57 protein-coding genes and 2 tRNA genes (2 of these 59 only partly in view) are annotated in these 54,875 nt (G+C 68.4%); 10 read left to right on the top strand and 49 right to left on the bottom strand.

What is annotated here, in order from left to right:
- Positions 1 to 1,275: the 3' portion of a glutamate--tRNA ligase gene (gltX, locus tag WAE60_RS02055; RefSeq protein WP_337684677.1), read on the top strand. Its footprint begins 147 nt before the window's first position; the window shows 1,275 of its 1,422 coding nt (coding positions 148-1,422); its start codon lies beyond the left edge, outside the window; it ends in the stop codon at positions 1,273 to 1,275.
- A 67-nt stretch (positions 1,276 to 1,342) separates the two neighbouring features.
- The gene (gene gltA / locus WAE60_RS02050) at positions 1,343 to 2,623 is read left to right on the top strand and encodes a citrate synthase (RefSeq protein ID WP_029913386.1); all 1,281 of its coding nucleotides are present in this window, start codon (positions 1,343 to 1,345) and stop codon (positions 2,621 to 2,623) included.
- A gap of 55 nt (positions 2,624 to 2,678) precedes the next feature.
- Here gltA and WAE60_RS02045 read toward each other — a convergent pair whose 3' ends face one another.
- Both WAE60_RS02045 and WAE60_RS02040 read right to left on the bottom strand, forming a co-directional pair.
- On the bottom strand, positions 2,679 to 2,951 hold the full coding sequence (locus WAE60_RS02045; protein ID WP_337684674.1) for an EscU/YscU/HrcU family type III secretion system export apparatus switch protein: 273 nt from the start codon (positions 2,949 to 2,951) through the stop codon (positions 2,679 to 2,681).
- 10 nt (positions 2,952 to 2,961) lie between these two features.
- Entirely contained in the window at positions 2,962 to 4,593 is a 1,632-nt protein-coding gene (locus WAE60_RS02040) for a flagellar hook-length control protein FliK (RefSeq protein ID WP_337684673.1), read from the bottom strand.
- A 127-nt stretch (positions 4,594 to 4,720) separates the two neighbouring features.
- Between WAE60_RS02040 and WAE60_RS02035 the strand changes: the two genes are divergently transcribed.
- Positions 4,721 to 6,475, top strand: a complete 1,755-nt coding sequence (locus tag WAE60_RS02035; RefSeq protein ID WP_337684671.1) for an ATP-binding protein — start codon at positions 4,721 to 4,723, stop codon at positions 6,473 to 6,475.
- Here WAE60_RS02035 and lpxB read toward each other — a convergent pair.
- The 15 genes from lpxB to rpsB form a co-directional block, all read right to left on the bottom strand.
- Positions 6,472 to 7,671: a lipid-A-disaccharide synthase gene (gene lpxB / locus WAE60_RS02030; protein WP_029913379.1), complete on the bottom strand. Its 1,200-nt coding sequence runs from the start codon at positions 7,669 to 7,671 to the stop codon at positions 6,472 to 6,474. The two genes, WAE60_RS02035 and lpxB, sit on opposite strands and share 4 nt — an antisense overlap.
- Positions 7,668 to 8,510 carry a UDP-2,3-diacylglucosamine diphosphatase LpxI gene (gene lpxI, locus WAE60_RS02025; protein WP_337684668.1) on the bottom strand — a complete coding sequence of 281 codons (843 nt, stop codon included), beginning with the start codon at positions 8,508 to 8,510 and terminating at the stop codon, positions 7,668 to 7,670. Before lpxI ends, lpxB begins: the two co-directional genes overlap by 4 nt.
- 9 nt (positions 8,511 to 8,519) lie before the next feature.
- Positions 8,520 to 9,314, bottom strand: a complete 795-nt coding sequence (gene lpxA / locus WAE60_RS02020; RefSeq protein ID WP_029913377.1) for an acyl-ACP--UDP-N-acetylglucosamine O-acyltransferase — start codon at positions 9,312 to 9,314, stop codon at positions 8,520 to 8,522.
- The gene (fabZ, locus tag WAE60_RS02015) at positions 9,311 to 9,793 is read right to left on the bottom strand and encodes a 3-hydroxyacyl-ACP dehydratase FabZ (RefSeq protein ID WP_029913376.1); all 483 of its coding nucleotides are present in this window, start codon (positions 9,791 to 9,793) and stop codon (positions 9,311 to 9,313) included. Before fabZ ends, lpxA begins: the two co-directional genes overlap by 4 nt.
- Before the next feature lies 1 nt (position 9,794).
- Entirely contained in the window at positions 9,795 to 10,811 is a 1,017-nt protein-coding gene (gene lpxD / locus WAE60_RS02010; RefSeq protein ID WP_337684667.1) for a UDP-3-O-(3-hydroxymyristoyl)glucosamine N-acyltransferase, read from the bottom strand.
- 46 nt (positions 10,812 to 10,857) lie between these two features.
- Positions 10,858 to 11,505, bottom strand: coding sequence for an OmpH family outer membrane protein (locus WAE60_RS02005; protein WP_029913373.1), 648 nt, complete (start codon positions 11,503 to 11,505; stop codon positions 10,858 to 10,860).
- Positions 11,506 to 11,510: 5 nt separating this feature from the next.
- Positions 11,511 to 13,871 carry an outer membrane protein assembly factor BamA gene (gene bamA, locus WAE60_RS02000; RefSeq protein WP_029913371.1) on the bottom strand — a complete coding sequence of 787 codons (2,361 nt, stop codon included), beginning with the start codon at positions 13,869 to 13,871 and terminating at the stop codon, positions 11,511 to 11,513.
- Positions 13,872 to 13,900: 29 nt separating this feature from the next.
- Positions 13,901 to 15,097, bottom strand: a complete 1,197-nt coding sequence (locus WAE60_RS01995; protein WP_029913369.1) for a M50 family metallopeptidase — start codon at positions 15,095 to 15,097, stop codon at positions 13,901 to 13,903.
- A 29-nt stretch (positions 15,098 to 15,126) separates the two neighbouring features.
- Positions 15,127 to 16,335, bottom strand: a complete 1,209-nt coding sequence (locus tag WAE60_RS01990; RefSeq protein WP_337684663.1) for a 1-deoxy-D-xylulose-5-phosphate reductoisomerase — start codon at positions 16,333 to 16,335, stop codon at positions 15,127 to 15,129.
- A complete protein-coding gene (locus tag WAE60_RS01985; RefSeq protein WP_029913365.1) occupies positions 16,323 to 17,171 on the bottom strand; it encodes a phosphatidate cytidylyltransferase in 849 nt (282 codons plus the stop codon). The genes WAE60_RS01990 and WAE60_RS01985 overlap by 13 nt, the downstream gene beginning before the upstream one ends.
- Positions 17,149 to 17,928, bottom strand: coding sequence for a polyprenyl diphosphate synthase (gene uppS, locus WAE60_RS01980; RefSeq protein ID WP_029913364.1), 780 nt, complete (start codon positions 17,926 to 17,928; stop codon positions 17,149 to 17,151). The genes WAE60_RS01985 and uppS overlap by 23 nt, the downstream gene beginning before the upstream one ends.
- A 44-nt stretch (positions 17,929 to 17,972) precedes the next feature.
- The gene (gene frr, locus WAE60_RS01975; RefSeq protein ID WP_029913362.1) at positions 17,973 to 18,539 is read right to left on the bottom strand and encodes a ribosome recycling factor; all 567 of its coding nucleotides are present in this window, start codon (positions 18,537 to 18,539) and stop codon (positions 17,973 to 17,975) included.
- A 25-nt stretch (positions 18,540 to 18,564) separates the two neighbouring features.
- Positions 18,565 to 19,302 carry a UMP kinase gene (gene pyrH / locus WAE60_RS01970; RefSeq protein ID WP_029913360.1) on the bottom strand — a complete coding sequence of 246 codons (738 nt, stop codon included), beginning with the start codon at positions 19,300 to 19,302 and terminating at the stop codon, positions 18,565 to 18,567.
- Positions 19,303 to 19,501: 199 nt separating this feature from the next.
- Entirely contained in the window at positions 19,502 to 20,440 is a 939-nt protein-coding gene (gene tsf, locus WAE60_RS01965) for a translation elongation factor Ts (protein ID WP_337684662.1), read from the bottom strand.
- A gap of 108 nt (positions 20,441 to 20,548) precedes the next feature.
- Entirely contained in the window at positions 20,549 to 21,406 is an 858-nt protein-coding gene (gene rpsB / locus WAE60_RS01960; RefSeq protein ID WP_029913355.1) for a 30S ribosomal protein S2, read from the bottom strand.
- Between the two features lie 346 nt (positions 21,407 to 21,752).
- Between rpsB and WAE60_RS01955 the strand changes: the two genes are divergently transcribed.
- Complete coding sequence (locus tag WAE60_RS01955; RefSeq protein WP_337684660.1) at positions 21,753 to 22,403, top strand: haloacid dehalogenase-like hydrolase; 651 nt, start codon at positions 21,753 to 21,755, stop codon at positions 22,401 to 22,403.
- Between the two features lie 4 nt (positions 22,404 to 22,407).
- Here WAE60_RS01955 and WAE60_RS01950 read toward each other — a convergent pair whose 3' ends face one another.
- The gene (locus WAE60_RS01950; RefSeq protein ID WP_029913352.1) at positions 22,408 to 22,758 is read right to left on the bottom strand and encodes a GFA family protein; all 351 of its coding nucleotides are present in this window, start codon (positions 22,756 to 22,758) and stop codon (positions 22,408 to 22,410) included.
- Between the two features lie 164 nt (positions 22,759 to 22,922).
- Between WAE60_RS01950 and WAE60_RS01945 the strand changes: the two genes are divergently transcribed.
- Together WAE60_RS01945 and WAE60_RS01940 are read left to right on the top strand one after the other, a co-directional pair.
- The gene (locus WAE60_RS01945) at positions 22,923 to 23,225 is read left to right on the top strand and encodes an autorepressor SdpR family transcription factor (protein ID WP_029913350.1); all 303 of its coding nucleotides are present in this window, start codon (positions 22,923 to 22,925) and stop codon (positions 23,223 to 23,225) included.
- Entirely contained in the window at positions 23,222 to 23,614 is a 393-nt protein-coding gene (locus WAE60_RS01940) for an ammonium transporter (RefSeq protein WP_337684657.1), read from the top strand. Before WAE60_RS01945 ends, WAE60_RS01940 begins: the two co-directional genes overlap by 4 nt.
- Positions 23,615 to 23,755: 141 nt before the next feature.
- On the opposite strand, the gene dnaE is transcribed toward WAE60_RS01940, so the two are convergent.
- Both dnaE and sidA read right to left on the bottom strand, forming a co-directional pair.
- Positions 23,756 to 27,184: a DNA polymerase III subunit alpha gene (dnaE, locus tag WAE60_RS01935; RefSeq protein WP_029913346.1), complete on the bottom strand. Its 3,429-nt coding sequence runs from the start codon at positions 27,182 to 27,184 to the stop codon at positions 23,756 to 23,758.
- 24 nt (positions 27,185 to 27,208) lie between these two features.
- Positions 27,209 to 27,298, bottom strand: a complete 90-nt coding sequence (gene sidA / locus WAE60_RS01930; RefSeq protein WP_035018457.1) for a cell division inhibitor SidA — start codon at positions 27,296 to 27,298, stop codon at positions 27,209 to 27,211.
- Between the two features lie 167 nt (positions 27,299 to 27,465).
- On the opposite strand from sidA, the gene WAE60_RS01925 reads away from it, so the two are divergent.
- Both WAE60_RS01925 and WAE60_RS01920 read left to right on the top strand, forming a co-directional pair.
- On the top strand, positions 27,466 to 28,425 hold the full coding sequence (locus WAE60_RS01925) for a nucleoside hydrolase (protein WP_337684655.1): 960 nt from the start codon (positions 27,466 to 27,468) through the stop codon (positions 28,423 to 28,425).
- A 90-nt stretch (positions 28,426 to 28,515) separates the two neighbouring features.
- Positions 28,516 to 29,727: a hypothetical protein gene (locus tag WAE60_RS01920; RefSeq protein WP_337684654.1), complete on the top strand. Its 1,212-nt coding sequence runs from the start codon at positions 28,516 to 28,518 to the stop codon at positions 29,725 to 29,727.
- Here WAE60_RS01920 and WAE60_RS01915 read toward each other — a convergent pair whose 3' ends face one another.
- From WAE60_RS01915 to WAE60_RS01780, 28 genes are all read right to left on the bottom strand, one after another.
- Positions 29,728 to 30,414, bottom strand: coding sequence for an ABC transporter ATP-binding protein (locus WAE60_RS01915; RefSeq protein ID WP_035018518.1), 687 nt, complete (start codon positions 30,412 to 30,414; stop codon positions 29,728 to 29,730).
- 13 nt (positions 30,415 to 30,427) lie between these two features.
- Positions 30,428 to 31,702 carry a lipoprotein-releasing ABC transporter permease subunit gene (locus tag WAE60_RS01910; protein ID WP_337684652.1) on the bottom strand — a complete coding sequence of 425 codons (1,275 nt, stop codon included), beginning with the start codon at positions 31,700 to 31,702 and terminating at the stop codon, positions 30,428 to 30,430.
- Positions 31,702 to 33,027 (bottom strand): proline--tRNA ligase, encoded by a 1,326-nt coding sequence (gene proS, locus WAE60_RS01905; protein WP_337684650.1) that lies wholly within the window; start codon positions 33,025 to 33,027, stop codon positions 31,702 to 31,704. The genes WAE60_RS01910 and proS overlap by 1 nt, the downstream gene beginning before the upstream one ends.
- Positions 33,028 to 33,423: 396 nt before the next feature.
- Positions 33,424 to 33,684 (bottom strand): DUF1467 family protein, encoded by a 261-nt coding sequence (locus WAE60_RS01900; RefSeq protein WP_029913335.1) that lies wholly within the window; start codon positions 33,682 to 33,684, stop codon positions 33,424 to 33,426.
- A complete protein-coding gene (mce, locus tag WAE60_RS01895) occupies positions 33,684 to 34,100 on the bottom strand; it encodes a methylmalonyl-CoA epimerase (protein ID WP_029913333.1) in 417 nt (138 codons plus the stop codon). Before mce ends, WAE60_RS01900 begins: the two co-directional genes overlap by 1 nt.
- 104 nt (positions 34,101 to 34,204) lie before the next feature.
- Positions 34,205 to 34,924: a rhomboid family intramembrane serine protease gene (locus WAE60_RS01890; RefSeq protein WP_337684647.1), complete on the bottom strand. Its 720-nt coding sequence runs from the start codon at positions 34,922 to 34,924 to the stop codon at positions 34,205 to 34,207.
- Positions 34,925 to 34,931: 7 nt separating this feature from the next.
- On the bottom strand, positions 34,932 to 36,626 hold the full coding sequence (locus WAE60_RS01885) for a ribonuclease J (protein WP_337684645.1): 1,695 nt from the start codon (positions 36,624 to 36,626) through the stop codon (positions 34,932 to 34,934).
- The gene (locus tag WAE60_RS01880; RefSeq protein WP_035018517.1) at positions 36,626 to 37,411 is read right to left on the bottom strand and encodes a type III pantothenate kinase; all 786 of its coding nucleotides are present in this window, start codon (positions 37,409 to 37,411) and stop codon (positions 36,626 to 36,628) included. The genes WAE60_RS01885 and WAE60_RS01880 overlap by 1 nt, the downstream gene beginning before the upstream one ends.
- Positions 37,408 to 38,154: a biotin--[acetyl-CoA-carboxylase] ligase gene (locus WAE60_RS01875; RefSeq protein WP_029913325.1), complete on the bottom strand. Its 747-nt coding sequence runs from the start codon at positions 38,152 to 38,154 to the stop codon at positions 37,408 to 37,410. The genes WAE60_RS01880 and WAE60_RS01875 overlap by 4 nt, the downstream gene beginning before the upstream one ends.
- 1 nt (position 38,155) lies before the next feature.
- A complete protein-coding gene (gene nuoN, locus WAE60_RS01870; RefSeq protein WP_029913324.1) occupies positions 38,156 to 39,607 on the bottom strand; it encodes an NADH-quinone oxidoreductase subunit NuoN in 1,452 nt (483 codons plus the stop codon).
- Positions 39,608 to 39,615: 8 nt separating this feature from the next.
- Positions 39,616 to 41,100 (bottom strand): NADH-quinone oxidoreductase subunit M, encoded by a 1,485-nt coding sequence (locus tag WAE60_RS01865; RefSeq protein WP_029913323.1) that lies wholly within the window; start codon positions 41,098 to 41,100, stop codon positions 39,616 to 39,618.
- A gap of 9 nt (positions 41,101 to 41,109) precedes the next feature.
- On the bottom strand, positions 41,110 to 43,200 hold the full coding sequence (gene nuoL / locus WAE60_RS01860; protein ID WP_337684642.1) for an NADH-quinone oxidoreductase subunit L: 2,091 nt from the start codon (positions 43,198 to 43,200) through the stop codon (positions 41,110 to 41,112).
- Between the two features lie 5 nt (positions 43,201 to 43,205).
- Positions 43,206 to 43,511, bottom strand: coding sequence for an NADH-quinone oxidoreductase subunit NuoK (gene nuoK, locus WAE60_RS01855; protein ID WP_029913321.1), 306 nt, complete (start codon positions 43,509 to 43,511; stop codon positions 43,206 to 43,208).
- Positions 43,508 to 44,125: an NADH-quinone oxidoreductase subunit J gene (locus WAE60_RS01850; protein WP_029913320.1), complete on the bottom strand. Its 618-nt coding sequence runs from the start codon at positions 44,123 to 44,125 to the stop codon at positions 43,508 to 43,510. Before WAE60_RS01850 ends, nuoK begins: the two co-directional genes overlap by 4 nt.
- Before the next feature lie 83 nt (positions 44,126 to 44,208).
- Entirely contained in the window at positions 44,209 to 44,700 is a 492-nt protein-coding gene (nuoI, locus tag WAE60_RS01845) for an NADH-quinone oxidoreductase subunit NuoI (protein WP_019847591.1), read from the bottom strand.
- A gap of 10 nt (positions 44,701 to 44,710) precedes the next feature.
- A complete protein-coding gene (locus tag WAE60_RS01840) occupies positions 44,711 to 44,842 on the bottom strand; it encodes a hypothetical protein (RefSeq protein WP_337684635.1) in 132 nt (43 codons plus the stop codon).
- Positions 44,843 to 44,943: 101 nt separating this feature from the next.
- Positions 44,944 to 45,192, bottom strand: coding sequence for a hypothetical protein (locus WAE60_RS01835; RefSeq protein ID WP_337684633.1), 249 nt, complete (start codon positions 45,190 to 45,192; stop codon positions 44,944 to 44,946).
- Positions 45,189 to 46,259 carry an NADH-quinone oxidoreductase subunit NuoH gene (nuoH, locus tag WAE60_RS01830; protein WP_337684632.1) on the bottom strand — a complete coding sequence of 357 codons (1,071 nt, stop codon included), beginning with the start codon at positions 46,257 to 46,259 and terminating at the stop codon, positions 45,189 to 45,191. The genes WAE60_RS01835 and nuoH overlap by 4 nt, the downstream gene beginning before the upstream one ends.
- Before the next feature lie 4 nt (positions 46,260 to 46,263).
- Positions 46,264 to 48,324: an NADH-quinone oxidoreductase subunit NuoG gene (gene nuoG, locus WAE60_RS01825; protein WP_337684630.1), complete on the bottom strand. Its 2,061-nt coding sequence runs from the start codon at positions 48,322 to 48,324 to the stop codon at positions 46,264 to 46,266.
- A gap of 6 nt (positions 48,325 to 48,330) precedes the next feature.
- Entirely contained in the window at positions 48,331 to 49,650 is a 1,320-nt protein-coding gene (gene nuoF / locus WAE60_RS01820; protein WP_337684629.1) for an NADH-quinone oxidoreductase subunit NuoF, read from the bottom strand.
- Between the two features lie 3 nt (positions 49,651 to 49,653).
- Positions 49,654 to 49,920 carry a hypothetical protein gene (locus WAE60_RS01815; protein ID WP_337684627.1) on the bottom strand — a complete coding sequence of 89 codons (267 nt, stop codon included), beginning with the start codon at positions 49,918 to 49,920 and terminating at the stop codon, positions 49,654 to 49,656.
- Positions 49,917 to 50,147, bottom strand: a complete 231-nt coding sequence (locus tag WAE60_RS01810) for a hypothetical protein (protein ID WP_337684624.1) — start codon at positions 50,145 to 50,147, stop codon at positions 49,917 to 49,919. The genes WAE60_RS01815 and WAE60_RS01810 overlap by 4 nt, the downstream gene beginning before the upstream one ends.
- The gene (nuoE, locus tag WAE60_RS01805) at positions 50,147 to 50,833 is read right to left on the bottom strand and encodes an NADH-quinone oxidoreductase subunit NuoE (RefSeq protein WP_337684623.1); all 687 of its coding nucleotides are present in this window, start codon (positions 50,831 to 50,833) and stop codon (positions 50,147 to 50,149) included. Before nuoE ends, WAE60_RS01810 begins: the two co-directional genes overlap by 1 nt.
- Positions 50,830 to 51,162, bottom strand: coding sequence for a nuclear transport factor 2 family protein (locus WAE60_RS01800; RefSeq protein WP_029913304.1), 333 nt, complete (start codon positions 51,160 to 51,162; stop codon positions 50,830 to 50,832). The genes nuoE and WAE60_RS01800 overlap by 4 nt, the downstream gene beginning before the upstream one ends.
- Complete coding sequence (locus tag WAE60_RS01795) at positions 51,159 to 52,409, bottom strand: NADH-quinone oxidoreductase subunit D (RefSeq protein WP_029913301.1); 1,251 nt, start codon at positions 52,407 to 52,409, stop codon at positions 51,159 to 51,161. The genes WAE60_RS01800 and WAE60_RS01795 overlap by 4 nt, the downstream gene beginning before the upstream one ends.
- Before the next feature lie 3 nt (positions 52,410 to 52,412).
- A complete protein-coding gene (locus WAE60_RS01790; RefSeq protein ID WP_337684620.1) occupies positions 52,413 to 53,048 on the bottom strand; it encodes an NADH-quinone oxidoreductase subunit C in 636 nt (211 codons plus the stop codon).
- On the bottom strand, positions 53,045 to 53,662 hold the full coding sequence (locus WAE60_RS01785; RefSeq protein ID WP_156035777.1) for an NADH-quinone oxidoreductase subunit B: 618 nt from the start codon (positions 53,660 to 53,662) through the stop codon (positions 53,045 to 53,047). The genes WAE60_RS01790 and WAE60_RS01785 overlap by 4 nt, the downstream gene beginning before the upstream one ends.
- On the bottom strand, positions 53,632 to 54,009 hold the full coding sequence (locus WAE60_RS01780; protein ID WP_029913296.1) for an NADH-quinone oxidoreductase subunit A: 378 nt from the start codon (positions 54,007 to 54,009) through the stop codon (positions 53,632 to 53,634). Before WAE60_RS01780 ends, WAE60_RS01785 begins: the two co-directional genes overlap by 31 nt.
- 277 nt (positions 54,010 to 54,286) lie before the next feature.
- On the opposite strand from WAE60_RS01780, the gene WAE60_RS01775 reads away from it, so the two are divergent.
- Positions 54,287 to 54,363 (top strand) — tRNA-Asp (locus tag WAE60_RS01775).
- Between the two features lie 77 nt (positions 54,364 to 54,440).
- Positions 54,441 to 54,517 (top strand) — tRNA-Asp (locus WAE60_RS01770).
- 69 nt (positions 54,518 to 54,586) lie between these two features.
- On the opposite strand, the gene WAE60_RS01765 is transcribed toward WAE60_RS01770, so the two are convergent.
- Positions 54,587 to 54,875: the 3' portion of a UBP-type zinc finger domain-containing protein gene (locus WAE60_RS01765; protein ID WP_337684618.1), read on the bottom strand. Its footprint extends 17 nt past the window's final position; 289 of the gene's 306 nt are visible here — the last part of the coding sequence; the start codon falls outside the window, past its right edge; the stop codon is at positions 54,587 to 54,589.

Here is a 54,875-nt window from a genome sequence, read left to right as displayed (position 1 = left end):
GAGGACACCGATCGCGAGCGTTCGACCGAGGCCGCCGTCGCCGCGATCTTCGAGGGGCTGGACTGGCTGGGCCTGAAGTCCGACGAGCCGGTGATCTTCCAGTACAGCCGCGCCGACCGCCACCGGGAGGTCGTCCAGCAGATGCTGGAGGCCGGCCGCGCCTATCGCTGCTGGATGACCGTCGAGGAGCTGGAGGCCGCCCGCGAGAAGGCCCGCTCGGAAGGCAAGGCCATCCGCTCGCCCTGGCGCGACGCCCCGCCGCCGAACGACCCCACCCTGCCCCACGTGATCCGCTTCAAGGGTCCGCTGGACGGCGAGACCGTGGTCGACGACCAGGTCAAGGGTCCGGTGACCTTCCGCAACATCGAGCTGGACGACCTGGTCCTGCTGCGCAACGACGGCGCGCCGACCTACAACTTGGCCGTGGTGGTCGACGACCACGACATGGGCGTCACCCACGTGATCCGGGGCGACGACCACCTGAACAACGCCGCCCGCCAGACCCTGATCTACCAGGCGATGGGCTGGGACGTGCCGGCGTTCGGCCACATCCCGCTGATCCACGGCCCGGACGGCGCCAAGCTCAGCAAGCGCCACGGCGCCCAGGCCGTCGGCGAGTTCGCCGACATGGGCTACATCCCTGAGGGCATGCGCAACTACCTGGCCCGCCTGGGCTGGGGCCACGGCGACGACGAGGTCTTCACCGACGAACAGGCGATCAGCTGGTTCGACATCAAGGACGTGGTCAAGGCCCCCGCCCGCCTGGACTGGGCCAAGCTGAACTTCATCAACGGTCAGCACCTGCGCGTGGCCGACGACGCCCGCCTGGCCGACCTGACCCTCAAGGCCCTGCAGGCCCGCGGCGGCGACCAGCCGGCCGACGTCTCCGCGCGCCTGCTGGCCGTGGTGCCGCAAGTCAAGGAAGGCGCCAAGACCATCCTGGAGTTGGCCGACCACTGCGAGTTCGCCCTCAAGGTGCGCCCGGTGGCGCTGGAGGAGAAGACAGTCAAGCAGCTGAGCGACGAGACCGTCGAGCGGCTGACCCGCCTGCGCGCCCAGCTGGACGCCGCGCCGGTCTGGGGCGTGTCGGAACTGGAAACCCTGTTGAAATCCTTCGCGGAATCCGAGGGCGTGGGCTTTGGCAAGTTCGGCCCGTCGCTGCGCGGAATCCTCACGGGCGGCTCCCAGGCGCCCGACCTGAACAAGATCATGGCGGCCCTCGGTCGCGACGAGTCTCTGGGGCGACTTGACGACGCCCTGGCGTCGCGCGCATGAGGCGCTATAACGCAACCGCGAAATCGAAAACTGGACTGACCGTTCCACTATTGAAGGGGTCTCTCGCATGACCGACAAAGCCACGCTGACGATCGGCGACAAGAACTACGACCTGCCGATCCTCAAGGGCAGCACGGGTCCGGACGTCCTGGACGTGCGCAAGCTGTACGGCGAGTCCGACCACTTCACCTTCGATCCGGGCTTCACCTCGACCGCGTCCTGCGAAAGCAAGATCACCTATATCGACGGCGACGCCGGCGTTTTGCTGCACCGCGGCTATCCGATCGACCAGCTGGCCGAGAAGTCCTCGTTCCTCGAGGTCTGCCACCTGCTGCTGAACGGCGAACTGCCGACGGCCGACGAATTCACCAAGTTCGAACGCAACATCACCTACCACACGATGCTGCACGCCCAGTTCGACAGCTTCTTCCAGGGCTTCCGCCGCGACGCCCACCCGATGGCCGTGATGACCGGCGCGGTCGGCGCCCTGTCGGCCTTCTACGCCGACAGCCTGAACGTCGATGATCCCAAGCAACGCGAGATCAGCGCCCATCGCCTGATCGCCAAGATGCCGACCATCGCCGCGCGCGCCTTCCAGTACTCGCAGGGCCGTCCGTTCGTGACGCCGCGCAACGAGCTGTCGTACTCGGAAAACTTCCTGCGCATGTGCTTCTCGGTGCCGGCCGAGGACTGGGTCCCCAACCCCGTCCTGACCCGCGCCATGGACCGCATCTTCATCCTGCACGCCGACCACGAGCAGAACGCCTCGACCTCGACCGTCCGCCTGGCCGGCTCGTCGGGCGCCCACCCGTTCGCCTGCATCGCCGCCGGCATCGCCTGTCTCTGGGGCCCGTCGCACGGCGGCGCCAACCAGGAAGCCCTGGAGATGCTGGAAGAGATCGGCTCGGTCGAGAACATCCCCGCCTACGTGCAGGGCGTGAAGGACCGCAAGTACAAGCTGATGGGCTTCGGCCACCGCGTGTACAAGAACTTCGACCCGCGCGCCAAGGTCATGCAGAAGACCTGCTACGAGGTTCTGGAGCAGCTGGGCATCAACGACCCGCTGCTGCAAGTGGCCATGGAGCTGGAGAAGGTCGCGCTCAGCGACCAGTACTTCATCGACCGCAAGCTGTACCCGAACATCGACTTCTATTCGGGCATCACACTGCGCGCGATGGGCTTCCCGACCAACATGTTCACCGTGCTGTTCGCCCTGGCTCGCACCGTCGGCTGGATCAGCCAGTGGAAGGAAATGTTCGAGGACCCCTCGCGCAAGATCGGCCGTCCGCGTCAGCTGTACACGGGCGCCACCCAGCGCGACTACGTGCCGGTCGAAAAGCGCGGCTGAGCCGCGCACGATCGCTGAAGACGGAAAAGGCCTCGCGAAAGCGGGGCCTTTTTCTTTAACGCCCCTCGGCCGAGCGCAGGATGAAGCCCAGGATTTCGGCCACGGCCACGTAGAGGGCCTCGGGGATCTCCTCGTCCAGCTCGATGGTCGATAGGGCCTGGGCCAGGGCCGGGTTCTCCTCGATCGGCACGCCGTGCTCGCGGGCGGTCTCGATGATCTTGTCGCCCACCCAGCCGCGGCCGGTGGCGACCACGCGCGGGGCGTTGGGCTCTTCGTAGCGCAGGGCGACGGCGATGCGCGGCCCGGCGGCGCGGACGGGGCCGGTCATGTGGCCCCCTTCATGTGGCTTGATCCAGGAACTGGCCCGGCGCGGCGGCGGAGGCGCGCGGCTGGCCGGTGTGGAAGGCGACCTCGGGTTCCAGGGCGGCCTCGCGGAGCGCGCTGTTGAGGCGTTCCTCGCCGGTGCGCAGGCGGGCCATGGCGGCGGGACGTTCAGCCCACAGCGACACGCGGGCGCGGTCGCCGGTCAGGGCCACCTGGGCGTGGACGGGGCCCATCGGCTCGACGTCCAGCGAGAAGCGGGCGCGCCAGGTGCGGCCCAGGGCGGGACCGCCCTCCCCGCCCGCGCCGCCGCCGCCGTCGCGGCTGATCTCGAACTGGGCGGCGGCCGGCCCCTGAGGGGTCATGAACGGCATGTCGAACACCCACCGCGCGCCCTGCGCCTCGGCGGGACGGCCGGCGGGCGGCGGCTCGGGCAGCGAGGCGATCTGCAGCAGCTCGGTGCGGGCCAGGGCCGCGCCGCTCTCGGCCAGCAGGCGCTGGGCGACGGCGTGCGGCCCCGCTCCGGCGGGCAGGCCCGGCTGGGCGGCGGCCTGGGCGTGGGTCGGCGCCCCGGCGTAGGGCGGCGGGGTCTGGGACGGCGGGGCCGGGGCGGCCTCGGGTCCGCCATAGGCCAGGACCGCCGCCGAGGCGGCGCGCGGCGCGTCGAGGGGCGTCGGCGGGAAGTCCTCGGCGACGATCGCGCCGAAGGCCGGCAGGGGCGGCGGCGGAGCGGGCGTCGGGCGGACGGCCTGCCAGGGCGCGTTGACGACGGGCCGAGCGGGCGGCGGCGCGCCGTCGTCGGTCGGCAAAGCCTGGACCGCGGCCTCCGGCTCGGCGGCGACCGCCTCGGCCGACGGATCGGCCGGCGTCGGGACCGAAGCGGCCAGGGCCTGGGGCGTGCCCCGGCTGGCCAGCTGGGCCGAGGCGGCGGCCTGGGCGGCGGCCGGGTCCGGCGCGGCGCCTGTCATCGCGTTCGGCGCGGCCCCGGCCTGGGCCGACATCGGCGGCAGGCCCTCGGCCCAGATCTTGACCACTTCGCGGAAGACCAGCAGCGCGGCCTTCATGTCGCTGTTGGGCGTGGGCGTCGGGAAGGTCTTGGGCGGGGCGCTCACGGTGAGGGGCTGCCGGCGCTGGGCCTGGTCGCCGGCCGCCAGGCGGGCCTCCAGGAACAGGCCGGAGCGCTGCAGGGCCTGGCGGATCTCGGGACCGCTGATCTGGCCGTCCAGGCGGGCGCTCAGGGCCATGACCTGGGCGATGGCGGCCTTGACCTGGCGCGGGGTGTCGGGTTCGGCGGCGGCCTGGGCCATGTCGGCCATCAGGGGCGCCAGGCCCGCCTGGCGGGCGGCGGCCCGGCCGGCGGCGGCGGCCACGGCGCGGGCAGGGGTCTCGGCCTGGACCTCGGGACCGACGGCGACGCCCTTGGCGTCGACCACCCGCGCCAGATTGGCCTCGCCCTCGCCCACCGCGTTCTTGGCCAGGTTGGCCAGGTCGCCCTGGGACTGGGAATTGGACTGGTCGATCATCGCGCCCAGGGTCTCGACCGTCTGGATCACGGCGATGCGGGCGAGCGCGTCGGCCGCCTGGTCGGCCCGGTTCACGGGATTCGACGGCGTCAGGGACGACAGAGGGGCGACCGAGAAGATCGTCACGCCAGGTCTCCGGCCGGCGGCGAGAGGGCCGCCGGAGCTTCCAACCTAGTCGAGAGCCGTGAAGCGCGTCTTAAAGGCTTTGCTAACGCCGCGCGCCGACAGTGCGCCCCTGATTTGGAGTTCGGGCTTGACGCGCGCCGCCCCATCCCTGGCCTGGACGGACATCACGGCCCATCGACGCCGTGACCTGAAGACCATCCTGCCCATGACGCTGCTGGCGGCCGCCGGGTCGATCGCCTGGCTGGATCCGCGCTGGGTCGCGGCCTGGCTGGCGGCTGTCGCCCTGTTCATGGCCGGCAACCAGCTGATGGGCCTGTGGGTCGACCGCACCGCCGAGCCCAGCCCGGGCCAGGAGTGGCTCTACGCCGCCGTCACCTTCGTCTACACCGGCGTCTACGGCCTGCTGCCCCTGGCCATGGCCGTCGAGGGCGGCCGGGCCTCCGCCGTGGCCGGCGCGGCCATGCTGGGCGCGGTGGCCCTGAGCAGCACCGCCGAATTCCCGATCTCGCGCCGCATCGGCGCGGCCTCGCTGCTCGCGGTCCTCCTGACCGCCGGCCTGGCCCTGGCCCGGCCCGCCGTCGGCGAGACCGGCGGCCAGTCGGCCGTCGCCTTCATCGCCGCGCTCGCCTTCCTGGCCTATGTGCTGCTGGCCGCCCTGCATCGCGCGGCCACCCAGCGCGACCTGGTCCAGGCCCTGACCGCCGCCCGCGAGAAGGAGGCCGAGGCCGCCGCCGCCAACGCCGCCAAGACCACCTTCCTGGCCACCATGAGCCACGAGATCCGCACGCCCCTGAACGGCATACTGGGCATGATCCAGGTCATGCAGGCCGAGACGATGAGCGACGCCCAGCGCGAGCGGCTCGACATCGTCCGCAAGTCCGGCGAGGGGCTGACGGCGATCCTCAACGACGTGCTGGACCTGTCGAAGATCGAGGCCGGCCGCCTGGAGGTCGAGGCGGTGGCCTTCGACCTGCCCGAGCTGCTGGTCGGCTGCCACGACGCCTTCTCGGTCCTGGCCGGGCAGAAGGGCCTCGCCTACACCCTGAGCATCGCCCCCGAGGCACAAGGCCTCTATCGCGGCGATCCGCTGCGGCTGCGCCAGGTGATCGGCAACCTGCTGTCCAACGCCGCCAAGTTCACCAACGCCGGGGCGATCGACCTGTCGGCGCGGGTCACGGGCGACTGGCTGGAGCTCGCCGTGGCCGACACCGGCGTCGGCGTGGCGCCCCGCGACATCGACCGCCTGTTCGGCAAGTTCAGCCAGCTTGACGCTTCCAGCACCCGCCGCCACGGCGGCACCGGCCTGGGCCTGGCCATCTGCCGCGACCTCTGCGTGCTGATGGGCGGCGAGATCGTCGTGTCCAGCGCGGTCGACTTCGGCTCGACCTTCACCGTCCGCCTGCCGGCCGACCGCCTGAGCCCCCTGCCCGCCGCCGAGCCCCGGATCGTCATCGCGCCCGAGGCCGCGCCGCGCGCGCCGCTGCGGGTGCTGGCGGCCGAGGACAACCACGTCAACCAGCTGGTGCTCAAGGCGATCCTGGGCCAGGCCGGCATTGCGCCCCAGGTGGTCGCCAACGGCGCCCAGGCCGTCGAGACCTGGCGCGACGGCGGCTGGGACCTGGTGCTGATGGACGTCCACATGCCGGTGATGGACGGCGTCGCCGCCGTCCACGAGATCCGCCGCCTGGAGGCCGTCGAGGGCCGCGCGCGGACGCCGATCATCGCCCTGACCGCCAACGCCATGAGCCACCAGGTCGACGCCCTGCTGGCCGAGGGCTTCGACGACCACGTGGCCAAGCCGATCGACGTGGTGGCCCTGTTCACGGCCCTGGAGCGGGCGGCGAGCCTGGCGGCGGAGGCTCCGCCCCTGGCGACGGCCTAGACGGCCCTTCCGCGCGCCCTCAGGAAGTCCAGGAGGGCCGAAGCGGCCGCCTCGGAGGGATCGGGCATGCCGCGTCCCATCTTGACCAGGGCGGCATCCTGGGCGGCGACCTGGGCCGCGCGCAGCGCCGGATCGTCCAGCCGCCTGGCGACCTCGGCGGCCAGGGCCTGGCCGGTGCAATCCCCCTGTAGAAGCTCGGGCGCGACCGTGTCCTGGGCGGCGATGTTGAACAGGGTCACCCAGCGCGGCTTGAACATCGTCTTGAGCAGGCTGTAGGTGATGGCGCCGGTCACGTAGCCGACCACCACCGGACAGCCGGCCAGGGCCAGCTCGGTGGTCACCGTGCCGCTGCAGGCCAGGGCGACCGTGCCGGCCGCCATGGCGTCGTCCTTCAGCGCCTCGTCCTCGATCACGTGGGCCCGGAACGGCCAGGCCGCGACTCGGGCCTTGACGCTGTCGGCCACCGTCGAGGCGGCGGGCACGACGACGTGCAGGTCGGGCCGCTGGGCCTTCAGGCGCTGCACGGCGTCCTCGAAGCGCGGCATGACCCGCTGGATCTCGGACGGGCGGCTGCCGGGCAGCACCAGCAGGATCGGGTCGCCCGGACCCGCGCCGATCGCGGCGCGCAGGCGGGCCGGATCGGCGTGGCTGAAGTCGTGGGCCAGGGCCGAATTGCCGACGAAGACGCTGGGCAGGTCGACCGCGTCGAAGAACGGCTTGTCCATCGGCTGGATCGACAGCAGCAGGTCCACCGCCGTCGCCAGGTCCTTGGCGCGCTCGGCGCGATAGGCCCAGACCTGGGGGGCGACGTACTTGACCAGCGGCAGGCCGGGGTCCTGCTTCCGCAGCGCCTTGGCCAGGCGGATGTTGAAGCCCCAACTGTCGATCAGCACCGCCACGTCGGGCTTCTCGCGGGCCGCCAGGGCCAGGGTGTCCTTCAGCCGCGCCATGGCGCGGGGATAGGCCTTGAGGCTCTCGAAGATGCCCAGGATCGACAGCTGGGCGATGTCGAACGGGCTCTCCACCCCCTCGGCCGCCATCTTGGCCCCGCCGACGCCGACGAAGCGCACCTTGTCGCCGCCCAGGCGGTCGCGCAGCACGTGGGCCAGCCTGGCGCCCAGGGCGTCGCCCGAGGCCTCGGCCGCCACCAGCATCACGGTCAGCGGTCCGGACTGCGGGAGGCTTTCGGCGCTCATGCGTCGGCGCGGGGCTCGACCCCGTACACGAACAGGCCCAGGTCGTCGGCGCAGGCGATGACCTGCTCGCGGTCGACGATCAGCAGGCGTCCGGCCTCGCCGACCACGCCGGCCAGGCCGGCGCGGGCCGCGCGCTGCACGGTGGCCACGCCGATGGTGGGCAGGTCGACCTTGGTCTCCTGGATCGGCTTGGGCGCCTTGGCCAGCACGCCGCGCGGGGCCTCGGGGTTGCCCCGGACGGCCTTGGGCAGGTCGGCGACTCGCCGCAGCATGGCGTCGGTGCCCTCCTGGGCCTCGACGGCCAGGACCAGGCCGTCGCAGACCACGGCGCCCTGCCCCACGTCGAGAGCCCCGATGGCGCGCGCCACGTGCAGGGCGCGGTCCATGTCGGCGATGTGGCCGTCCTTGGGGACGTGCTTGCCCAGGGGGCCGCGCGGCAGGGTCATCTCGCCGCGCACCTCGTGGGCGCCCTCGATAACGAAGCCTTCCTTCTCGAACTCGGCCAGCACGCGGCGCAACAGGGCGTCGTCGCCCTTGCGCGCGGCGTTGACCAGGCCCGGGATCACCGCCAGGCCGCGCAGGTCGGGCTTGAGCGTCGCGAAGTCGGGACGATCGACGACGCCCGCGAAACAGACGGCCTCGCAGCCCTCTTCCCGGAGCGCCTTGAACGCCTTGCCGAACTCGCCCAGCCCGACCTCGACGCCGGGATACTGGGCCAGGACCGGCAGGGCGAACGACTTCAGGCGCATCACCGCGAACGGCCGGCCGGCCGCCTCGCAGTGGGCGGCCAGCTCCACCGGCAGGGAGCCGCCCCCAGCGATCAGACCAAGCTTGCGCATGGCCCCTCCCTAGACCTCGCGTTCCGGCAGGCACAGCGGCCGATTGCCGTCGGCGCGGATGAACTCGACGATCTCCATCACCTCGGGCGTGCCGGCATGGGCCTCGGCCACGTCGTCCAGGCGTTCCTGAAAGGTGCCTTCGTCGGCGAACAGCAGGCGGTAGGCGGCGCGCAGGGCGTTGATCGCCTCGCGGCTGAAGCCCCGGCGCTTGAGGCCCACCAGGTTCAGCCCCTCCAGGTGGGCGTGGTTGCCCCACACCGAACCGTAGGGGATGACGTCCTTGGTCACCGCCGCCAGGCCGCCGATGAAGCTGTAGCGGCCCACGCGCGAGAACTGGTGGATGGCCGCCAGGCCGCCCACGAACACGAAGTTGCCGACGTCGACATGGCCGCCCAGGGTCGCGCCCTTGGCCAGGACCACGTTGTCGCCGACGATGCAGTCGTGGGCCACGTGCGCCTCGGCCATGAAGAAGCCGTCGGCGCCGATGGTGGTCACGCCACGGCCCGAGGCCGTGCCGGTGTTCATCGTCACCTGTTCGCGGATGATGTTGCGCGGGCCGATGACCAGCTCGGTGCGTTCGCCCTTGTAGCCCAGGTGCTGGGGCGGACCGCCCAGGGACGAGAAGGCGTGGACCTCGGTGTCCTCGCCGATGGTGGTGACGCCGTCGACCACCACGTGCGACAGCAGACGCACCCGCGCGCCCAGGGTCACGTCCGGGCCGACGATGCAGAACGGCCCGATGACGACGTCGTCCGCCAGCTTGGCGGCGGGATCGACGATGGCGGACGGATGGACCTGGGTCATGCCTTGGGAGTCTCCACCACCATGGCCGCGAACTCGACCTCGGCCGCGACCTTGTCGCCGACCTTGGCCACGCCCTTGAACTTGAAGATGCTGGAGCGGGCGCGCAGCACCTCGACTTCCATGCGGATCACGTCGCCGGGGCGCACGGGATTGCGGAAGCGGGCGTTGTCGACCGACATGAAGAAGATGGTCTTGCCCTCGGTGTCGACCTCGAGCGACTTGCTCATCAGCACCGCGCCCGTCTGGGCCAGGGCCTCGATGATCAGCACGCCGGGCATCACCGGATTGCCCGGGAAGTGGCCCTGGAAGAACGGCTCGTTGATCGTCACGCATTTGATGCCGACGATCGACTGGTGCGGACGATAGTCCTCGGCGCGATCCACCAGCAGGAACGGATAGCGGTGCGGGATCCGGCTCAGGATCTCGGCGATGTCGATGGACGAAACCTCAGCGGGCTCGGTGGTCTTGGATCGGCTCATTCTAGCCCCTTGGTTCCCGGCCGCCCGCCTTGCGCGACAGCCACGCGGTCTCCCGCAGCCACCGCTTGAGCGGTCGCGCGGGAAACCCAGTCCATGTTTCGCCGGCCGGGACGTCCTTGAAGACCGACGCCGCGGCGCCGATCTGGGCGCCCGCGCCGACCGTCAGGTGATCGGCCACGCCGGCCTTGCCGCCGAACGCGACTCCGTCGCCCACCGTCGTGCTGCCGGAAATGCCCGTGAAGGCGGCGGCGACGCAGTTGCGACCGAGCCGGACGTTGTGAGCGACATGGACGAGATTGTCGATCTTGGTGTTCTCGCCGATGGTCGTATCGCCGAACGCGCCGCGGTCCACGGTGCTGTTGGCCCCGATCGTCACGCCGTCCTGCAGGATCACCCGGCCCAGCTGCGGCAGGTCGACGACGCCCTTGGGGCCGCCGGCCGCGCCGAATCCGGCCTCGCCGATCACCGCCCCGGCATGGATCGACACCCGGTCGCCGACCAGGGCGAAGCCGATGACGGCATTGGCGCCGATCCGGCAGTCGCGGCCCACGGCCACGCCCGGCCCGATCACCACGCCGGGCGCCAGATAGGTGTTGCGGCCGATCCTGGCGCCCTGCCCCACGACGACGCCCGGGGACAGGACGACGCCCTCCTCCAGCTCGCTGTCGGGATGGACGTGCTGCGCGCCGTCGTGGCGCCGGGGCGCGTGCAGCCTCTGGGCGGCGGCGGCCCACGCGGCTTGCGGATGGCTGGTCAGCAGCAGCAGGCCGCCGGCCGGAGCCTGGGCGGCGTGTTCGGGCTTCAAGAAGCAGGCCGCGCCCTTCAGGCCGGCCAGGTCGGCCAGGCGCTTGGGATCGGACAGGAAGGTGATGGACCCGGCGTCGGCGCTCTCGAGCGGCGCGACGTGCGAGACCTGGTGGTTCCCGTGGGCGGGATCGGCCAGCCGAGCGCCGCTCAGGCTGGCCAGTTCCGTGAGGGTCGCCGGACCCAGGTCTTCGAAAAAGCGCGGGTCCGGCATCGGTCCTCTCGGGAGCGGCCCGGGCGACACGCCCAGGCCGACTCGACTACTTCTTGGGAGTCGTCGGCTGGAGAGCTTGAGCCCCCGGAGCCGCTTGGTCCAGACGTTCGCGATCGAAGGTCAGGGTCTTGATGCGGGCGTCGACCGCCGCCACGACGGAGTCGGTGATGTCCATGGCCGGATTGCCCAGCAGGACCGATTCCCGCTCGATCAGGATCGCGCAGCTCTTGGCTTGATAGGCCTGGCGGATGGCCGGGTCCAGTTCCTGATAGACGCGAGCCAGTTGCTTCTGCTCGGTGGCCTCGACTTCGCGCTGGCGCAGCTGGCCCTTACGCTGCCAGGCGTTGGCGCGCACCTGCAGGGCGGCGGCCTGTTGCTCCAGGGCGCTCTGGTCCAGGGTGGCCTTCTTGGCGTCCAGGGCCTTGGCGTCGTTGTCCAGGCTGGTGCGCTCGGCCGTCAGCTCGGCGTTGACCTGGGCGATGATGGTCTTCAGGCGCGCGTCGACCGCCTTGCCGACCTGCGAGGTCGCCACGGCGCGCTGGCTCGAGAAGATGCAGACGCCGGCGATCGGGGCTCCGTGGGTCACGGCCGGGGCGGCCGCGGCGGCGGGCGGCGCGGCTTGGGCGAAAGCGCCCGACGCCGTGGCGAGAGCGGCCAGACCCGAAACGGTCGCGGCGAGGAACTTGGAGGTCATGTTGGTTAGAACCTTGTGGAGGTGGAGAACCGGAAGGTTTCGGTTCTGTCGTAGTCTTCTTTAGCGAGAATGTGGCTGAAATCGAACCGGATGGGGCCCATGGGCGACTTCCAGTCGATGCTCAAGCCCGCCGAGGCGCGAAGGCCCAGGCCGTCCTTGATGTTCTGGTTGATGGTGCCGTCCGAGTTCAGACGATCGATGTCGTCCAGCTGGCCCGCCGTACCGAAGTCGGAGAACACCGCGGCCTTGATGCCGTACTGCTCTGGCAGGAAGGTCGGAACCGTCAATTCGAACGTGCCGATCGCATACAGCTTGGCGCCCAGGGCGCTGCTCTGCGTCGTCGTGTCGCGCGGGCCGATACCCGCGATCTCGAAGCCGCGGAAGGTCGAGCCGCCTTTGTAGAAGCGGTCGTTGATGCGGATGTTGTCGCCGCCCCAACCTTCGATATAGCCCGCCGACCCGGTGGCGCTGAAGATGAAGTCCTTGTTGAAGCCCCAGTACCAACCGGCGTCGGTCTCGGTCTTCAGGTACTTCACGTCGCCGCCGAAGCCGGCCAGGTCCTGGCTCAGATCGGCGAACCAGCCGCGGGTCGGCTGGATCGGATCGTTCCGCTTGTCCATCCGCAGGTTGTAGCCGAACAGCGAGGTGATGTACGAACCGCGCTGCAGGCAGAGGATGTCGGAGACCGAGCCGCTGGTGCAGAGGCTGTCCTCCACGCTCACCTTGTCCTGACGAAGCTGGTAGCGCAGGCTCATCGAAGCGTTCTGCGTCAGCGGGAAGCCCACGCGCAGCGTGCCGCCGGTCGACTCGGTGTCGTAGGCGGCGTAGTCGCTCAGGTCGTAGCGGTACGAATACAGGTCCAAGCCCGCGCGCAGGTCGCGGCCCAGGAAGCGCGGCTCGGTGAAGCCGAAGTCGATCTGCTGACGCAGCGAACCGACCGAGACGCGGGCCCGCAGGTTCTGGCCGCGGCCGCGGAAGTTCCGCTCGGTGATGCCGACGTCCAGCACCAGCTTGTCGACCGAGCTGTAGCCGGCGCTGAACGACAGTTCGCCCGTCGGCTGCTCTTCGGTCTTGACGCGCAGGGTCGTGCGGTCGGGCTGGGCGCCGGGCACTTCCTCGATGTTGACGTCCTTGAAGAAGCCCAGGGCGCGGACGTTGTTCTTGGAGCGGTCGACCAGGACGCGGTTGTAGGCGTCGCCCTCGGCGACCTCCAGCTCGCGGCGCACGACGTAGTCCAGCGTGCGGGTGTTGCCGACGATGTCGATTCGGTCGACGTAGACGCGCGGGCCTTCACGCACCGAGAACACCACGTCCACGGTGTTGGTCTCGTGGTTGGGCACGTAGCGCGGACGCACGTCCACGAAGGCGAAGCCTGCGGCGCCCGCCGCGAAGGTCAGGGCGTCGGTGGCCTGCTCGATCTTGTCGTCTTCGTACAGCTGGCCCGTGCGGACCGGCAGGATCTGGGCCAGCAGGTCGCCGTTCAGCTTCTTCAGCTCGGTTTCGACGGTGATCTTGCCGAACTTGTACTTGGGGCCTTCGTCGATCGTGTAGGTGACCGCGAAGCCGTTCTTGTCGGTGGCCAGTTCGGCGACCGTCGCCACCACGCGGAAGTCGAAGTAGCCGCGGTTGCGATAGAACTTGCGCAGCTGCTCGCGGTCGTATTCGATCCGGTCGGGGTCGTAGTTGTCGTTGCTGGTCAGGAACTTGTACCAGTGCGACTCCTTGGTGACGATGACGTCCTTCAGGTCGTTGTCCGAGAACTCCTGGTTGCCCAGGAAGTTGACGCCCAGGACGCCGCTCTTGGGGCCTTCGTTGATCTCGAACACCAGGTCGACGCGCTTCTGCGGCAGCTCGACCACCTTCGGCGTCACCGTGGCCGAGATGCGGCCCGAGCGGCGGTACAGTTCGATGATGCGCTGGACGTCGGCCTGCACCTTGGCGCGGGTGAAGATGCCGCGCGGACGGATCTGCACCTCGTCCTTCAGCTTGTCTTCCTTGAGCGCCGAGTTCCCCTCGAAGACCACCTGGTTGATGATCGGGTTCTCGACGACCTTCACGATCAGGTCGCCGCCCTGCAGCTCGATCTTCACGTCGGCGAACAGGTCGGTGCGCGCCAGGGTCTTCAGCGCCAGGTCGAGGCGCTGGGGATCGACCGTCTCGCCCGGCTGGATGGGCAGGTAGGACAGCACGGTCCCCTGCTCGATCCGCTCGTTGCCCTGCACCACGATGCGCTGGACCACGCCCGTCGTCTGGGCCTGGGCGAAGGCGGCCTGCGGCGCGGTCAGCGCCGTGGAACCGAGGAGGAGCGCAACGCCGGTGGCGAACGCGGCGCTATGGGCGCGGATTTTGCTCATGGGACCAATCATGGACGGACGGCCGGGTTCGCGAGAACAGGTCACGAGAACAGGCCGCCAATGAATTTGAACACGTCGTAGCGGTGAAGGTCGTTCCACGCCGCGAACAGCATGAAACCGAGGATCAAGGCAAGCCCCGCTCTGAAGCCGGCCGCCTGGAACTTGGCCTGCAGCGGCCGGCGGGCGATCGCTTCGTAGGCGTACATCAGCAGGTGGCCGCCATCGAGGACCGGGATGGGCAGCAGGTTCATGAAGCCGATGCTGACCGAAAGGGTGGCCACCATCAGCATCTGGCCGACGAAGAAGCCCAGCAACAGCGTCTTGAGGTCGGGCGCGTTGGCCGTGGAGGCCTGGGCCACCGCGCCGACGGCGTGGCCGATGCCGATCACGCCGCTGATCTGGTCGGCCGAGATCTGGCCCGTCACCAGGCGGCCCAGATAGAAGCCGATCGTGCTGACCTGGTCCCAGACCTCGACCGTGGCGTCGGGAACGGCGCGCCAGATGCTCGAGCGGTAGTGGTAGGGGCGGCTGAGGTTCTCGATGCCCAGGCGGCCGATCTTGGCGCGGCCGTTGATCTTGTCCTTGATCTCGACCTGGACGGGGGTGGCCACCAGGTTCAGGGTCTGATCACCGCGCTTCACCGTGAAATCGATGGGCAGGCCCGAGCGCAACATGACGTAGCGGCCGACGTCCTCGAAGTTCTTGATCCTGCGACCGTCGGCCTTGGTGATCAGATCGCCGGGCTTGAAGCCGGCCACCGCGGCCGCGCCGCCCGCCGGGACCCGATCGACCGTCGCCGGATGACGATACTCGCCCAGGGTCGCCAGAATCACGGCGAAGACGGTGATCGCCAGCAGGAAATTCGCCATCGGCCCGGCCACGGCGATGAACGCACGCTGCCACACCGGCTTGAAATGGTAGTAGCGAGAAACGGCCGTCTCGCCTTCACGCGCGGCGATCTCGGCCTTCAGAATGGCCAGGTCGCCGCCGTCGGGCACGCTGGCGGCGTTGTCGTCGCCTGAGAAGCGGACATAGCCGCCCAGCGGGATCCAGGCGATCCGCCATTCGACCCCGGTCTTGTCGCGCCAAGAGATGATCTGGGGACCAAAGCCGATCGAGAAGCAGTCGATCGCCACGCCGCAGGCCCGCGCGGCCAGGAAGTGGCCGAGCTCGTGCACTGTCACGACCACGGACAGCACGAACACGAACGCGACGAGGCCTAACAGAATACCGCTCATAAGGTGGCGCCTAACTCCCCGATCCGTCTCTAGATACGCTTCTGGCCGACAACCTCGGCCGCAATGCGGCGGGCCGAAGCGTCGGTCATCATCGCGCTGTCGAGGGCGTCGCCTGTGCTGTCGGCAAGCTCGCCTAGGCCGTTCATGCGCTCAAGTGTCCCCGCCACCGCGCCGGCAATATCCAGAAAGCCTATCCGGCGGTCAAGGAAGGCCGCGACGGCCACCTCGTTGGCGGCGTTCATCGCGGCGGGCGCGCCGCCGCCCAGGCGCAAGGCCTCGCGGGCGATGGCGATCGACGGGAAGCGGTCCAGGTCCGGCGCCTCGAAGGTCAGCTGGGCGTAGGCGGCCAGGTCCAGGGGCTTTGCGGGCCAGGACAGGCGCTGGGGCCAGGAGAAGGCGCAGGAGATCGGGCTGCGCATGTCCGGCGGGCCCAGCTGGGCCAGGGTCGAGCCGTCGGCGTATTCAACCAGGCTGTGGATCACGGACTGCGGATGGATCACGACGTCGATGCGCTCTTGCGGGGTCTCGAACAGGTACGACGCCTCGATCATCTCGAGGCCCTTGTTCATCATCGTCGCGGAATCGACCGAAATCTTGGCGCCCATCGACCAGTTGGGATGGGCCACCGCCTGCTCCGGCGTGGCCTTGGCCATGGCGGCCTTGTCCCAGGTCCGGAAGGGTCCGCCGGAGGCCGTCAGGATCAGGCGCGATACCTGGTCGATACAATCGCGCTGCAGCACCTGGAAGATCGCCGAGTGCTCGGAATCGACGGGAATCACCGAACCGCCGGCCGCCCGGGCGATGGCCAGCAGGGCCGGACCGGCGCAGACCAGGCTCTCCTTGTTGGCCAGGGCGATGACCGCGCCGGTGCGGGCGGCCGCCAGGGTGGGCGCCAGGCCGGCCGCGCCGACGATGGCCGACATCACCCAGTCCGCGCCCATGGCGGCGGCCTCGGAGACGGCGGCCGGGCCGGCCGCGGCCCGCACGCCCGAACCGGCCAGACGCTCGCGCAGCTCCGGCAGGCAGGTCTCGTCGTCGATTACCGCCACCTGGGGCTTCCAGCGCAGGGCCTGCTCGGCCAGCTTGCCGACATTGCGGCCGGCCGTCAGGGCCAGGATCTCGACGGCGACGCCGGCCTGCTCGAACAGGTCCAGGGTCGACACGCCGATCGAGCCTGTCGAGCCCAGCACCACGACCTTGCGGGTCGCGGCCTCGCGATGGGCGGTCAAGGCAGCCATCCCCACTGGTCCAGCAGCCGGGCCGCGGCGACCACGATCGCCGCGAACATCAGGCCGTCGACGCGGTCCAGCATGCCGCCGTGGCCGGGGATCAGGTCGCCGGAGTCCTTCACGCCGAACCGGCGCTTGAGCATCGATTCCCAGAGGTCGCCGGTCATGGTGGCCAGGCCGCCCAGCAGGCCGATCAGGGCGGCCACGGGCCAGGCCAGGTGCAGGTCCTGCAAGGCCGGCAGGACCCGGGACAGGGCCACGATCCCGACCGCGCCCAGCGAGGCGGCGACCAGCCCGCCGAAGAAGCCCGACCAGGTCTTGTTGGGCGAATAGCGCGGCCACAGCTTGGGGCCCTTCAGGAGGCTGCCGGTGACGTAGGCGAAGATGTCGGCGAACCAGGTGACCGTGAACAGCAGCAGGGTCCAGCTGAGGCCGGCGTCCATGCGGCGCAGCCAGATCATCGCGATGACCGCCGGGGCGATGTAGATCACGCCATAGGCCGCATCGGCCCGGCGCTCCAGGGCCCCGCGCGCCATCAGGGCCGCGGCCAGGGCCCCGATGATCACCACGGGCCAGGTGATGTAGTAGTGGCCCAGATAGGCGACGATCACCGAGATCGTCACGGCCGCGCCGATGGCCACCGCCACGCCCAGCGCCGAGCGCCGGGCGCTCATCTCGGCCCACTCGCGGGCGAGCAGCGCCACGCCGACCAGGATCAGGGCCAGGAACCAGACGTTCCCGAACCACACGGCGGCCACGACCGTGGGCACCAGCACCGTGGCCGAGGCGACACGGATCCGCAGGTTGCTCCAGTTGAAACGTTTAGCCGGCGACGGCGACGTCATCGACGGCGATACCTCCATAGCGACGGTCGCGGCTGCGATATTCCGTCAACGCGGCGGCCAGGTGTTCGGGCCCATAGTCCGGCCAAAGAACGTCCTGATACACGAGTTCGGCGTAGGCGCACTCCCAAAGCAGGAAATTCGAGATCCGCTGCTCGCCGCTGGTGCGCACGATGAGATCCGGCGCCGGGGCGCCGGCGGTGGACAGATGCCGCTCGAAAAGGGCCTCGTCCAGGTCCTCGGCCCGGGCCTCGCCGCGCTCCACGGCCAGGGCGAAGGCCCGCGCGGCGTCGGCGATGTCGGCGCGACCGCCGTAGTTGAAGGCCACCTGCAGCAGGAAGTCGCTGTTGTGGGCGGTGCGGCTCTCGGCCCGGTCGATCACGGCCAGGACGTCGGTCGCCAGGCCGGTGCGGCGACCGATGATCCGCACCTTAACGCCTTCGCGCGCCAGGCGGTCGATGTCGGACTCCAGATAGGCCTTGAGCAGGCCCATCAGCTCCGACACCTCCTGCGGCGGGCGGCTCCAGTTCTCGGTGGAGAAGCCGAACACCGTCATCACGCCCACGCCCAGGGCCGCGGCGCCTTCGACGGTCCGCTTCAGCGCGTTGACGCCGGCGCGATGGCCCAGGACGCGCGGCAGGTTGCGCCGCTTCGCCCAACGGCCGTTGCCGTCCATGATGATGGCCACATGCAGAGACTGGCCCGACTTGGCGCCCCCGGCGCGCGTCGAGACATTCTGCAGGCCGGTCGTCGGCGCCATGCGCTTCAGCCTTCCCTCATCGCCCCCCACAACGCAGGTCGATGCTAAACCTGCATGATCTCTTGTTCTTTGGTTTTCAAGGCCTCGTCGACCTGCTTGATCGCCGCATCGGTCAGCTTCTGGACCTCGGTCTCCATCTTCTTCAGCTCGTCTTCGCTGATGACGGAAGCCTTTTCAGCCTTCTTGAGGTCGTCGTTGGCGTCGCGACGGATGTTGCGGACGGCCACCTTCTGCTGCTCGGCGTACTTGCCGGCCACCTTGACCAGCTCCTTGCGGCGCTCCTCGGTCAGCGGCGGGATCGGGATACGCAGGTTCTGGCCCTCGACGACCGGGTTCAGACCCAGGCCGGCGTTGCGGATCGCCTTCTCGACCGAGACGACGACGCCGCGGTCCCAGACGTTGACATTGATCTGGCGCGGCTCGGGCACGCTGATCGAGGCCACCGCGTTCAGCGGGGTCGTCGAGCCGTAAGCGTCGACCATCACCTGGTCCAGCAGGCTGGCGGAGGCGCGGCCGGTGCGCAGGGAGCCGAACTCTTCCTTCAGCGCGGCGACGGACTTGTCCATGCGGTCCTTGTAGCGGGACAGGACGGGTTTTTCGGCGGTGGCCATGGCTTGGGCTCTCTTCGCTGGGAAATTAAGCGGCGCGGTCGCCGGAAACGACGGTGTGCGTTCCCTGCCCCTTCAGGACGTTCAGCAGGTTGCCGCGTCCCTTGATGGAGAAGACCACGATGGGGATGTCGTTGTCGCGCATCAGGGCCACGGCCGAGGCGTCCATGACCCGCAGGTCCTTGGCCAGGACGTCCATGTAGCTGAGCGTGTCGTAGCGCTTGGCGGCCGGGTCCTTCTTGGGGTCGGCGCTGTAGATGCCGTCGACGCTGGTGCCTTTGAACAGGGCGTCGCACTGCATCTCGGCGGCGCGCAGGGCCGCGGCGGTGTCGGTGGTGAAGAACGGGTTGCCGGTGCCGGCGGCGAAGATCACCACCCGGCCCTTTTCCAGGTGACGCTGGGCCCGGCGGCGGATGTAGGGCTCGCAGACCGTGGCCATCGGGATGGCCGACTGCACGCGGGTGGAGACGCCGATGCGCTCCAGGGCGTCCTGCATGGCCAGGGCGTTCATCACGGTGGCCAGCATGCCCATGTAGTCGGCGCTGGAGCGTTCCATGCCCTTGGCCGCGCCGGCCATGCCGCGGAAGATGTTGCCGCCGCCGATGACCAGGCACAGCTCGACGCCGGACTGGACGATCTCGCGGATGTCCTCGGCCACCGATTCGACGGTCTTGGTGTCGATGCCGTAGGGCGTGTCGCCCATCAGCACCTCGCCCGAAACCTTCAGAAGCACGCGGCGATAGGGTCTGTGCTGAGGTTCGGACATGCGGAGGCTCTTCCTGAGTCGTCGGGACGCAACATAGTGCGCGTTCCGGAAAAGTGGGATCGGTTTTCCGGGCTGATACCGGCCAGATCGCGTGCAGAAGCACGACCCGGGCGCAAAAAAGGCGCGGCGCGCGCTCTATGCGCGCCGCGCCTTTTCATAGGCGGTCCTGTCCGCCGCCCCGGAAGGCGGCGGAAGAGACTTAGGCTTGGCCGGCCATGGCGGCGACTTCGGCGGCGAAATCGCCTTCCGGAGCCTTCTCCACGCCTTCACCCAGGGCCAGACGAACGAAGCCCTTCACGGTGAGCGGCGAGCCCAGTTCCTTGCCGGTCTCGGCGACCAGCTGCTCGACGGTCTGGTCCGGGTTCATGACGAAGGCCTGCTTCAGCAGCACGACTTCTTCCAGGAACTTGCGGATGCGGCCTTCGACCATCTTCTCGACGACGGCGGCGGGCTTGCCCGACTCCAGCGCCTGTTCGGTGAAGATCTGGCGCTCTTTGTCGATGGCGGCCTGGTCCAGGTCGTCCGGCGACAGCGACAGCGGGGCGGTCGCGGCCACGTGCATGGCGATCTTGCGGCCCAGCTCCAGGATCTTGGCCTGGTCGCCGGCGCCTTCGATGGCCACGAGCACGCCGATGCGGCCCAGGTCCGGAGCGGTCGCGTTGTGGATGTACGACGACACCGCGCCTTGCGAGACGGCGAACTTGGCCGAACGGCGCAGGACCATGTTCTCGCCGATGGTGGCGATCAGGTTGGTCAGCACTTCCGACACGACGTCGCCGTCGGCGGTCTTGGCCGCGTTGATGGCGTCCACGCCGTCGTTGTCCAGGCCGACGGCCGCGATCTTGCGGACGGCGTTCTGGAACAGGTCGTTACGGCCCAGGAAGTCGGTTTCGGCGTTCACTTCCACCGCGGCGGCGGTCATGCCGGCGCCGTCGTTGCGGACGGCGATGCCGACCAGGCCTTCGGCCGCGACGCGGTCGGCCTTCTTGGCGGCCTTGGACAGGCCCTTGGCGCGCAGCCAGTCGATGGAGGCGTCGATGTCGCCGCCGTTTTCTTGCAGGGCCTTCTTGCAGTCCATCATGCCGACGCCGGACTTTTCGCGCAGTTCTTTCACCAGCGCTGCCGTGATCTCAGCCATGAAATCCTCCAGATTCAAACGTTTAGCGACCGAGCTTGATAGCTCGGTCGCATGACAGGGTCACAACGACCGCGCCGAAACCGAAGTCCCGGCGCGGTGGTCGGAAAATCAGCTCGCGGCCGGCTCTTCGGCGACGGCTTCGATCGCCTCGGCGGTCGCTTCTTGAGCGGCTTCCGGGGCGGCGGCGGCTTCAGCCACCGGCTCCGGGGTCAGCTCGCGAGCCAGGGTCGGCTCGACCGGGGCCACCGAAGCGCCCAGGTCGACGCCCGAGGCGGCTTGGCCGGCGGCCAGGCCGTCCAGGACGGCGTCGGCGACCAGGTCGCAGTACAGCTGCAGGGCGCGGGCGGCGTCGTCGTTACCAGGGATCGGATAGGTGATGCCGTCCGGATCGCAGTTGGTGTCGAGGATGGCGACGACCGGGATGTTCAGCTTGCGGGCTTCCAGGATCGCGATCGCTTCCTTGTTGGTGTCGATCACGAACATGATGTCGGGGATGCCGCCCATGTCCTTGATGCCGCCCAGCGACAGTTCCAGCTTGTCGCGCTCGCGGGTCAGCTGCAGCAGTTCCTTCTTGGAACGGCCTTGGCCTTCGCCGGCCAGGACGCCTTCCAGCTCGCGCAGACGCGAGATCGAGCCCGAGACGGTGCGCCAGTTGGTCAGGGTGCCGCCGAGCCAGCGGTGGTTGACGTAGTACTGGGCGCAGCGCTTGGCGGCCGTGGCGACCGGGTCGCTGGCCTGGCGCTTGGTGCCGACGAACAGCACGCGACCGCCGGCGGCGGCGACCTCGCGCACCTTCACCAGGGCCTGGTGCAGGAGCGGGATCGACTGCGACAGGTCGATGATGTGGATGTTCGAACGCGAACCAAAGATGTAGCGGTCCATCTTCGGGTTCCAGCGGTGCGTCTGGTGGCCGAAGTGGGCGCCAGCTTCCAAGAGCTGACGCATGGAGAATTCGGGAAGCGCCATGATAGGTCTCCTTCTTCCGGTTGAACCTCCGTGGACACCCCCGCTCCGAACGATTCGGACCGGGACCGGAACGGTAACGACGGGATGTCTCCCCGGCGTCGCCGCACGTCCACGTGTGGAATGGCCGCGCAAATAGGCGTGAACGGACCAGAAAGCAAGCCCCCAAGACGCTGAACGCCGTGGAATCCTGCCCTCGCCGGCCGCTTTCGGAGGCGATTTCACACCACCGAGCGCCCTCCCCTCGCCCGCAGCGAAACCCGCCTCCGCCGCGTTTTATCCACAGGCCGCCACATCCCGCCCACAGGCGTGACACACGGCTGACAGGTTCGGACGCTAGGAGAAGGCCATGCTCGCGGTCTTCGATCTCGACGGCACCTTGTTGGACGGCGATTCCACGGCGTTGTGGCTGTGGGGCCGGGTTCGCCGCTCCGTTCCCCGTCTGCTCGCCACCCTGCTGGTCGCGCCGGTCGCCATCCCGATGGTCGTCGCGCCGCGCACGCGCCGGGCCGGCGCATCGATCCTGCTGTGGATCGCCACGGCGGGCCTCAACGAGCGCGAGCTGCGGGACTCCTGCGCCGACTTCGCCGACCGCTTCCGGGACAAGGCCCTGCCGCTGCGCTGGCGCGGACCGGGGATGGCGACCCTGGACGAGCACCTGGCCCACGGCGACGAGGTGGTGGTGGTCACCGCCGCCCCCACCGTGCTGGCCCAGGCCCTGATCGACCCGCTGGACCGGCCCATCGTGGTGCTGGGCACCTCGCTGAAGCATCGGGCCGGCGGCTGGGTGGCCGACGTCCACTGCCGCAACCAGCGCAAGTGCCAGGCCCTGGCGGAAGCCGGCCACGGCAAGCGCTGGGCCTACGCCTATACCGACAGCCTGGACGACCTGCCGCTGCTGCGCGGGGCCGACGCGCCGATGATCGTCGGCTGCGGCAAGGCCGCCCATCGCCGCCTCAGCCGCGCCCGCCTGCCCAACTGCCGCGCCGAGGCCTGGTAGGCCGCTACATCGACTTGCCGTCGAACGGATGCGGCTTCAGGGCGAAGACGTCGACGTCGTCCAGGCAGCGGACGTTGATCGCCGCGATCTCGGACCCGTCCGGCGCGACGCCGCGCCCGAACGACTGGATGCCGCAGGTCTCGCAGAACAGGTGCGAGATCTTGTGGGTGTTGAAGCGGTACTCGGTCAGGGCGTCGTCGCCCTGCTTCAGCTCGAAAGCCGCCGCGGGCGCGAAGGCCAGCACCGAGCCCAGCTTGGCGCAGCGCGAGCAGTTGCAGGTGATCAGGCCGTCCAACTCGACGTCCACCGCATAACGCACCCGCCCGCACTGACAGCCGCCTTCGTGTCTGGCCATGGTCTCTTCTCCCTTTCGTTCGCGCCCTCTCGGCGCCTTGAAGACGTTCGGCGGGCGGCGATCCCGACATCGCGGCGCCGCTCCAACCTTCGCATCACGACGCCGTGCGCGCGCCCGATGCGATCCGCCTTGACTCATTTTGACGTTTAGCTAATTGTCTCATCATGAGCCACGTCTTCAGAGCCCTTTCCGATCCGACCCGGCGACGGGTGTTGCACCTGCTGCGCAAGGGGCCGATGAGCGCCGGCGAGCTCGCCGACCAGTTCGACGTCTCCAAGCCGACGATGTCGGCGCACTTCGCGGTGCTGAAGGAGGCCGACCTGGTGCACGCCGAGAAGGCCGGCAAGTCCGTCCTCTATCACCTGAAGCTCTCGGTGCTCGAAGAAGCGCTGCTGGGCTTCGTCCAATCGTTCGGCCTGGACGCGGACGCGCCGGAGCCGAAGCTCGAGAAGGAGATCGCGCGATGACCGAGACGAAGAAGGAACTGGTCGGGAGCCTCGCCTGGGGCGGCGCCCTCCTCGTCCTGGCGCTGGTCGCGACCCTGTCGCGCAAGCTGGGCTATATCGACGGCGAGATGGTCACCCGGGTGGTCGGCGCCAACGGGCTCATGATCGCCTGGTACGGCAACCGCATGCCCAAGACCTTCGTCCCCAGCGCCCAGGCCCGCAAGGCCCGACGGGTCGCGGCCTGGTCCCTGGTGGTCAGCGGGCTGATCTATGCCGGCCTGTGGGCGTTCGCCCCGATCCCGACGGCGGTCTGGGGCGGAACCGCAGCGGTCCTCACGGGCATCGCGGTGACGCTCGGCTACTGCCTGACGCTGCGGGCCAGGGGGCGGGCCAAGGGGAAAGCGGCCTAGCCGCGACCTCCCAAGAACTCGCCCGATAGCCCGGGCCAAGTCGCAGGGCCTGTCGGACCGGAGGCGCGATGCGCCCCCTGCCCGCAGGACCATCCCGGCGCCGCCTGGAAGGCCGCCGCGCCCGCGCTGGGAACCGGTCCCCTAGACATCCTCCAGCAGCGCCACGCCGGGCGCCGTCTTCAGGGCGCCGCGCAGGGCCGCGTCCAGGGTGTAGCGGCCGGGCAGTTTCATCTCGATCTCGCGACCGCCGCCCAGGGCGGCGACCACGCTGACCTCGCCGCCGCGTTGCGACAGGGCCGGCTCCAGGCGCTTCTTCAGCGCCTCGATCTCGGTGGCGGTCGGCGACAGGTGCAGGCGCAGGCCGGCCACCATGTTCTCGATGGCCTTCTCGATCGGCTCGGCGTCGTCGCCGAAGAATCGCACCTCGCCGTCGCGGGCCTTGGCCCGGACCTTGATCGACACCGCCTTGCCCGGCTCCAGCACCTCGCGGCACTTGCGCAGGGACTCCGGCGGGAACAGCACCTCGTATTCGCCGCTGGGGTCGGACAGCGAGACGAAGGCGAACCGGTCGCCGCTCTGCGAGGCGCGCTCCTGGCGGCGGCGGACCACGCCGCACATGCGGAAGGCCTCCATGCCGGCCTCGGCGCGCGGGATCACCTCGGTCAGCATGTGGGTGCGGCGGCGGCGCAGGACGCCCACCATGTCGTCCAGCGGGTGGCCGGTCAGGTAGAAGCCGACGGCGGCCAGTTCCTCGTCCAGCAGGTCGACCTGGGTCCAGGGCTCGGTCTTCTTCAGGCGCGGGCGGCCCGTGCCGCCGCCGAACAGCGCGCCCTGCCCGCCGGCCCGGTCGGCCGCGATGCTCTGGCCGTGGGCGATCAGCACGTCGGCCGAGGCGAAGATCTGGGCGCGGTTCTTGTCGAAGCAGTCGAAGGCCCCGGCCCGCGCCAGGTTCTCGATCGCCCGCTTGTTGACCAGCTTGGGATCGACCCGCTCGACGAAGTCGAAGATGTCGCGGAACGGCCCGCCCTCCTCGCGAATAGCGACCAGGTGCTTCATGGCCTCCAGGCCGACGTTGCGCACCGCGCCCAGGGCGTAGAGCACCTCGCCGTTCTCGACCTCGAAGTCGGCGCCCGAGCGATTGACGTTGGGCGGACGCACGGTGATATCGAACCGCCGGGCGTCCTGGTGGAAGACCGCCAGCTTGTCGGTGTTCGACAGGTCGAGGCTCATCGAGGCGGCCAGGAACTCGACCGGCGTATTGGCCTTCAGCCAGGCCGTTTGATACGAGATCAGGGCGTAGGCGGCGGCGTGCGACTTGTTGAAGCCGTAGCCGGCGAACTTGGCCACCAATTCGAAGATCGAGCCCGACTGCTCCTCCGGGACGCCCTTCTCCTTGGCCCCGGCGACGAAACGGATCTTCTGGAGATCCATCTCCTCCTTCTTCTTCTTGCCCATGGCCCGGCGCAGAAGGTCGGCTTCGCCCAGGCTGTAGCCCGCCAGGATCTGGGCGATCTGCATCACCTGTTCCTGGTAGACGATGACGCCGTAGGTCTCCTTGAGCACCTTCTCCAGCGAGGGGTGCAGGTTGTCGACGGGTTTGCGGCCGAACTTGCAGTCCACGAAGGTGTCGATGTTGTCCATCGGACCCGGGCGGTACAGCGAGATCAGCGCGGTGATCTCCTCGATCGAGCCGCAGCGCATCTTGCGCAGGGTGTCGCGCATGCCCTGGCTTTCCAGCTGGAATACGCCGACCGTCTGGCCCGAGGCGAGGAGTTCGTAGGTCTTGGCGTCGTCGAACGGCAGCTGGCCCAGGTCGACGATCTCGCCGCGCTTGCGCAGGTGCTTCACCGCGCGGTCCAGCACGGTCAGGGTCTTCAGGCCCAGGAAGTCGAACTTCACCAGGCCGGCGCTCTCGACCCACTTCATGTTGAACTGGGTGGCCGGCAGGTCCGAGCGCGGGTCCTGGTAGAGCGGGGTCAACTGGGTCAGGGGCCGGTCGCCGATCACCACGCCGGCGGCGTGGGTCGAGGCGTTGCGGAACAGGCCTTCCAGCTGCAGGGCCACGTCCAGGCAGGCCTTGACGTTGGCGTCCTCGTCGCGGGCCTGCTTCAGGCGCGGCTCGATGTCGATGGCCTGGGCCAGGGTGACCGGCGCGGCCGGGTTGTTGGGCACCATCTTGCAGAGACGGTCCACCAGGCCCAACGGCAGCTGCATCACCCGCCCGACGTCGCGCAGCACGGCGCGGGCCTGCAAGCTGCCGAAGGTGATGATCTGGGCCACGCGGTCGCGGCCGTACTTCTCCTGCACGTAGGAGATCACCTCTTCGCGTCGCTCCTGGCAGAAGTCGACGTCGAAGTCGGGCATCGAGACCCGCTCAGGATTGAGGAAGCGCTCGAACAGCAGGCCGAAGCGCAGCGGGTCCAGGTCGGTGATGGTCAGCACCCAGGCCACCAGCGACCCGGCGCCCGAACCCCGTCCCGGCCCCACCGGGATGTCGTGCTCCTTACCCCACTTGATGAAGTCGGACACGATCAGGAAGTAGCCGGGGAAGCCCATCTTGATGATGATGCCCAGCTCGAAATCCAGCCTGTCCCAGTATTCCTGTTCCGGCGCGGCCAGTTCCGGCAGCGCCGCCAGACGCTTGCGCAGGCCTTCCTTGGCCTGGTGGGTCAGTTCCTCGGGCTCGCTGCGGCCGTCGCCGGTGGGGAAGCTGGGCAGGATCGGGTCGCGCTTGTGCACCATGAAGGCGCAGCGGCGGGCGATGTCGAGGGTGTTGTCGCAGGCTTCCGGCAGGTCTGCGAACAGCTTGCGCATGTCGGCCGCGGGCTTGAACCAGTGCTCGGGCGTGACCCGCCGACGCTCGTCCTGGCCGACGAAGGCGCCGTCGGAGATGCACAGCAGGGCGTCGTGGGCCTCGTAGGTCTCGGGCTTGGCGAAATAGGCGTCGTTGGTGGCCACCAGCGGCGCGTCATTCTCGTAGGCCCAGTGGACCAGGCCCGGCTCGGCGGCGGCCTGGCGCGGCAGGCCGTGGCGCTGGAGCTCGACATAAAAGCGGTCGCCGAACACCCGCTGCATCTCGGCCAGGGCCGCCTCGCCCTCGGCGGTCTTGCCGGCGGCGAACAGGGCGTCGACCGGGCCGTCGGACCCGCCCGAGAGCAGGATCAGCCCCTCGTTCAGCTCGAGGACTTTCTTCCACGGCACCTGCGCCTCGGGCAGCTCGGCGCTTTCCATATAGGCCAGGGACGAGAGCTCGGAGAGGTTCAGATAGCCCTGCTCGTTCTGGACCAGCAGGGTGATCGTGGGCACGCGGGCCCAGCGCTCGGTGGGACCGGCCCCGACGCCCGAGACCGGCAGGGCGCAGCCGATGATCGGCTGGACGCCGTAGTCCTTGCAGTAGACGGAGAATTCCAAGGCCCCGAACAGGTTGGCCCGGTCGGTCAGCCCCGCGGCGGGCATGCCCTCCTTGGCGGCCATGCCCGGGATCTTGTCGGCCTTGATGGCCCCTTCCAGCAGCGAATAGGCCGAACGCACGCGAAGGTGGACGAAACCCTGACCTTCACTGTCCGACATCACCGCACCTCATGGTTCCACGACTCAGGCCACCAACTGGGCGACCTGGCACATCATCCAGACGAAGCTGGCGACAGATACAAGGGCCAAAGACTCACGCGCGATACGGACCATGGGGACACCTCTGCGGTCGTTGCTTGTTTGTTCTATATTCCACCTTTGTTCTCATGCGCAAGAGACCCTTGTTCGATTGCGAGCTTTTTTGTCGCGGAGCCGGCGCCGACGGGCCGCACCCCGCATTTCCGGTGGATTTGCCGCGCGGATCGGCGCAGATCGCGGCCATGCGCCTGATCATCGACACCGACACCGCCGGCGACGACGCCTTCTCCCTGATGCTGGCCCTGCGCCGCCCGGGCGTGAGCGTCGACGCGATCACCATCGCCCACGGCAATGTCGGCTTCGAGCAGCACGCCGAGAACGCCCTGGCCACCCTGGAAGCCTGCGGGCGCGGCGGCGAGGTCCCGGTCTATCTGGGCGCACAGCGGCCGTTCACCCGCGCGCCCCTGGACGCGGCCTATGTGTTCGGGGCCGACGGCATGAGCGACAGTGACCTGCCCCGGGCCGTCCAGCGCCCCTCCCCCGGCCACGCCGCCGACGAGATCGTCCGGCGGGTCATGGCGGCGCCCGGCGAGATCACCCTGATCGCCCAGGCGGCCCTGACCAACATCGCCCTGGCCTATCTGCGCGAGCCGCGCATCGCCCAGGCCGTCAAGCACCTGTGGATCATGGGCGGCACCGACAACGGCGTCGGCAACGTCACCCCGGCGGCCGAGTACAATCTCTACGTCGATCCCGAGGCCGCCAAGATGGTGATCAACGCCGGCTTCCCGACCAGCATCGTCACCTGGACCGAAACCCTGCGCGACGGCCTGCTGAGCCTGGATCAATTGGCGGCGCTGGAGGCCCTGGGCACCCCGCGCGCGGCGTTCTTCACCAAGGTCAACCGCACCTCCCTGGCTTTCGCGCAGGAAACGCAAGGGTTGGACGGCAGCCTGCACCCCGACGCCCTGACCTGCGCCGTGGCGCTGGACGAGGGCCTGATCCTGGAGTCGGAGATGGCGGTCGTCGACGTCGAGACGATGGGCGAGCTGACGCGCGGCTATCTGAGCGTCTCGCACGCCATCCTGCCCGACATCGAACTGGCCGATCCGGCGCTGAAGCGCCGGCCGCCGAACGCGCGGATCATCAAGAAGATCGACCAGGCCGGCTTCTATGCGGCGATGCGCGACGCACTGCTCTGACCGCGGAGCGTTTAACGCAATTTCAGGACGCATCGCTCTAGGCTGCTCCCGCATCGGGGGATGACGACGTTGCGGAGACTTGTCGCGATCATGGGCGCGGCTATCGGCCTCTCGGCCGCCGCGGACGCGCGCGCCGAGGCCGACCTGTTCTCGCGCGGGACCGTGTCGGGCCTGATTGACCTGCGCCTGGGCGCGGCCGGCGGCGAAACGGCCTGGATCGACGGCGGCCTGGGCAAGGGCCGGTTCGGCGACAGCGCCGGGCCCGAGCTGGGCGAGGCCTCGATCGTGTGGAATCCCCGCCTGTCCTCGCACCTGGGCGCGGTGATCGTCGCCCAGGGCCAGCAGCATCAGGATCGCGTGGTCGACGCGGGCGAAGCCTATCTGACCTATCGCGGCGACATCGCCGGGGGCGTCCGCTTCAGCGGCCGCGCCGGGCTGATGTACCCGCCGATCTCATTGGAGCACGACGGGCTGGAATGGTCCGTGCCCGACACCATCACCCCGTCGGCGATCAACAGCTGGGTGGCCGAGGAGACCAAGGTGGTCGGGATCGAGGCCACGGCGCGCGGCGCGATCGGCGGCCAGAAGCTGGCCGCGACGGTGGGCGTCTTCACCCACGGCGACACCGCCGGCACCCTGCTGACCTTCCGCGGCTGGGCGCTGCACGACCTGAAGTCCAGCGCCACCGGCGACTTCCCCCTGCCTCCGCTCAGCCCGTTCATGGCCAAGCGCCAGGCGCCCTACACCACCCCGGTGCGCGAACTGGACGGCCGGGCGGGCGTCTACGGGCGCGTCGAATGGCGGCCCAGCCCGAGCCTGATGCTGGACCTGTTCGCCTATGACAACGACGGCGACCGGACCAGCGTCGACAAGCGCGAATGGTCCTGGGAGACCCGGTTCTTCAACCTGGGCGCCCGCTGGGACCTGGACGGGGCCACCCACCTCCGGGCCCAGGCGATGCAGGGCGAGACCCTGATGGGCTATTCCAACGCCAAGGGCCTGTGGACCGACGTCGGCTTCCAGTCGGCCTATGTCTCGGCGACGCGGGACCTGGGTCCGGGTTCGCTGACCGGGCGCCTCGACCAGTTCTCGACCACCGACCGCACCAACAAGGCGGTCGACGACAACGCCGAGCACGGCTGGGCGGCGCTGGTCGCCTATCGCTGGGACGTGCGGCCGGACGTCCATCTGGTGTTCGAGGGCCTGCGGATCGACAGCGACCGGCCCGAACGGGTCCGCCTGGGCGAGACGCCCCGGCAGACCCAGACCGTGGTGCAGACAGCGCTGCGGTACCTGTTCTAGCTAAAAGCTCTGGGGCGCCAGGTGCCCGTCCTTCAAGGCGAAGACCCGGTCCATGTAGCGCGCCAGTTCCATGTTGTGGGTGGCGATCAGGGCCGCCACGCCGCGCTGCCGGGCCTGCTCGTACAGGGCCTGGAACACCGCCGACGAATTGGCCGGGTCGAGGTTGCCGGTCGGCTCGTCGGCCAGCAGGAGTTTCGGATGATTGGCCAGGGCGCGGGCGATGGCCACGCGCTGCTGCTCGCCGCCGGACAGCTGGCCCGGCTGGTGCTCGACGCGGCCGGCCAGGCCCAGCTGGTCCAGCATCACCTGTGCCGCGGCGCGCGCCTCGGCCCGACCTTTGCCGGCAATCATGGCGGGCATGGCCACGTTGTCGAGCGCGCTGAACTCGGGCAGCAGGTGGTGGAACTGGTAGACGAAGCCCACGGTCGACAGGCGCACCTTGGTGCGCTGGCGCTCGGACAGCTTGGAGCAGTCGCGGCCGTCCAGGGCGATGATGCCGGCGTTGGGCTTTTCCAGCAGCCCGGCGGCGTGCAGCAGCGACGACTTGCCCGAACCGGACGGACCGATCAGCCCGACCACCTCGCCCGGATAGACGTCCAGGTCGACGCCGCGCAGCACGTTCAGCGGGCCGGCCTCGGTGACATAGGTGCGCTCGACGCCGCGCAGGGCCAGGACGGGGCTTGCCACGGGCTGGGTGGGATCACTCATAGCGAAGGGCCTCGACCGGATCGAGCCGCGAGGCGCGGATGGCGGGCGGCAGGGTGGCCAGGATGCTCATGGCGGTGGAGATGCCGACGATGCTCGCCACCTCGGCCCAGTCGATCTTGGCCGGGATATGGGCCAGGAAATAGATGTCGGCGCTGAACACCGCCGTGCCTGTCACCCATTCCACGAAGTTCTGGATGGCGGTGATGTTGGCGCAGAACAGCGTGCCCAGCAGCAGGCCCGCCAGGGTCCCCGACAGGCCGATCGAGGCGCCGGCCATGATGAAGATCCGCAGGATCGAGGCCTGGCTGGCGCCCATGGTCCGCAGGATGGCGATGTCGCGGCCCTTGTTCTTCACCAGCATGACCAGGGCCGAGATGATGTTCAGGGTGGCGATGGCCACGATGAAGAACAGGATCAGCCGCATCACCTTGCGCTCGACCTGCAGGGCGTTGAAGTAGCTGGAATTCTTGTCCATCCAGTCCTGGACGAAGGCGCCCGGACCGGTGGCCTGCTCGATGATCGGCTTGATCTCCTTGGCCTTGTCCGGGTCGGCGACCTTGATCTCGACATAGTCGATCGAGGTGTCGCGGCCGAAGAACAGCTGGGCCTGGGGCAGCGCCATGTAGACGAAGCTCTCGTCGAACTGGCTCATGCCGACGCTGAAGATGCCGCCGACGGTGTAGTCCTTCTCGCGCGTCGAGCTGCCGAACGCCGTGGCCGGGCCCGAGGGCGAGATCAGGGTGATGGCGTCGCCGACCGACAGGCCGAGGTTGCGGGCCATGCGGTCGCCGATCAGCACGATGTCGCCGCCGTACTCGCCGTCGCCGAACCCGGCCAGCGAGCCGCGCTTGATGTTCGACGAGATCATCTTCATGCCGCGCAGGTCGGCCGGGGTGACCCCGCGCACGATGGCGCCGGACACCTGGCTGGGGCCGATGACCATGGCCTGGGCCTCGACCATCGGCGCGGCCTGGGTGACCCCGCGCACGGCCTTGATGCGGGTGATGACGCCGTCCCGGTCGGGGCCGTTCAGCAGCGGCCCCTGGGCGTAGACGTGCCCGTTGAAGCCCAGCAGCCGGCCCAGCAGCTCGGCGCGGAAGCCGTTCATCACGCTCATCACGGTGATCAGGGCGAAGACCGCCAGCATCACCGCCGCGAACGAGATGATGGCGATCAGCGCCACGCCGCCGTTCTTGCGCTTGTTGCGCAGGTACCGCCAGGCGACGGTGCGCTCCCAGGTTCCGAACGGACCGGCGCCGAGGGCCATCAGGCGGCCTTGCCCGACAGTTGCGCCAGCACGTCCGCCAGCGGCGCCGAATGGCGCTCGCCGGTCTTGCGGTTCTTGATCTCGACCACGCCCTCGGCGATGCCCTTGGGGCCGACGATCAGCTGCCACGGCACGCCGATCAGGTCGGCGGTGGCGAACTTGGCGCCGCCGCGGGCGTCGGTGTCGTCGTACAGCGGGTCGCGGCCGGCGGCCTTCAGCGCCTTGTAGGCGGTCTCGCAGGCCTCGTCGCAGGCGGCGTCGCCCTGGCGCATGTTGATGATCGCGATGCCGAACGGGGCGACGGACTCGGGCCAGATGATGCCGCCCTCGTCGTGGCTGGCCTCGATGATCGCGCCCAGCAGGCGCGAGACGCCGACGCCGTAGCTGCCCATCTGCACCGGCACGTCCTTGCCGTCCGGACCCGTGACCAGGGCCTTCATCGGCTCGGAATACTTGGTCCCGAACGAGAAGATGTGGCCCACCTCGATGCCGCGCGCCGACAGGCGGTCGCCCTCGGGGATGGCGTTGAAGGCGGCCTCGTCGTGCATTTCCTCCGTCGCGGCGTAGAGCGCCGTGCGCTGGTTCACCAGCGGCTGCAGGTCGCCGTACCAGTCGACGTCCGGACCGGGCGCGGCCATCTCGACCAGGTCCTTGTGGCAGAAGACGGCGCTTTCGCCGGTGTCGGCCAGGACGATGAACTCGTGGCTGAGGTCGCCGCCGATCGGGCCGGTGTCGGCGCGCATCGGCACGGCCTTCAGGCCCATGCGCGAGAACAGGTTCAGATAGGCCACGAACATGCGGTTGTAGGCCTTGCGCGCGCCCTCGGCGTCGAGGTCGAAGCTATAGGCGTCCTTCATCAGGAACTCGCGGCCGCGCATCACGCCGAAACGCGGACGGCGCTCGTCCCGAAACTTCCACTGCACATGGTACAGGTTCTTCGGAACGTCCTTGTAGCTCTTCACATAGGCCCGGAAGATCTCGGTGATCATCTCCTCGTTGGTGGGCCCGTACAGCAGCTCGCGCTCGTGGCGGTCGACGATGCGCAGCATCTCGGGGCCGTAGGCGTCGTAGCGGCCCGACTCGCGCCACAGGTCAGCCAACTGCAGGGTCGGCATCAAGAGCTCGATGGCGCCGGCCCGGTCCATTTCCTCGCGGACGATCTGCTCGACCTTGTTGAGCACCTTCAGGCCCAGCGGCAGCCAGGCGTAGATGCCCGCCGCCTCCTGGCGGATCATGCCCGCGCGCAGCATCAGCTGGTGCGAGACGATCTGGGCGTCGGAAGGAGCTTCTTTCAGGACGGGCAGGAAATAGCGCGACAGGCGCATGGAAGGGTCGTCTCCGGGGAACGTAAGAGCGTGACAGCCGAAAGTGTGGGCGGTTTCGGCGACCGTCACGCTCTCGATGCTTGAATACGGCGTTGAGATAGCCGCTCAGGCGTCAGCTTGGCAACGCGCGCGGCGAAAAGATGGCTGAGCCAATCCTGTGGACAAAGAAAAGAAGGCCGCGCGGTCCTCGCGCGGCCTTGCAAGTCATCGTCGGGGAAGACGCCACAGAGCAAGGTCGGAAAACCCGGCCTCGTGAATCTGAGATTAGGCCCCGAACGATTGTTCGGGGCGCCCGATTGCGTCTGGCCTGACCAGTTGGCGAAGTTCGCCCACGGATTGGGCGAATGTCGGCAATTTCAGCGTCGTCCGCCCAAGGCGTGGGCGCCATTCCTAGGATCAATAGGTAGCGGGCAGCGCCGGCAGCTCGATCAGGTGGAAATGGATGACCAGCAGCAGGCCGGCCATCACCAGGGCCGACACCCAGGTGGTGGTGAAGAACTTGCGCTTCAGGTTCGGATTGACCGGCGCGCCCGGATCGGCGCCGGGCGGCGGCTCGATCCCCATCTCCTTGAAGGTGCGGTTGCCCAGCGGCAGCACGGCGAACAGCGTGGTCCACCAGATGGTCAGATAGACGGCGATGCAGGTGACGGGACCCATCAGTGAGCCTCTTTCGGCGTTTCCATGAGCTCGACCAGCATGCCGCCCATGTCCTTGGGGTGAACGAAGATGATCAGGGTGCCGTGGGCGCCGATGCGCGGTTCGCCCAGCACGGTGGCGCCCTTAGCGACGAGGCTGTCGCGGGCCTCGTAGATGTTCTCGACCTCGAAGCAGATGTGGTGCTGGCCGCCCTTGGGGTTCTTGGCCAGGAAGCCGTGGATCGGAGACGCCTCGCCGTAGGGCTCGATCAGCTCGATCTGGCTGTTGGGCAGGTTGACGAAACAGACCCACACGCCCTGCTCGGGCATGGCCCACTTCTCGGTGTGCGAGGTCGCGCCCAGCAGGTCGCGGTACATCTTCACCGACTCGTCGATGGAGGGCGTGGCGACGCCGACGTGGTTGAGCTTGCCGATCATGGCTTCGTATCCTGCGGGCTGGGGCGCTGACGGCCCTCTGTTCGTTTTGCCCAGGGTATAGACGACTTCAGGGCGCCGCGGCGAGGCGTTTCAAACGGCCGGGCTCAGGCGGGTTGACGCAGCCACCAGTACCGGACCGGGAAGGCCTGGACCAGGAACAGGCCGGCGATGAAGCCGCCGACGTGGCATTCCCAGGCGATCATCAGACCGCCCTGCCCCGACGCCCTGCCGATGCCGAAGCCGATGGCGATCAGCACCAGGTTCATGACGACGAACGACCAGGTCTGCTTGCCGACCTGGCGGGAGAAGACCGGAGCCAGCTCGCCGTCCGCGGTCAGCCGCGCCACCGCGCCCCACAGGCCGCAGATCGCGCCCGACGCGCCGACGGCCGAGATCTCGCCGTTCCAGTGCAGGCCCAGGAACAGCAGACCGCCCGCCACGCCGCAGATCAGGAAGAACGCCCAGAACAGCAGGGCCCCCTTCAGGTCGCTGCCCAGGCGCACGGCGATGACCGGTCCCAGGCTGACCAGGGCGGTCGTGTTCATGAAGATGTGCAGCAGCCCGCCGTGCAGGAAGATGTGCGTCAGCGGCGTCCACCAGAACCCCTGCCGGAAGTACGGCGGGTAGAGCGAGCCGAGGGCGAACATGGCCTCCTCCCAGCCCTGGGTCTTGGCCAGGAACTGGACGCCGGAGACGATCCAGAGGACGACGGTCAGCAAGCCCAGCGCCCAGGCCGGACCGGTCAGCAGACGCAGGGTCCGCCGCCAGCCGGGCTCGGGCGTGGGCTCGGGCGCCGCTTCAGGCGGCCTTGTCGCCTCGTCCATGGGGACCTCAGATCCGCAGGACCGTGGTCTCGACCACGGGCTTGCGTTCCCAGATGCGGAAGGCGGCCTTCTTCACGGCCTTGGAGATGGCGCTCTCGATGGCCTCGTCGATCTCGCGCTGGTCGCCTTCCAGGCGCTTGAAGGCGTTCTCGGCCTCCTCCGCCAGGTCGTCCAGGGCGTCGTCCAGCGGGTACTCGGCGTCGCCGGCCAGGCCCAGGCCGCGCACCTGCGGGCCCGAGACCACGCGGTTGCGGCCGTCCAGCACGATCGAGACGGCCAGCACGCCGTTGAACGCCGCGTGCCGCCGCTCGCGCAGGGCCTCGCCGTTCTCCGGCGTCACGACGCCGCCGTCCACGTAGAGACGGCCCGACGGGACCTCGTCGATGATCGACGGATGGCCGGGGGCCAGCAGCACCATGTCGCCGTTGCGCGGGCTGACCGCGTGCGGCACCTGCAGATCCTTGGCGAAGGCGGCGTGCTCGATCAGGTGCCGGCGCTCGCCGTGGGTCGGCACAGCGATCTGCGGTCGGGCCCACTGGTACATCTGCTTCAGCTCGTCGCGGCAAGGGTGGCCGCTGACGTGGATGCCCGGGGTGTCGCGCTCGGTGTGCAGGCGCACGCCGCGGTCGGCCAGCTTGTTCTGCAGGTTGCGGATCGGGATCTCGTTGCCCGGGATCACCCGCGAGCTGAAGATCACATGGTCGCCCTGCGAGAGCTTGACGTGCGGGTGGGTGCCTTCGGCGATCCGGGCCAGGGCCGCGCGGGCCTCGCCCTGGCTGCCGGTGCACAGGAACAGCACCTCGTTCTCGGGCAGGTATTTGGCCTGGTCGTCGGTGATGAAGGGCTCCAGGCCCTCCAGCAGGCCGACGTGGCGCGCGGCGGCGCTCATCCGGTGCATCGAGCGGCCGGCCAGGCAGACCTTGCGGCCGGCGGCCTGGGCGGCGCGGATCACGGTGTCCATGCGGGCCACGTTCGACGCGAAGCAGGCCACGGCGATCTTGCCCGTCAGGCCGGCGATCAGCTTGTTCATCGCCTCGCGCACGCCGGCTTCAGAGCCGGCCTCGCCGTCGACGAAGACGTTGGTGCTGTCGCAGACCATGGCCAGCACGCCCTCGTCGCCCAGCTTGCGGATGGCGTCGACGTCGGTGGCTTCGCCCAGCTGGGGATCGGGGTCGATCTTCCAGTCGCCGGTGTGCAGGATCGTGCCCAGCGGCGTCTTGATCGCCAGGCCGTTCGGCTCGGGGATCGAGTGGGTCAGGGTGACCATTTCCAGGTGGAACGGGCCCAGGTCGAAGCTGCCGCTCAGCGGCACCTCGGTGATCTCGACCTCGCCCAGCAGACCGGCGTCGCGCAGCTTCTCGCGTAGCAGGAAGGCGGTGAACGGCGTGGCGAAAACCGGCGCCTTCAGGCGCGGCCACAGCCAGTGCACGGCGCCCAGGTGGTCTTCGTGGGCGTGGGTCAGGACGATGCCGAGGATGTCGTCGGCGTACTGCTCGATGAATTCGGGGTCCGGCAGGATGATCTCGACGCCGGGCGTCGTCTGGTCGCCGAAGGTCACGCCCAGGTCGACGACGATCCACTTGCGGTCGTCGGCCGGGCCATAGCCGTACAGATTGAAGTTCATGCCGATCTCGTTCGACCCGCCCAGGGGCAGGAAGACGAGCTCGTCCTTGGGGGAAGGCTTGTCGGTGAATTTGGTCATTACGTCTCTAAATGGGTGTTACGGCGATGAATTTCGAGGAGACCACGGATGGTCAGATCTGAGTCGAAGTGGTCGATGCTGTCGGTGGCGCCCTCGAACAGCGAGGCGACGCCGCCGGTGGCGACCACGGTCATGGGTTCGGCCCGTTCGGCCTTGATCCGGGCCACCAGGCCCTCGATCAACGAGATATAGCCCCAGAACACGCCCGACTGCATGGCGCTGACGGTGTCGGTGCCGACCACGCGGTTGCGGGCCGGGCGCTGGATGGCGATGCGCGGCAGCTTGGCGGCGGCCTCGTGCAGGGCCTGCATGGAGAGGTTGATGCCCGGGGCGATGATGCCGCCCTCGAACGCGCCGTCGGCGGCGACGATGTCGAAGGTGGTGGCCGTGCCGCTGTCGATGACGATCAGCGGGCCGGGATAGACCATGTGCGCGCCCACGGCGTTGACCAGGCGGTCGGCCCCGGCCTCGGACGGCTTGTCGATGCGGACGTCGACGCCCAGCTTGGCGTTCTCGCCGATCACCAGCGGCTCGACGTTGAAATAGCGCCGGCTCAGGTTGCGCAGGTTGAAGATCGACTGCGGCACCACGCTGGAGATGATCACCGAGTCGATGGCGCGGAAGCCCAGGCCCTGCATCGACAGCAGCTGCGACAGCCACACCACGTATTCGTCGGCCGTGCGCGTGCTCTCGGTGGCCGCGCGCCACTGGGCGATCCAGGTCGCGCCGTCGTGGATGGCGAACATCGTGTTGGTGTTGCCTTGCTCGATGGCCAGCAGCATCAGGAGGCCCCTCCGAAAAAGACGTCGCCGGCGGTGACCCGCCGCAGTCGGCCGTCGGCTAGACGAAGACGCAGCGCACCGTCGCCGTCCAGTCCCTCCGCGATCCCTTCCAGGGTCTCGGTCCCCAGGCGGGCGACGCAGGCCTCGCCCAGGCCGTGGGCGCGGGCGGTCCAGGCGTCGGCGATGGCGGGGAAACCCAGGCGCAGCCAGACGTCGTTCCAGCGCGCGAAGGCGGCCGACAGGACCTCGATCGCCTCGACGGGCGACGGCGGCGGGGCGTCGCGCCAGGTGGTCAGGGCCGTGGCGGGGCGTTCGCTGTCGATCGGCTTGCGGGCCAGGTTCACCCCGATCCCCACGGCGATCCACAGGCCGCCGGTCGGCCGGGTTCCGGACTCGACGAGGATGCCGCTGACCTTCAGCCCGCTCAGCAGCGGGTCGTTGGGCCATTTGAGGCTGACCAGGCTCGCCGGCACATAGGCCGCCAGCAGGTCGGCGACCGCCAGGGCGGCCACGAACGACACCTGGGCGGCCTCGCCCGGCGGCTTGTCGGTGGAGAACAGCAGGGTGGCGGCCAGGTTGCCGTCGCCGGTCTCCCAGGCGCGGCCGCGCCGTCCCCGGCCGGCGGTCTGGCGTAGGCCGACCAGCCACACCGGGCCCGCCTCCCCCGCTTCCGCGCGGCGACGGGCCTCGGCGTTGGTCGAGTCGATCTCGTCGAGGACGACGACGGGCGTGGACTCGCCCGTCACGTCACGCGTGGCCAAAGGCCGCCGCGGCGGCCCTGGCGGCGGGGTCCAGCCAGATCAGCGCGACCAGCACGATCGGGAACGAGAACAGCGCCGCGGCGAAGCCCACCGCGCGGGCGGTCGGCTGCGGCTTGTCCACGCCGGCGACCGGCGCGTCGAACCACATCGTCTTGATCAGGCGCAGGTAGTAGAACGCCGCCACCACGCTGCCGACCAGGCCCAGCACCGCCGCCCATTGCAGCATGACGTCGCCCGAGCCCATGGCCGCGCCGAAGACGTAGAACTTGGCCCAGAAGCCCGAGAACGGCGGCAGGCCCAAGGCCGACAGCGAGAACGCGGTCATGGCCAGGGCGATGCCCGGACGCTCCTTCACCAGGCCCGCCATGTCCTCGATGGTCTCCATCGGCTTGCCGTCGCGCGACAGGGCCTGGAGGCAGGCGAAGAAGCCGGTGACGTCGACCATGTACAGGGTCATGAACAGCAGCATCGAGTGCAGGCCGGTCTCGCCGCCGGTCGCCACGCCCAGCAGGGCGTAACCGACGTTGGCGATCGAGCTGTAGGCCCACAGGCGCTTGAGGTTGTTTTGGGCCAGGCCGGCGAAGGCGCCGACGAAAACCGACAGCAGCGCGGTGACCACCAGGATCTGGCGCCACTGGGCCACCGAGTCCGGGAAGGCGTCGCCCAGCACGCGGGCGAACATCATCATGGCGGCCAGCTTGGGCGCGGCGGCGAAGAAGCCGACGACAGGGGTCGGGGCGCCTTCGTAGACGTCCGGCGTCCACATGTGGAACGGCGCGGCCGAGACCTTGAACGCCAGGCCGCAGAGCAGGAACACCAGGCCGAACAACAGGCCCACGCCGTGCGCGCCATGGGCGACGGCGGCCCCGGCGGCGGCGATGTCGGCGAAGCGGGTGGAACCCGCGAAACCGTAGATGAGCGAAGCGCCGTACAGCAGCAGGCCCGACGACAGCGCGCCCAGCACGAAGTACTTCAGGCCCGCTTCCGACGACTTGGCGTCGTCGCGGCGGAAGGCGGCCAGGACGTACAGGGCCAGCGACTGCAGCTCGACGCCGATATAGAGGCTGATCAGGTCGCCGGCCGAGGCGGTGACGCCCATGCCCAGCGCCGACAGGACCACCAGAACGGCGAACTCGAACTTCTGGTCGCCGCGGACGGCCAGCCAGCGGTCGCCCAGGATGACGGCGATGGCGCTGAAGCCGTAGATCGCGACCTTGGCGTAGGTGGCCGCGGCGTCGGCGGCGTAGACGCCGTTGAAGGCGTGGCCGTGCGGTCCGACCACGGCGGCGACCGCCGCGCCCAGCAGGGCCAGGACGGCCGCGCCGTTGAACAGCGGCGTGACCTTGCCGTGGAAGGCGCCCCAGACCAGCAGAACCAGGGCCGAGAGGCCCAGGATCACTTCGGGGAGAACGAGGGAGAAGTTGGCGGCGAACGTCATGGGGTCCCTCACCCGCCCACGGCGGCGCGCCAGGCGCCGACGAGCCCGTCGACGGACGACGCGGTCAGGTTGAACACAAGATTGGGGTAAACGCCGAGCACCAGGGTGCCGATGATCAGCGGGGCGAAGATCAGGATCTCGCGCTTGTCGAGGTCGGTGATGTCCTTGAGCTCGGGATTGACGATCTCGCCGAACATCACGCGACGGTACAGGTTCAGGGCGTAGACCGCCGAGAAGATGACGCCCGAGGCCGCCACCAGCGCCGTCCAGGTCGAGGCCTGGTAGGTGCCGGTCATGGTCAGGATCTCGCCGACGAAGCCCGAGGTGCCCGGCAGGCCGACATTGCCCATGGTGAAGAGCATGAAGACGGCCGCGTACCAGGGCATGCGGTTGGTGAGGCCGCCGTAGAAGGCGATCTCGCGGGTGTGCATGCGGTCATAGACCACGCCGACGCAGAGGAAGAGCGCGCCCGAGATCAGGCCGTGGCTCAGCATCTGGAAGATCGCGCCCTGCTCGCCCGCGGCGTTGCCCGAGAAGATGCCCATGGTCACGAAGCCCATGTGGGCGACGGACGAATAGGCGATCAGCTTCTTGATGTCGGTCTGACGGAAGGCGACCAGCGAGGTGTAGACGATGGCGATGGCCGATAGGGCGAACACCAGCGGCTGGAACAGCTCCGAGGCGTTGGGGAACATCGGCAGGCTGAAGCGCAGGAAGCCGTAACCGCCCATCTTCAGCAGGATGCCCGCCAGGATCACCGAACCGGCCGTGGGGGCCTCGACGTGGGCGTCGGGCAGCCAGGTGTGGACCGGCCACATCGGCATCTTGACCGCGAAGCTGGCGAAGAAGGCCAGCCACAGCCAGGTCTGCAGCCACGGGGCGAACTTGAAGACCATCAGCGCCGGGATCGACGAGGTGTGGGCGATCGAGATCATCGACAGGATCGCGGCCAGCATCAGCACCGAGCCGAGCAGGGTGTAGAGGAAGAACTTGTAGGCCGCGTAGACCCGGCGCTTGCCGCCCCAGATGCCGATGATCAGGAACATCGGAACCAGGCCGCCCTCGAAGAAGAGGTAGAACAGGATCAGGTCCAGGGCGCAGAACACGCCGATCACCAGGGTCTCGAGGACCAGGAAGCAGATCAGGTATTCGACCACCCGCTTCTCGACCGACTTCCAGCCGGCGATGATGCAGATCGGCAGCAGGAAGGTCGTCAGCAGGACGAACAGGATCGAGATCCCGTCCACGCCCATGCGGTAGTGCAGACCCGCGAACCAGCTGACGTCTTCCACGAACTGGAAGCCCGGGTCCTTGGCGTCGAACTGGGCGACCAGCACGACCGACAGGGCGAAGGTGACCAGGGTGGTCGCCAGGGCGATCCACTTGGCCAGGTTGTCCGTCTTGGCGTTGTCGCCGTGCAGGGCGCGGGCGCCGAGCAGCAGGACCACGCCGACGAGCGGGGCGAAGGTGGTGAGGCTGAGAAGGCCGGTCATCGATCTTCCCTAGTGGAAGCGGAACAGGGCGTAGGCCAGGAGCCCGGCGACACCGAGCAGCATGACGAACGCATAGTGGTAGAGGTAGCCGGACTGCAGCTTGCCGGTCCGACGGCCGACGTCGTAGCTGACGGCGCTGACGCCGTCGGGTCCGAAGCCGTCGATCAGCTTCTGGTCGCCGCCCTTCCAGAACAGGTCGCCGAGGAACTTGGTCAGGCGCACGAAGGTGGCCTGGTACAGCTCGTCGAAGAACCACTTGTTGTAGAAGAAGACGTACAGCGGGCCGTTGCGCGCCGCGAGCTTCTCGCCCAGGCGCTCGTCGCCCTTCACCAGATAGACCCAGACCGCGATCAGCAGGCCGACGATCGAGGCGATCAGCGGGCTGTACTTCACCAGCTCCGAAACCTCGTGGGCCTCGTGCAGCACGTGGTTGGTCGGGGCGTTGACGATCGCGCCGCGCCAGAACTCCTGCTGGTGGTGGCCCACGAAGAAGTCGTTGAAGAAGAAGCCGGCGAACACCGCGCCGATCGACAGCACGACCAGCGGGAACAGCATCACCCACGGGCTCTCGTGCGGCTTGTGATCATGGCCGTGGCCATGGTCGTCGTGCGCGTCCGGAAGCGGCTCGTCGTGGGTTTCGGCGTGGGCGTGGTCGTCATGGCCATGGGCGTCGTGCGCGTCATGCCCATGGTCGGCGGCGTGATGATCGTCGTGGCCCCAGCGGGCCTTGCCGTTGAAGGTGAAGAAGGCCAGGCGCCAGGAGTAGAACGAGGTCAGGCCCGCCACGATCACGCCGATCACGCCGGCGAACAGCGCGATGCCGTTGTGCTGGCCGGCGGCGAACGCCACCTCGATGATGGCGTCCTTCGAGTAGAAGCCGGCGAAGCCCAGGTGCAGCGGCGGGATGCCCAGGCCCGTGATGGCGATCGTGCCGATCGTCATGGCCAGGAAGGTCACCGGCAGCAGCTTGGCCAGGGCGCCGTAGCGGCGCATGTCCTGCTCGTGGTGCATGCCGTGGATCACCGAACCGGCGCCCAGGAACAGCAGCGCCTTGAAGAAGGCGTGGGTGAACAGGTGGAACATCGCCGCCTGATAGGCGCCGACGCCGGCCGCGAAGAACATGTAGCCCAGCTGCGAACAGGTCGAGTAGGCGATCACCCGCTTGATGTCGTTCTGGGTCAGGCCGACGGTCGCGGCGAACAGGGCCGTGACCGCGCCGATGACCGTGACGATGTTCTTGGCGACAGGTGCGTATTCGAACATCGGCGACAGCAGGCACAGCATGTAGACGCCGGCGGTGACCATGGTCGCCGCGTGGATCAGGGCCGAGACCGGGGTCGGGCCTTCCATGGCGTCCGGCAGCCAGGTGTGCAGGAAGAACTGCGCCGACTTGCCCATCGCGCCGATGAACAGCAGGAAGCAGGCGATGTCGACCAGCGGGAAGGTGTGGCCCGCGAACTCCCAGGTGCGCGAAGCGCCGGCGGCGATCTGCGGGAAGATCTCGTGGAACTGGATCGAACCGAACGCCCAGTAGGTGGTCATGATGCCCAGGGCGAAACCGAAGTCGCCCACGCGGTTCACGACGAAGGCCTTGATGGCCGCGCTGCTGGCCGAGGCCTTCTTGAACCAGAAGCCGATCAGCAGGTACGAGGCCAGGCCCACCCCTTCCCAGCCGAAGAACAGCTGCATGAAGTCGGCGGCGGTGACCAGGGCCAGCATAGCGAAGGTGAACAGCGACAGGTACGCGAAGAAGCGCGGCTTGCTGTCGTCCTCGGCCATGTAGCCCCAGGAATAGATGTGCACGAGGGCCGAGACCGTCGTCACCACGATCAGCATCACGCTCGACAGGGCGTCGATGCGGATGGACCAGTTGGAGACGAAGTTGCCCACGTGGATGAAGGGCAGCAGGTTGACCGTGAAGGCCTCCATGTGCCCCCAGGTCCACTGGCTGAACGTGTACCAGCCCAGGGCGCAGCTGAGGATGAGCGCGCCCGTGGTGATCGCCTGCGAGGCGACGTTGCCGATGCGGCGGCCGAAGAGGCCGGCGATGATCGCGGCGACCAGCGGCGCGAGGACGAGGATGGTGACGAGAGTCTGCACTGCGATCAGCCCTTCATCACGCTGGCGTCGTCGACGGCGATGTCACCGCGGTTACGGAAGAACGTCACCAGGATGGCCAGGCCGACGGCCGCTTCAGCCGCGGCCACGGTCAGCACGAACATGGCGAAGACCTGCCCCACCACGTCATGCAGGAAGACCGAGAAGGCCACCAGGTTGATGTTCACCGCCAGCAGGATCAGCTCGATCGACATCAGGATGACGATGATGTTCTTGCGGTTCACGAAGATGCCGAAGACGCCGATCGTGAACAGGATGGCGGCGACGACGAGATAGTGAGACAGGCCGATCATTCGCTGATCCCCTCGCCCGGCTTGATTTGCACCAGTTCCATCCCGGTCTTGGGCGTGCGGGCGTTCTGCTTGCCGATGTTCTGGCGCTTGACGCCCGGCTTGTGACGCAGGGTCAGGACGATGGCGCCGATCATGGCCACCAGCAGCACCAGGCCCGCCAGTTGGAAGAAGAAGACGTAGTCGGTGTAGAGCACCCGGCCGATCGCCTCGGTGTTCGGCACGCCGACCGGCGAGGCCAGGGGCTCGGCGTTCTTGCCGGCCGCGCCGCCGGCGACGACCGAGGCCGCCACCATGATCATCTCGATCGTCAGCACGCCGCCGACCAGACCGCCGATCGGCAGGTACTGGGCGAAGCCCTGCCGCAGCTCGGCGAAGTCCACGTCGAGCATCATCACGACGAACAGGAACAGCACCGCGACCGCGCCCACATAGACGACGATCAGCAGCATCGCGAGGAACTCCGCGCCCATCAGGACGAAGAGGCCCGCGGCCGAGAAGAAGGCGGTGATCAGGAAGAGCACCGAGTGCACGGGGTTCTTGGCCGAGACGACGAGAAGACCCGCCACCACGGTCGCTACCGCGAGCAAATAGAAAGCTATCGCCGGCAAGGCCATTGGCCCAGGTGCTCCCTCAAAAACCATAAAACAACGACGGGTCGGGGGACCGGTCGCTTACCCTCGGAATCGCGCCCCGTCCTTTAGCGGTAGGGCGCGTCCAACTCCAGATTCTTCGCGATCAGCCGTTCCCAACGGTCGCCGTTGTCGAGCAGCTTTTCCTTGTCGTAGTAGAGCTCTTCGCGCGTCTCGACCGCGAACTCGATGTTCGGGCCCTCGACGATGGCGTCCACCGGGCAGGCCTCCTGGCACAGGCCGCAGTAGATGCACTTGACCATGTCGATGTCGTAGCGGGTCGTGCGGCGGCTGCCGTCGTCGCGCGGCTCGGCCTCGATGGTGATGGCCTGGGCCGGGCAGATGGCCTCGCACAGCTTGCAGGCGATGCAGCGCTCTTCGCCCGACGGATAGCGGCGCAGGGCGTGCTCGCCGCGGAAACGGGGCGACTGCGGGCCGCGCTCGTTCGGATAGATCACCGTCTTCTTCGGCGCGAGCATGTACTTCATGCCCAGGCCGAAGGCGCCCGCGAAGTCGAGCAGGGCCACGCCCTTGACCGCCTGTGTGATGCGCTGGAACACCAGAGCTCTCCTAACACTTCTCTTTTGGGAGGGGACGCACGTCCCTGCCCGCTTCGACCTGTTCCCGGCGGATGGACTGCCGGATCACGCATTCCTTGGTCTTGGCCTCGGCTTGCCGCCGCGCCTCGACCTGTTCGTCCATGGAGCCAGTCCGTGGCGGCGGAAGGCCGCGCGGGTGCTCCAAGCCGGCGCATCCGGACAGGACGATCAAGGCGATCATTCCGGTCCAGCGCGCCTTCCGCGTCATTTTCCGCCCTTCGGAATGACGCAGGTGTAGTTCGAAAGCTGAGCGGGGTCGCCCCCGTCCTGCTTGGCTTCGATCTTGCCGCCGTCGGCGGCGCATTGCTCGCTGTCGCGCCGCAGCTGGTCGTAGCTGACCGTGCCGCGCCCCAGCGAATAGGACGTCTTGGCCGGGGGCGCGCCGTCGGTGGCGCAGCCGGCCAGGGCCAGACCCAGCGCGGTCAGCGCCAGGTATGTCCCCTTCCCGATCACCCCTGGATCCCGAAGATGCGCCAGGCCGAAACCAGCATCACCAGCACCAGCGACATCGGCAGGAAGACCTTCCAGCCCAGCCGCATCAGCTGGTCGTAGCGGTAGCGGGGCACGATGGCCTTGGCCATGGCGATCATGAAGAACCAGAAGACGATCTTGGCGAAGAACACCAGGGCCAGGAACAGATTGGCCAGGAACAGCGGCCAGCTGGCCAGGAAGCCCGTCGGGAAGCCCGGGTTCCAGCCGCCGAAGAACAGGACGCTGATCATCGCGCACATCAGGACGATGTTCGAATATTCGGCGACCATGAACAGCAGGTACGGGGTCGAGCTGTACTCGACCTGGTAACCGGCCACGAGTTCGGATTCGGCTTCGGGCAGGTCGAACGGCGGGCGGTTGGTCTCGGCCAGGGCCGAGATGAAGAACATGCCCATGGCGATGACCATGACCGGGATCAGGACCAGGTTGTGCAGGCCGCCGCCGAAGACGTTCCAGTTCCAGATCCAGCCCGACTGCTTCTCGACGATGGTCGACAGGTTCATCGAACCGGCCAGCAGGATCACCGTGATGATGATCAGACCGATCGAGACTTCGTACGACACCATCTGCGCCGCCGAGCGCAGCGCGCCCAGGAACGGGTACTTCGAGTTCGAAGCCCAGCCGCCCATGATGATGCCGTAGACGCCCAGCGAGCTCATCGCCAGCAGGTACAGGATGCCGACGTTGAGGTTGGAGACCACCCAGCCCGGCGCGAACGGCACCACGGCCCAGCCCACGAAGGCCAGGACCAGGCTCAGCAGCGGGGCCAGCAGGAAGATCACCTTGTCGGCGCCGGCCGGGATGATGATCTCCTTCAGCACGAACTTGAAGAAGTCGGCGAAGGACTGCAGCAGGCCGAACGGACCCACCACGTTGGGGCCCTTGCGCATCTGCACGCCGGCCCAGATCTTGCGGTCGGCCAGCAGCAGGAACGCCAGGCTCAGCAGCACCCAGATCACGACCAGCAGGATCCCGCCGGTCGTCAGCAGGGTCCAGGTCACCGCGGGGTTCGAGAAGAATTCGCTCACCGGCCTACTCCGCCGCGATCTTGGCGGCGCCCGAAGCCGTGGCCGCGCATTCGGCCATGGTCACGCTGGCGCGCGCGATGGGGTTGGTCAGGTGGAAGGCCTTGATCGGGCTTTCGAACGGAGCGTCCGACAGCTCGCCCGCGCCGCCCAGGCCCGACAGGTCGAACGACGTCGCCACCGAACCCGGGGCGTAGTCGATCTGGCCAAAGGTGGGGTGCTCGGCGAACAGCTTGGCGCGCAGCTGGTCCAGGCTGTCGTAGGGCAGCTTGGCGCCCAGGTGCTCGGACAGGGCCCGCAGGATCGACCAGTCTTCCTTGGCCTCGCCCTTCGGGAACACCGCGCGCTCGCCCATCTGGACGCGGCCTTCGGTGTTCACATACAGGCCGTTCTTCTCGGTGTAGGCCGCGCCCGGCAGGATGACGTCGGCCTTGTGGGCGCCGTTGTCGCCGTGGGTGCCCAGATAGACCTTGAAGGCGTCCGAGGCGGCGGTCTCGCACTCGTCGGCGCCCAGCAGGAACAGCACGTCCAGCGCGCCCGGCTTCAGCATGTCCGCCGTCGACAGGCCGCCCTCGCCCGGGACGAAGCCCAGGTCCAGGCCGGCCACGCGCGCCGCGGCGGTGTGCAGCACGTTCCAGCCGTTCCAGCCGTCGCGCACGACGCCGAAGGTTTTGGCCACGGCGGCGGCGGCCTTCAGCACGGCGGCGCCGTCGGCGCGGCTCAGCGCGCCCTGGCCGATGATGATGGCCGGACGCTCGGCGTTCTTCAGGGCCGTGACGAAGTCGTTCTTGGCCTTGGCCAGGCCCGACAGGGTCTTGGTCCCGGCGCCCAGGTAGTCGTAGTCGAAGGTCAGGTCGGCCTGTTCGCCGATCACGCCGAAGCGGGTCTTGCCGGCGATCCACTGCTTGCGGAAGCGGGCGTTCAGGACCGGGGCCTCGAGGCGCGGATTGGCGCCGACGAACAGCACCACGTCGGCGTTCTCGATGCCGGCGATGGTCGAGTTGAACAACCAGCTTTCGCGCGGGCCGGCGCCCAGGGCCGAGCCGTCCTGGCGGGCGTCCAGGTTCTTCACGCCCAGGGCGGTGAAGAGGTCCTTGGTGGCCTTCAGGCTCTCGGCGTCCTGCAGGTCGCCGGCGATGACGCCGACGCGCTCCGGCTTGGCGGCCTTGATCTTGGCGGCGACGGCGGCGAAGGCCTGGGCCCACGAGGCCGGCTGCAGCTTGCCGCCGACGCGGACGTACGGGCGGTCCAGGCGCTGACGCTGCAGGCCGTCGACGGCGTAGCGCGTCTTGTCGCTGATCCACTCCTCGTTGACGTCCTCGTTGACGCGCGGCAGCACGCGGAGCACCGCGGCGCCGCGGGCGTCGACGCGGATGGCGGAGCCCAGGGCGTCCATGACGTCCACGCTCTCGGTCTTCTTCAGCTCCCAGGGCCGCGCCTCGAAGGCGTAGGGCTTGGAGGTCAGGGCGCCGACCGGGCACAGGTCGATGACGTTGGCGCTCAGCTCCGACGTCACCGCCGCGCCCAGATAGGTCGTGATTTCAACGTCTTCGCCGCGCGAGATCAGACCGATCTCCGGCGAGCCGGCCACCTCGGTGATGAAGCGGACGCAGCGCGTGCACTGGATGCAGCGGGTCATCACGGTCTTGATGAGCGGGCCCATGGCCTTCTCTTCGACCGCGCGCTTGTTCTCTTCGTAACGGCTGTCGTCGCGGCCATAGCCCATGGCCTGGTCCTGCAGGTCGCACTCGCCGCCCTGGTCGCAGATCGGGCAATCCAGCGGGTGGTTGATGAGCAGGAACTCCATCACCCCTTCGCGGGCCTTCTTGACCATCGGGGTCTTGGTGAAGATCTCCTGGCCCTCGGCGGCCGGCAGGGCGCACGACGCCTGCGGCTTCGGCGGACCGGGCTTCACCTCGACCAGGCACATGCGGCAGTTGCCGGCGATGCTCAGACGCTCGTGATAGCAGAAACGCGGGATCTCTTCCCCGGCCAGCTCCGCCACCTGCAGAACCGTCATGCCGGGCTCGAACTCGACCTCGACGCCGTTGACCTTGGCGATTGCCATAATCGTTTACTCCGCCGCGATCAGCTTGGCGCCCTGCACGTGCAGGCGACCGCTACGATAGGATGCGATCCGGTCCTCCACCTCGTGGCGGAAGTGACGGAACAGGCCCTGGATCGGCCAGGCGGCCGCGTCGCCCAGGGCGCAGATGGTGTGACCCTCGACCTGGGTCGTGACGTCCAGCAGGGTGTCGATCTCTTTCGGATCGGCCTCGCCGGTGGCCATGCGCTCCATGACCCGCCACATCCAGCCGGTGCCTTCGCGGCACGGCGTGCACTGGCCGCAGCTCTCGTGCTTGTAGAAGTACGACAGGCGGGCGATGGCGCGGACCAGGTCGGTGGACTTGTCCATGACGATGACGGCGGCGGTGCCCAGGCCCGACTTCAGGTTCCGCAGGGCGTCGAAGTCCATCGGCAGGTCTTCGCACTGCTCGGCGGGGATCATCGGCACCGACGATCCGCCCGGGATCACGGCCTTCAGGTTGCCCCAGCCGCCGCGGATGCCGCCGCAGTGGTCTTCCATCAGCTGACGGAAGGGGATGCTCATGGCTTCTTCGACGTTGCAGGGCAGGTTCACGTGGCCCGAGACGCAGAACAGCTTGGTGCCGGCGTTGTTCGGACGGCCGAAGCCCGCGAACCACGACGCGCCGCGACGCAGGATCGTGCCGGCGACGGCGATCGACTCGACGTTGTTGACCGTGGTCGGCATGCCGTAGAGGCCCGCGCCGGCCGGGAACGGCGGCTTCAGGCGCGGCTGGCCCTTCTTGCCTTCCAGGCTTTCCAGCAGGGCCGTCTCTTCGCCGCAGATATAGGCGCCGGCGCCGTGGTGGACGTGGAGCTCGAAGTCCCAGCCGTGGACGTTGTTCTTGCCGATCAGCTTGGCCTCGTAGGCCTGCTTGATGGCGGCTTCCAGCACTTCGCGTTCACGGACGTATTCGCCGCGGATGTAGATGTAGCAGGCGTGGGCCAGCATGGCGCGCGAGGCGATCAGGCAGCCCTCGATCAGGAGGTGCGGGTCATGCCGCATGATCTCCCGGTCCTTGCAGGTGCCCGGCTCGGACTCGTCGGCGTTGACGACCAGGTAGTGCGGACGGCCGTCCTTCACTTCCTTGGGCATGAACGACCACTTCAGGCCGGTGCCGAAGCCCGCCCCGCCCCGGCCGCGCAGGCCGGAGTTCTTCATGTTGTCGATAATCCAGTCGCGCCCGGCGTCCAGGATGTCCTTGGTGCCATTCCAGCAGCCGCGCTTCTTCGCGCCCTCGAGGCCCCAATCCTGGAGACCGTAGAGGTTCGTGAAGATGCGGTCCTTGTCTTCGAGGATACCGACCATGACTCAGCTTTGCGGATCGAATGGATGGGCGCGCACATAGCGCGTCCGACGAATGATGACATAGGCGAAAAGCGACCAGGCGGCGCCTATCACCAGGAAAGCGACGGGAACGGCCCAGCCGGGCGCCCCCTGGCCCATTCGGCCCCAGATCAGGAGCAGGGCTCCGACCAGGGAGCCCAGCAGGCCCGCGATGCGCTCGTTGCGGTAAAGACCCCGGATGGTCTTCACATAGGCCACGCGCTTGGCCAGGAGTTCGGAATCGTCGGTCACGACGCCCTGCCCTCCTCGTCCTGCTTGGCGGCCTTCATCCAGCCCAGGATGAACCAGATCTGCGCGCCCAGGCCCACGGCGATGGCGCCGATGAACACCGGCGCCAGCCAGCCCTGCTTGAAGGCGACGTAGCCAATGATCGCCGCGCCGGCCAGCACGAAGCAGACCGCGTCGATGGCGAACATCGCGGTCAGTCGCTTCTTCTGGATGGCGTCGGCGTGCTGCATCAGGCGGCGGGCTCCGCCTTCGGAGCCTTCTTCGGCTTCTCGGGCAGGTTCGGGATCTTGATCTTCTTGGCCGCCGAACCGTCGTACAGCTTCGGATCGGTCAGGGTCTGGATCTTGCCCTTGGGCTCCGACGCGCCGCGGCCTTCGTAGCTGCCCGGCTTGGGCGACTTGCCGGCGGCGAAGTCGTCCAGGATCTGGGCCAGGCTCTCCGGCGTCAGGTCCTCGTAATAATAGTCGTTGATGGCGGCCATCGGCGCGTTGCAACAGGCGCCCAGGCACTCGACCTCTTCCCAGCTGAACTTGCCGTCGGCCGAAACCTCATGGGCCTCGCCGATCTTGGCCTTCAGCACGGCCTTCAGGTCCAGCGCGCCGCGCAGCTGGCACGGCGTGGTGCCGCACAGCTGGACGAAGGCCACCTTGCCGACCGGCTGCAGCTGGAACATCACGTAGAAGGTGGCGACCTCCAGCACGCGGATGACCGGCATCTGCAGTTGCTTGGCGATCTCCTGGATGGCGGGTTCGGAAACCCAGCCTTCCTGCTTCTGGGCCAGCCACAGCATCGGGATCACCGCCGACTGCTTGCGCTCGGCGGGGTACTTGGCCTTCCACCAGTCGGCCTTGGCCTGGCTGTCCTTCGAGAAGGCGAAGCTGGCGGGTTGCTCTTTAGCGAGACGACGAACGCTCATCGGGCGAAATCCACGCGGGCGATCTTGTCGCCCCTGAAGGTGTAGATGGCGGCGACCTGGAACGGCGCGTCGCCGTTGCCGCGATCGACGTGCTCGTGGTCGATCACGTTCGAGCCGACCACGATGCGGTTGAGGAGCTTGGCCTTGTTGTTCGGGAACTGCGCGAACGCGGCCTCGTACCAGGCGCGATAGGCCTCGATGCCCGTGCGCGCCACGTCGCCGTTCAGGCCGGCGACCACGACGTCGTCGGTGAAGTGGGCGCAGTGGGCGTCCAGGTCCTGGGCGTTGTAGGCGTCCAGCTGGGCTTGGGCGATGTCGACCAGGCTCACCGGTCCACCTCGCCGAACACGATGTCGAGCGAGCCCAGGATGGCCGAGACGTCGGCCAGCTGGTGGCCGCGGTTCATCCAGTCCATGGCGGCCAGGTGCGAGAAGCCCGGAGCCTTGATCTTGCAGCGGTACGGCTTGTTGGTGCCGTTACTGACCACATAGACGCCGAACTCCCCCTTGGGCGCCTCGACGGCCGCGTAGACCTCGCCTTCCGGCGTGCGGAAGCCTTCGGTGTAGAGCTTGAAGTGGTGGATCAGGGCTTCCATCGACCGCTTCATCTCGGCGCGGCGCGGCGGAGCCACCTTGTTGTCCTCGGTCATCACCGGGCCAGGCGTGGCGCGCAGCATGGCGACGGCCTGCAGGATGATCTTGGTCGACTCGCGCATCTCCTGCATGCGGCAGAGATAGCGATCGTAGCAGTCGCCGTTCTTGCCCAGCGGAATGTCGAACTCGAAGTCGTTGTAGTTCTCGTAGGGCTGGCTGCGGCGCAGGTCCCAGGCCAGGCCCGAACCGCGCACCATCACGCCGGAGAAGCCCCAGGCCAGCGCGTCTTCCTTGGTCACCACGCCGATGTCGACGTTGCGCTGCTTGAAGATGCGGTTGTCGGTGATCAGGCCTTCGATGTCGTCGCAAATCTTGGGGAAGGCCTTCGCCCAGGTCTCGATGTCGTCGACCAGCGACGGGGTCAGGTCCTGGTGGACGCCGCCCGGACGGAAATAGTTGGCGTGCAGGCGAGCGCCGCAGGCGCGCTCGTAGAACACCATCAGCTTCTCGCGCTCCTCGAAGCCCCAGAGCGGCGGCGTCAGGGCGCCGACGTCCATGGCCTGGGTCGTCACGTTCAGCAGGTGGTTCAGGATGCGGCCGATCTCGCAGAACAGCACGCGCACGATCTGGCCGCGCTTGGGCACTTCAACGCCCAGCAGCTTCTCGATGGCCAGGCAGAACGCGTGTTCCTGGTTCATCGGCGCCACGTAGTCGAGGCGGTCGAAGTACGGGATGTTCTGGAGGTAGGTGCGGGCCTCCATCAGCTTCTCGGTGCCGCGATGCAGCAGGCCGATGTGCGGATCGACGCGCTCGACGATCTCGCCGTCCAGCTCCAGCACCAAGCGCAGCACGCCGTGCGCGGCCGGGTGTTGCGGGCCGAAGTTGATGTTGAACTTGCGGACCGGGGTTTCCGGCACGGCCGGCAGCGACGGCGCGTCGTGGAAGAAGTCGGTCGCGGCGGCGGGGGAATTGGAACCAGTCATGACTTACTTCCCAGCCTTCTCGTCGCCCGGCAGGGCGTACTTGGCGCCCTCCCACGGGGACAGGAAGTCGAACGCACGGAACTCGGTGATCTTCACGGGCTCGTAGACCACGCGCTTCAGCTCATCGTCGTAGCGGACCTCGACATAGCCCGTCATCGGGAAGTCCTTCCGCAGCGGGTGGCCGTGGAAGCCGTAGTCGGTCAGGATTCGACGCAGGTCGGGGTGACCGTCGAAGAAGATCCCGTACATGTCGAAGGCTTCGCGCTCGAACCAGTCGGCCACCGGAAACACCGGGGTCGCGCTGGGGACAGCGGTGTCCTCGTCGGTCTGGACCTTGAAGCGCACGCGATGGTTCTTCACCAGCGACAGCAGGTGGTAGACCACGTCGAAACGACGCTCGCGCTCCGGATAGTCGACGCCCGTCAGGTCCACCAGCTGGTGGAAGCGGTAGTCGGGGTGGTCGCGCAGGAAGGTCAGCGCCTGGACGACGCGATTGGCCGGGCCCAGCAGGTTCAGCTCGCCGAACGCCACGTGGAACGCGGTGATCGCGCCCGCCGAATTGGCGACGATGGCCTGACCCAGGGCTTCCAGGGGCGACAGGGCCGGGACTTCGGCCTCGGTGGCGGTCACGTCGGTCATCGCTCGATCGTCCCCGTGCGACGGATCTTCTTCTGAAGCTGCAGCACGCCGTAGACCAGGGCCTCGGCGGTGGGCGGGCAGCCGGGAACATAGATGTCGATCGGCACCACGCGGTCGCAGCCGCGCACGACGCTGTAGCTGTAGTAGTAGTAGCCGCCGCCGTTGGCGCAGCTGCCCATCGAGATGACGTAGCGGGGCTCGGGCATCTGGTCGTAGACCTTGCGCAGAGCCGGGGCCATCTTGTTGGTCAGCGTGCCGGCGACGATCATCACGTCGGACTGGCGCGGGCTGGCGCGCGGCGCGAAGCCGTAGCGCTCCAGGTCGTAGCGCGGCATGGCCGAGTGCATCATCTCGACGGCGCAGCACGCCAGGCCGAACGTCATCCACATCAGGCTGCCGGTGCGGGCCCAGGTGATCAGGTCGTCGGCGGCCGCCGTGACGAAGCCCTTGTCGGCCAGCTGGCCCGACAGGCCGTCGAAATAGGGGTCGTGCAGCTTGGGGTCATAGCCCTGCACCGTCGACCGCGCGGCGGAACCGGCGGGAACCAGGGGCGAGCTCGGGGCCGCGCCGGTGGGGGGAACGATCACTCCCATTCGAGGGCGCCCTTCTTCCATTCGTAGATGAAGCCGACGGTCAGAACGCCCAGGAAGACCATCATCGACCAGAAGGCGAAAGCGGCCACGTCGTGCGGCAGCTTCATCAGCGAAACGGCCCACGGGAACAGGAAGGCCACTTCCAGGTCGAAGATGATGAACAGGATCGAGACCAGATAGAACCGGACGTCGAACTTCATGCGCGCGTCGTCGAAAGCGTTGAAGCCGCATTCGTAGGCGGACAGCTTTTCAGGGTCCGGCGCCTTGGGGGCGAGCACCGCGGCCGCGAGGATGAAGACGATGCCGATGACCGCCGCGATCCCTAGGAAGATCACGATCGGCAGATACTGGAGAAGGAAGGCGTTCATGACAGCCCTTGGCTTGAATCGAGCGGGTTGTAGCTCAGTGTCGCCAAGGCTTCAAACGCCTCGGACACATTGAGAAACGGTCGCAACTAGGCCTCCCCTTACCTAACGTCGATCTGCCGGATACAGGCCGGCCGGCGCGCCGATCCACACGAAATCGCGGCCGCTCCGGCGACGTTTGATCTCTTCTTCGATATGGCCGTTGACACGAGTCTTCGCCCGACATATCAGACGCCCCTCGCCGAACGGCGGGTCGCACTTCGCTTCGGCGGAGCCAGATGCGGATGTAGCTCAGTTGGTTAGAGCGCCGGCCTGTCACGCCGGAGGTCGCGGGTTCAAGTCCCGTCATTCGCGCCACCTTCCCTGAAGTTGGCCGCACCCACCGCCAGTTTGGCTTACGGAACGACCGCGCCGGACACTTGTTCGCGCCCGACGCGGATGTAGCTCAGTTGGTTAGAGCGCCGGCCTGTCACGCCGGAGGTCGCGGGTTCAAGTCCCGTCATTCGCGCCATTTCCTTTCGTCCTCGACACGAAAATCCAAATCCCGCCCCTGGGCCCCCGCCCGGGGATTCGCCGCGTCTCAATAGAATCGCGGAATCGGTCCCGGATGCGGGGTCGGCTGATCGAACTCGAAGAACTCCTCGTCGACATAGCACCAGCCCCAGCCCTCCGGCGGATCGTAGCCCTCGATGATCGGGTGGCCCGTGGCCTTGAAATGCTTGGTGGCGTGCTTGTTCTTCGACTGGTCGCAGCAGCCGACATGGCCGCAGCTGCGGCAGAGCCGCAGGTGCAGCCAGGCGTCGCCGGTCTTCAGGCACTCCTCGCAACCGGCCGTTCCGGGCGTCACGTCCTGGATCTGGTCCAGATGG

The organism is Caulobacter sp. CCG-8 (assembly GCF_037402475.1).
GTDB lineage: Bacteria > Pseudomonadota > Alphaproteobacteria > Caulobacterales > Caulobacteraceae > Caulobacter.
Note: the sequence above shows the minus strand (reverse complement) of the source record. Positions and strands in the feature narration are given on the sequence as shown.

Excerpts from the sequence above, each read along its gene's own strand:
- gltA (WP_029913386.1), top strand. The coding sequence starts at position 1,343 with ATGACCGACAAAGCCACGCTGACGATCGGCGACAAGAACTACGACCTG.
- WAE60_RS02045 (WP_337684674.1), bottom strand. The coding sequence starts at position 2,951 with ATGACCGGCCCCGTCCGCGCCGCCGGGCCGCGCATCGCCGTCGCCCTG.
- lpxB (WP_029913379.1), bottom strand. The coding sequence starts at position 7,671 with ATGAGCGCCGAAAGCCTCCCGCAGTCCGGACCGCTGACCGTGATGCTG.
- lpxI (WP_337684668.1), bottom strand. The coding sequence starts at position 8,510 with ATGCGCAAGCTTGGTCTGATCGCTGGGGGCGGCTCCCTGCCGGTGGAG.
- lpxA (WP_029913377.1), bottom strand. The coding sequence starts at position 9,314 with ATGACCCAGGTCCATCCGTCCGCCATCGTCGATCCCGCCGCCAAGCTG.
- fabZ (WP_029913376.1), bottom strand. The coding sequence starts at position 9,793 with ATGAGCCGATCCAAGACCACCGAGCCCGCTGAGGTTTCGTCCATCGAC.
- lpxD (WP_337684667.1), bottom strand. The coding sequence starts at position 10,811 with ATGCCGGACCCGCGCTTTTTCGAAGACCTGGGTCCGGCGACCCTCACG.
- WAE60_RS02005 (WP_029913373.1), bottom strand. The coding sequence starts at position 11,505 with ATGACCTCCAAGTTCCTCGCCGCGACCGTTTCGGGTCTGGCCGCTCTC.
- bamA (WP_029913371.1), bottom strand. The coding sequence starts at position 13,871 with ATGATTGGTCCCATGAGCAAAATCCGCGCCCATAGCGCCGCGTTCGCC.
- WAE60_RS01995 (WP_029913369.1), bottom strand. The coding sequence starts at position 15,097 with ATGAGCGGTATTCTGTTAGGCCTCGTCGCGTTCGTGTTCGTGCTGTCC.
- WAE60_RS01990 (WP_337684663.1), bottom strand. The coding sequence starts at position 16,335 with ATGGCTGCCTTGACCGCCCATCGCGAGGCCGCGACCCGCAAGGTCGTG.
- WAE60_RS01985 (WP_029913365.1), bottom strand. The coding sequence starts at position 17,171 with ATGACGTCGCCGTCGCCGGCTAAACGTTTCAACTGGAGCAACCTGCGG.
- uppS (WP_029913364.1), bottom strand. The coding sequence starts at position 17,928 with ATGGCGCCGACGACCGGCCTGCAGAATGTCTCGACGCGCGCCGGGGGC.
- frr (WP_029913362.1), bottom strand. The coding sequence starts at position 18,539 with ATGGCCACCGCCGAAAAACCCGTCCTGTCCCGCTACAAGGACCGCATG.
- pyrH (WP_029913360.1), bottom strand. The coding sequence starts at position 19,302 with ATGTCCGAACCTCAGCACAGACCCTATCGCCGCGTGCTTCTGAAGGTT.
- tsf (WP_337684662.1), bottom strand. The coding sequence starts at position 20,440 with ATGGCTGAGATCACGGCAGCGCTGGTGAAAGAACTGCGCGAAAAGTCC.
- rpsB (WP_029913355.1), bottom strand. The coding sequence starts at position 21,406 with ATGGCGCTTCCCGAATTCTCCATGCGTCAGCTCTTGGAAGCTGGCGCC.
- WAE60_RS01955 (WP_337684660.1), top strand. The coding sequence starts at position 21,753 with ATGCTCGCGGTCTTCGATCTCGACGGCACCTTGTTGGACGGCGATTCC.
- WAE60_RS01950 (WP_029913352.1), bottom strand. The coding sequence starts at position 22,758 with ATGGCCAGACACGAAGGCGGCTGTCAGTGCGGGCGGGTGCGTTATGCG.
- WAE60_RS01945 (WP_029913350.1), top strand. The coding sequence starts at position 22,923 with ATGAGCCACGTCTTCAGAGCCCTTTCCGATCCGACCCGGCGACGGGTG.
- WAE60_RS01940 (WP_337684657.1), top strand. The coding sequence starts at position 23,222 with ATGACCGAGACGAAGAAGGAACTGGTCGGGAGCCTCGCCTGGGGCGGC.
- dnaE (WP_029913346.1), bottom strand. The coding sequence starts at position 27,184 with ATGTCGGACAGTGAAGGTCAGGGTTTCGTCCACCTTCGCGTGCGTTCG.
- sidA (WP_035018457.1), bottom strand. The coding sequence starts at position 27,298 with ATGGTCCGTATCGCGCGTGAGTCTTTGGCCCTTGTATCTGTCGCCAGC.
- WAE60_RS01925 (WP_337684655.1), top strand. The coding sequence starts at position 27,466 with ATGCGCCTGATCATCGACACCGACACCGCCGGCGACGACGCCTTCTCC.
- WAE60_RS01920 (WP_337684654.1), top strand. The coding sequence starts at position 28,516 with ATGGGCGCGGCTATCGGCCTCTCGGCCGCCGCGGACGCGCGCGCCGAG.
- WAE60_RS01910 (WP_337684652.1), bottom strand. The coding sequence starts at position 31,702 with ATGGCCCTCGGCGCCGGTCCGTTCGGAACCTGGGAGCGCACCGTCGCC.
- proS (WP_337684650.1), bottom strand. The coding sequence starts at position 33,027 with ATGCGCCTGTCGCGCTATTTCCTGCCCGTCCTGAAAGAAGCTCCTTCC.
- WAE60_RS01900 (WP_029913335.1), bottom strand. The coding sequence starts at position 33,684 with ATGGGTCCCGTCACCTGCATCGCCGTCTATCTGACCATCTGGTGGACC.
- mce (WP_029913333.1), bottom strand. The coding sequence starts at position 34,100 with ATGATCGGCAAGCTCAACCACGTCGGCGTCGCCACGCCCTCCATCGAC.
- WAE60_RS01890 (WP_337684647.1), bottom strand. The coding sequence starts at position 34,924 with ATGGACGAGGCGACAAGGCCGCCTGAAGCGGCGCCCGAGCCCACGCCC.
- WAE60_RS01885 (WP_337684645.1), bottom strand. The coding sequence starts at position 36,626 with ATGACCAAATTCACCGACAAGCCTTCCCCCAAGGACGAGCTCGTCTTC.
- nuoN (WP_029913324.1), bottom strand. The coding sequence starts at position 39,607 with ATGACGTTCGCCGCCAACTTCTCCCTCGTTCTCCCCGAAGTGATCCTG.
- WAE60_RS01865 (WP_029913323.1), bottom strand. The coding sequence starts at position 41,100 with ATGACCGGCCTTCTCAGCCTCACCACCTTCGCCCCGCTCGTCGGCGTG.
- nuoK (WP_029913321.1), bottom strand. The coding sequence starts at position 43,511 with ATGATCGGCCTGTCTCACTATCTCGTCGTCGCCGCCATCCTGTTCACG.
- WAE60_RS01850 (WP_029913320.1), bottom strand. The coding sequence starts at position 44,125 with ATGGCCTTGCCGGCGATAGCTTTCTATTTGCTCGCGGTAGCGACCGTG.
- WAE60_RS01840 (WP_337684635.1), bottom strand. The coding sequence starts at position 44,842 with ATGGACGAACAGGTCGAGGCGCGGCGGCAAGCCGAGGCCAAGACCAAG.
- nuoG (WP_337684630.1), bottom strand. The coding sequence starts at position 48,324 with ATGGCAATCGCCAAGGTCAACGGCGTCGAGGTCGAGTTCGAGCCCGGC.
- nuoF (WP_337684629.1), bottom strand. The coding sequence starts at position 49,650 with ATGGTCGGTATCCTCGAAGACAAGGACCGCATCTTCACGAACCTCTAC.
- WAE60_RS01810 (WP_337684624.1), bottom strand. The coding sequence starts at position 50,147 with ATGCAGCACGCCGACGCCATCCAGAAGAAGCGACTGACCGCGATGTTC.
- nuoE (WP_337684623.1), bottom strand. The coding sequence starts at position 50,833 with ATGAGCGTTCGTCGTCTCGCTAAAGAGCAACCCGCCAGCTTCGCCTTC.
- WAE60_RS01795 (WP_029913301.1), bottom strand. The coding sequence starts at position 52,409 with ATGACTGGTTCCAATTCCCCCGCCGCCGCGACCGACTTCTTCCACGAC.
- WAE60_RS01790 (WP_337684620.1), bottom strand. The coding sequence starts at position 53,048 with ATGACCGACGTGACCGCCACCGAGGCCGAAGTCCCGGCCCTGTCGCCC.
- WAE60_RS01785 (WP_156035777.1), bottom strand. The coding sequence starts at position 53,662 with ATGGAAGAAGGGCGCCCTCGAATGGGAGTGATCGTTCCCCCCACCGGC.
- WAE60_RS01780 (WP_029913296.1), bottom strand. The coding sequence starts at position 54,009 with ATGAACGCCTTCCTTCTCCAGTATCTGCCGATCGTGATCTTCCTAGGG.